Genomic DNA, 57,671 nt, shown 5'->3' with positions numbered 1-57,671 from the left:
ACAAGTCATCCTGCGCTGGGACTTGCAGAACGGTGTCATCACCATTCCGAAGTCTACCAAGGAAAAACGTATTGTCGAGAACTCTTCCATCTTCGACTTTGAACTGTTCAATGATGAGATGGATCGCATTAGCGCCCTGAACGAAGATGTTCGCGTTGGACCTGACCCGGACAACTTTGATTTCTAAAATGAACCAGGGTCCTGATATGTTCCTCGTATTCTAATTTAAATTTATTTATGGGACATCATCCCGTTTTTGTTCATGATCTGTTAACATTAAAGGGGCTAGTGAACCCGGCAAAAGTTTCTGGCCCAGAGCCGATTGTTTATTCAATCGGCTTTTTTATTTGTGCTTCTTCTCTATTAAACTGATTAATTAAATCATCCAATACCATAGATTGTTTGATTACAGCGGGATGTTGAACTCTCTTATGCTTTTCTACCTGAGCGTGAAGGCGAATCCTAGCACGTTCAATACGCAACTGCATGAGAATGCTTCTTTTCATAGAACCCCATCCTCCTTTGTGATATTTTAGGTTTTGCTGTCAGATAAAAGCATTATCTTTGAACGGCACAAAAAAGATGAATTTAATTAAGTTATAAATAGAAAAAGAAAAAGAAGCTCAGCATGTTATAGTTTTAAATGTGCGCGGAACGTTAAGGAGGCCGATCGTTCTTCAGGCCTTCAGCTTCTTTCCGCTTCCTGATTAGCCGCTTTTTCTTGGTGCTGTTGATCGCATCAAGACGATCTAGACAAATTGCAAGATGCAAACCACGGGGAGAGTTTCATTCATATGAGCGAAAAACCACCGGATCAAGATCGGTGGTTTTTCTTGTCTACTGCGCGCTTCAATTAAAAATGTTGTAATCAAAATTTTAACTATTGAAGCTGCCACAATGCAGGTACATTGGATGGTTCCCAGCCTGCCAACGAGGTGTGGGGCTGCAAACATTTATACGTCTTGCCGTTATATGTGACCAGTTGTCCCGCAGTATAAGCTGTGTTTGCCTGCCAAGCGGATACGCCAGGATTCGTCGTTTCAGCCGCAGTCTTCACACTTACCGCGTTGCTCGCTGCAGACACATTGCCTGCTGCATCCTTTGCTTTTACTGTAAATGTATACGAGGTATCCGCTGCAAGCCCGCTGATCGTTGCCGTCGTTCCGGTTACCGTTGTTGCCAGCACTGTTCCGTTGTACACGTCATAACCCGTTACACCCACATTGTCAGTGGACGCCGTCCAGCTCAGCGTTATGCTGGATGTCGTTTGTGCGGTAGACGCGAGGTTTGTCGGTGCAGTTGGCGCTTGCGTATCTCCACCCGGCTGAGCCGTTGTGCTTACGGTTACAGCATTGCTGGCTGCAGACAGATTACCTGCCGCATCCTTTGCTTTTACCGTGAAGGTATATGAAGTACCCGCCGTAAGTCCGCTGATCGTTGCTGTCGTTCCGGAGACGGATGTCGCAAGATTAGCGCCATTATAGACGTTATAACCGGTAACACCTACATTATCTGTTGAAGCATTCCATGCCAGCGTCACCGAGTTTGCCGTCACGCCTGTCGAACGGGCATTCCCTGGTACGCTTGGTGCTGTCGTATCTACTGGAGGCACTGTACCTCCGGTAGGCAGATCCGCTTTCAGTTTGTTTTGGAGTGTTTTGTTACGGTCACCGCTGAGCTCCCAGAACATCGCTCCGCCGAGTCCTTTGCTCTTGATATAAGCAGTTTTATATCCAACGGACTCCGCATCGTCATAACTGATAAAGCGCTTGTTGGACGCATTATAGAGATATGGCACTTTGGCCGTGTCATTCCAGTAACGTGTGTATCCGTTTTTGTTGATGTAATTGGCTTCCAGATCGTAGAAATCAAAGGAACCTGCTTCCCATGTTCCAACGGAAGAACCACCCGAGCACGTCTGATACTGCCCATTGCCTGCCTGTGCGCATCCATCCCAGCCACGGCCATAGAATGGAACACCAAGCACGAGTTTAGCGGCCGGTACGCCAGCATCCAAATGCCCCTGTGCTCCGGCAGCCACATTAAATGTATTGGCATCTGGCACGCCAGCAGCTGAAGCCGCAGGATCATAGTTCAATGGCGCATTATGCGCGCTGATTTTTTGCCAAGCCCCGTTAAAATCGTATGTCATAATGTTAATCCAGTCGACGATGGCAGCAATTTTTGCAAGCTCCGTATTGGCAGCATAAGTCGCAGATGCACCGCTTGCAATCGTAAGCAGATATTTCTTGCCGTCCACAGCCCCGGCTGCATCCAGTTTTTCACGGATCTTGCTCAGGAGCAGCGTGTAGTTCTGTTTATCTTCAGGACGTTTGCTGTTAGCATCGAGCCCGCCTGATACCGGGTACTCCCAGTCCAGATCTACCCCGTCAAAATTGTACTTCCGCAGGAAATCGACGGCAGAGTTCGCAAAGACCTCTCGAGTTGCCGCAGTCGCAGCAACATCAGAGAAACGGTTGGACCACGTCCAGCCTCCGACGGAGATAATGGTTTTCAGGTTAGGATTGACTTGTTTCAGTTTGTTGAGCTGATTGATATTGCCTGCAATGGGCTGATCCCACGTATCCCCTGCAAATGTCTTGCCCGTATCGATCCATGGATCGCCGAGCACGATCGTTCCGTTTGGAACATTAATCGTTTGGCTTTTTTCATTCTGACAGGTCCAGGTTACTGGATTGGGGCCCGAAGGGTCCGAATTCCCGTGAATGCCGTTCCAGCAAATATCAGCAAAAGCATAGTTGATATGCGTCACTTTGGTTGGGTCAATATCGGTTACATTATAGTTTCTGCCGTACGCAGCCCAGGACGGGTAGTAACCAACAATTTTATACGAATCTGCTGCTTCGGCCGTAGCAGGTTGGAGCGCAAAAGAAGGAACAATGACGGATAAGAGCAGGGACAGACCAAGGAAAAACTTTGCAGTCTTCTTAAAAGCAGTGTGTTTATTTAAATTTATCATTTAATACACAACCTCCTCTGTCGTTTGCGTGCTAAGCCCATTCAGGAACGGGCGATGTGCGTTCGAGAACTGGTTATTCGTATAAGCGTCCCAGTTGATTGACCAGGTCATAATGCCCTTAATACCCGCATACCCCGCAGGCTGGCGCAAGGTATAGGAACCGCCGTATGATACACCTTTGATCAGATAATTCAATGCCTTCTGCAGCTCAGCTGGCGCCGTGTAACCGCCTCCAGCTGCCTGCTGGGAAGCGGGTACGCCAATTGCAATCTGGTCTGGGCGCAAAGGGCTAAAGAATGGACCCGAGCTTCCGCCTACGTTAAAGCCTTGAAGCAGCATTTCAGCCATGGCGACATGGAAATCTGCTGTCCCTTGAGCGTATGAGCGGCCGTCCAGTCCCACCATCGAACCGGTGTTATAGTGCTGCACATGCAGCAGGGTCAGGTCATTGCGCAAGGCATGAATCACTGGAAGATACGCCCCCCAAGGACCACCATAGTTCAGATATCCACCCTGAACGTAGGCCGTTTCCGGTGCAGCGGTTAGGACAAAATTGGCACCAAAGTGTGATTTAAGCGCTTTCACTCCGTTAATCAAGTTAACGATCTTCGGCGTCGTTGGACTACGGAAGTCGGTATCTCCCGCATTTAAAGACAGGGAGCTTCCTTCAAGATCGATATCGAGGCCATTAAATCCATAAGTCGAGATAATAGATTTTAGAGAATCCTCGAACTGTTGTCTCTTGGTCGCATCGGTGAGCTCAATCGTGCCATTGGCTCCTCCCATGGAAATCAGTACCTTTTTTCCTTGGCTTTGAAGGTATGCAATATCAGACTTGAATTCTTCTACCGTAGCGTTATACGGAGTAAAAGCGAGCGTTCCGCTGCCGGGTGAAATCGGTTCGGCAAAGGAGACATTAATAACGTCATAGGCTGTTGACACGTTGCGAAGTTTAATATTGGTAGAGCCATTGTCGAAGTTGTGCCAGTAGCCGATCAGCCATTTGCTACCGGTTGGCCCAGGATTCGAAGGCCCGGTGGAAGTTGTAACGCTGAGAGAGGTACTTGCAGCGGACAGATTGCCTGCCGCATCTTTTGCTTTGACTGTAAAAACATACGTGGTACCGGCTGTCAGTCCCGTTACTACAGCCGTAGTCGTTGAAGTGTTCGCTGCGAGAGTACCGTTCCGGTACACTTCATATCCAGTTACGCCCACATTGTCCGTGGATGCGTTCCAGGTAAGATTGACAGATGTCTCTGTGACGAAGGATGAGATTAGACCTGCAGGAACGGAAGGTGGTGTTGTATCCGGAGTTGGATTCCCTCCCGTGCCTTCCCCAACGTATTTCCATAACGCGGGTACATTTGATGGCTCCCATCCGGTCAAAGCCGTATGGGGCTGAATACATTCATAATCTTTATTTAAATATGTTACTAGATCTCCTTTTTTGTATGCGGTGCCTGCCTGCCACTGGGCAGCGGCATCTGCTCTTGGTGCAAACCACGTAATAATCAGAAGAAATGCCAAAGCGAATGTAATGACCGGGCGGAATCGAACAGCTTGATTCAAGCAAAATCCCTCCTGTATTAAGGTTATTTTCACCTTGCAAACAAAGATTCACTGGTGCACTTACATGTGATCCGCGATCTATAGAGCTTATAAAACCGTCTGACGCTGAGTGCCACTTCACTCCCTTCATTATCAAAATGGACCTTCCCTCTCGTTTTCTTTTTTTGCAGACATCATCCAAATTTACAGGGAATTTACAGATCCTCACCCTGTATTTAATCAGTAAAATGCAATTGAGATAAGGGATAAATTATTTCTATTGGGGGCGAAAAATGTAATATACTGCACAAAAAAGGCCGTCTATCAAGTCATTAAGAGACTTGATAGACGGCCTTTTTTATTTTTATTTTATAAAGTAACGGATGTATTACCAAGTTTGTTTTAACTTCGAGGAAGCTAGTTCAAATGACAGCATGCCTTCGAAAGGTTGCCACCCATCCTCACCGGATAAAATAATAGGCACAGCGTATTCGGCCGCTTCCTGTTCATTAATTGTTCTCGCCCATGGAACTCTCCCCATCACACTTCCGGCCCCAGGCCCGGCACTATTATATTCAACGTACGCAACCGTCGCTTCCGCATCCCTCTTGTTCCAATTATGCCATCCCTCCTGCTTCACATGAGCCCCCATCCAACAGTTCAGGAAGCAGACTTTGGCATGATTACGCCACGGTCTGCCCAGATATACAGACTGGGCGGGGGCATTGCTAGTTAGGTCACAATCGATAAACACATAGCCATAACGTACATCCTCCGGTGTAGAAGCTGCCGTGATCCATCCATTCACTTCGCCCTCCGCCGCCGCTGAATCGGATAAACGATTCTTTGCAAAGATCTCACCCCCCTGGACCACCGCCGTAGCCGAGCCAAAAATAAAATCCACATCGCCCTCAATGTAACAGTCCTCATAATATTGGCGCAGATTCCGCCGCTCCGCCCCGTCACGCGGGCCCCCGAAGAAACTCCGGTCAATCGGCTGCTCGGGCAGCGGTCCGGTAAAGATCGTGTCCTGGTGACCCATAAATCGGCAATGCCGGAAGGTTGCCCGATCTCCATCTACATAGACAGCCAACGCCTGACCGACCTCACGACCAGGCCCACCTGAGTTTACGAAGGAAAGCCCTTCAGCGATGAAATCATCTGCCCCGATAAAGGCTGTGTACGAATGAAAGGTATGATACAACTCCCCGTTCGGGAACTTTTTGAGCGCATAATCATCATACGTTATGATGGTCTGATCAGCTCCCGCACCGAAGAGGTGGACCATCGGCTTCTCGATGTGCAGTTTTTCAACATAGGTGCCTGGCTTTATACGAATCGTATATTTTTCAGTGCAGTCGGCCGGAATCGCTTCAATGGCAGCCTGAATGGTGGGAAAATCGCCACTTCCGTCCGCAGCAACCAGGTAACCATTCCTGTACAGATCCAGAACCGATCCATCTGGCATAGGCTTGTTCATGGCAATCGCTCCATTTCCAGTGCAGCCAGCAAGAGTGGTGTCACGCCCATGAAGGAGTCACTTACAATCTGCTCGCTGACATCATAACTGTACAAACCATCCCGATCCGGACTGAGCCCTGCCCCGTGACAGATTGCGTTCAGCTTCACGCCTTCTTCCGTTTCTTCCACCAACCGGGATATTAATCCTTGCCATCCCTTCTCTGCGGCCTGTCTGAAATGCGGCTCACAAAAATCATTGTATGCCTTCAACATGATCCGCATGGTTTTGCGGGTCAGGGAGACGTGATTGCTCACCACAAAGGTGAGAAAAAAGGGCAATGAACGTATTTCTTCCGTTCTGCCCGCCTCTTAACCTGCCTCCGCCAGCGTTCTGACTCAGCGCAAGATTGTTTTATTTTCGAAACATGTACCTGTAGCTTCAACCTCTTCGGATTCTACATCTGGTTCCGGTACTCCATCGGTGTTACACCCTTCACTCGCTGGAACGCTCTGTAGAACTGACTTACATTGGAGAACCCCAGCCCAAAACTGATGGCGGTCACTGAATCTGTTGTATGACGCAGTCGTCGGGTTGCTTCCTCCACGCGCAAATTCAGCACGTACTGATACGGCGTTGAACCTGTCAGTACTTTGAAGGAACGCATAAAATGATACCTGCTCTGGTGCGCAACCGCCGCCATGGATTCAATGTCCATTGGACTTGTATAGTCACTGTGTATATACTCCAGCACGCGCCGTAGATGGGGGTCGATGAATGCACCGCTATTGCCGTTTGTTCGCTGAAGCAGATTCTGAAGCTGCCCATAAACCAGGCCAGACCCCACACTCTCCACCACACCTATTCCTGTGGATGCCATCGTCAGGTTACTCCCATTCTGTTGACCGGTCAGCATCCGTCCAAGATATGTCTCTACTGCAAGCTCCGTTTCCTGTATCTGCAATGGTTCAGGCGCATCGTCCAGCAAAATGGCGTTCCAGCCTCGAAACAGTCTGCTGATCTCAGCCGGATCGAAGGTTTGTGTAGTCTGGAATTCGGTCTGCGCTCCTTGTTGATCTGTATCCTCCAAGCCGCCTCCTGGCGGATTACGGAACTTAATAACGATAACCGCCGAATCCGAACCAATCTCGAAAAAGTGCTCCATCCGGGGATGGGCAATAATGCCCAATCCTGCTTGCAGAGGATAGGCTTGTTGTTCCTGCACCAGATGACACTCGCCTCTTACAGGCATCGTTACCTGATACCAGTCATCATGCACATGGGGTTCATTGGCGAATCCGCCAGAAGCCTTCCACAATTCCAATCCATTTAGCATCATGTTTAATTCCATCGTTTCCTCACCTGCTGACATTATAGCAAATCGTGCTCACTTTCCAAGCACTTTTCACAAAGACAATAGCTGTCTATATCTTTTATCATGGTAAAAAAATAATTCGAGGTGATCTCCCGTGGCTCAAGCCACTGTAAGCAAAATGCAACTCAATCACTCCGCCAATTGGGCGCTTGCCGGAGTCAGCTTCGCCCATCTGCTGAATGATGCGATGCAGACCGTTGTTCCGTCTGCTTTCCCGCTGTTCCAGCAAACCATGCAGCTCAGTTTCGCCCAGATGGGCTGGATCGCCTTCACATTGAATATTACCGCATCGGTCCTTCAGCCGCTGGTCGGTTATATGTCTGATCGCAAGCCAATGCCGATCTTGCTCCCTGGCGGCATGTTATTCTCTCTGATCGGTGTTCTCGGTTTCGCCTTGTCGTCAGAGCTATGGATGCTGCTTGTCTCCGCATCATTGATTGGCATAGGCTCATCCATTCTTCATCCCGAATCCTCTCGCGTCGCCCATCTGGCGGCCGGTCGCGGACGCGGAATGGCACAGTCCATCTTCCAGGTCGGTGGCAATACCGGTCAGGCTCTCGCCCCATTGCTGGTTGCCTTTATCCTGCTCCCGCATGGGCAGCTTAGTTTTCTGTGGCTGATGGCCTTTGCCCTGATCGGGATCTTTATCCAGTCTTCCGTTAGCCGCTGGTACAGAGACAAATTGGCAGACAATCGCAGCCGTCAACAACAGCCTATACAGACAAACGGCATTGTGCAGCCCGCTGTCCAGCCTGTAAGTCGGGGATTTATCGCTTTTACAATGGGTATCCTCATCCTGCTGCTGTTTTCCAAATTCGTGTATATTGCTGGTATGACCGGATACTATGCCTTTTATTACGCCGATGCGTATAACTTGCCTCTTTCGCAGGCTCAGATCTGCTTGTTTGTTCTGCAATTTGCAGGCATGGTTGGAACCTTGCTCGGCGGCCCACTGGCTGACCGTTATGGACGTAAACCGATGATCTGGTTCTCCATTGCGGGTACTGCACCATTTTCACTGTTGCTGCCTTATGCGGGACCTGCTCTATCTATGGTGCTGTGCGGCATCATCGGGTTGATTCTGATGTCCGGCTTCAGTGTCATCATTGTCTACGCACAAGAATTGCTCCCGCGTCATATTGGGACGGTATCGGGATTGTTCTTCGGTCTGTCATTTGGTATGGCAGGACTTGGATCGGTTGTGCTCGGTTCTCTGATTGATGTGACCAGCATTTCATTCGTCATCAAGCTATGTTCCTTTTTGCCGCTGCTCGGGGTGTGTGCTGTATTCCTGCGCCGGGATCGGCCACGAAACGCCTAAAATGCATTGAAACGTCAGTCGTTTTGTGACTACAATAAGGTCAGGATAAATGAGACAGAGGCTAAACAGAAGGAAGGAATAACCTATGATCATTGATGTACAGCATGTCACCTGGAAAAGGGGACCGATCACTCTGCTGAACGATGTCAGCTGGCGTGTAAACGAAGGCGAACATTGGGCATTGCTTGGCCTGAATGGTTCCGGTAAAACCACACTCCTGAACATGATTACCGGATATCTCTGGCCGACAGAAGGTACGATAACCGTGCTTGGACACCGTTACGGAGATGTGGATCTGCGCGAGCTGCGGAAGTCGATCGGCTGGGTCAGCTCCTCCCTTCAGGAGAAATTATATGGTACCGATCGCACACAGTATGTTGTCATCAGCGGCAAACACGCCACCATCGGACTTTACGATAAACTGTCAGACGAGGATCTGGATCAGGCACGGGAATTGATGCGTACGCTCGGCTGTCAGCATTTGTGGGATCGCGAATATCGCACCTGTTCCCAGGGGGAGAAGCAGAAGCTGCTCATCGCCAGAGCCCTGATGGCTAACCCCCGTGTTCTCATTCTAGACGAACCCTGCAATGGACTCGATCTGTTCTCCAGAGAACGGTTGCTGGAAAGTATCAGTGAGCTGACGCAGAAGCCGGATACCCCTTCGCTCATCTACGTAACTCATCATACGGAGGAAATATTGCCTGTGTTCAGTCACAGCCTGCTACTTCGTCGGGGCGAGATCGTGAATAGCGGATTAACCAGCGAGTTGATGAATAAAGACGTACTGAGTAAATTTTTTGAATCACCTGTGGATGTGGATCGGCATGGAGAACGTGTCTATGTAAGAGCATCGGATAAATAATAATCTGTATCTATTCACAGTCAGAACAGTCGAAACAGCCCAAAAACCTGTCCACATGTGGACAGGTTTTTGGGCTGTTTGGCTATATTATGAATTATCCACAGTTTTATGTGTATTATTTCCGGGCAGAGAGGAATAAAAACAACGGAATGCGCTGTCTGCGCAGGTACGTATCCTCGTTCACAAAATATGGACGCTGAGGCGCCGATTCCCGCAGATGCTGTACTTGAAATCCTGCCTCCTGTAATGCCATATAGTAGGATTCAATGGAGCGATGCATTTTTTTCACCGTGCCTCCAAGCCATTGCTGCTCCCGAAATCCCTCCACAAAATACTGATCGACGACCCAATTGGTTCGGACCCCCAAAGGTTGCAACGTCGATGTGATCACAGGATGTTCTACCGAAAATACGAATGTGCCATTCTCTTTTAACGTGTTGTATACCTTACAGAATAGGCTGTCCACATCCTCAATATAATGAATCGCCAGTCTGGAAATGACCAGATCATATGTATCCGCGGGATAGCTCCAGTCTTCCATAAACGCTTGCTCGATCTGTGCATTCTGACCCTTTATCGATTCATGTGCAACCTGAACCATATTCACTGAACCTTCAACTCCGGTATAACAGCCACCACGGTGGCCGGGGCCCAGCAGTTCTGCTCCGAACCTCGCATCCCCACAGCCGAGATCCAATATGCTCTTGCCCCCAACGTCTCCGATCAACTCCAGCATCACAGGCTTCTCTAAAGTATCGTTGGCATTTTCCTGCCACTGCCGGCGTTCCATATACTTCTCAAAATTAGCTTCATCTTCGTAAAAATCAGATCCACGTTCGCTCATTGCGTACCCCTCCGTTACTGTGATGAAGTTCAGCTCTCCTATTCAGCCTGAAAGATTATACAGAATATCGACATATGTTTCTATAGCAAAAAGGCTGTCGCTGGAATAATCCAGCAAACAGCCCTTATAAATTGAATATGTTCGTTATCCTTGCTGAGCTAATCAAGCGATTCAGATAAACAATGCTTTACGGTATGCAGATATATTGAATTCCCTACCGTTCAGATTGATCCATATAAGGCCGACGGCCGCCCTTTTTGACGAATTTCCAATCCACCTCGATATTATGACGCATTCGGCGCAAGAGGTTCACGGCTATCTCAATCTCCTCTTCCGTCAAGCCTTGAAGCGTAACCTGGTCTGAGTGAACTCCTTCTCTGCGGATGAATTCCCAGGCTTCAAGACCAGCCTCTGTCGGATATAACAGCTTATTCTTCTTATTATCCAATGCGGATTGTTTGACAATAAATCCGTCCGATTCCAGTTTGCTGATAGCTCTGGCTGCCGTGGTACGATCGACTTTGATTAGTTCAGCCAGCTGGTTGGGAATAATGCCGGGATTCTCGCAAATGCGATAAAGATACAAATACTGTCCACGAGACAAATTTAGATGTTGGAACTCCACATTGCTGATTGAATCCAGACAGCGGGCAATCATGCCGATTTCACGCAACACTTCTTTTTTTTCATTCAATGTATTCACTCTCCAGCTATAATTGTTGCATTCGCAACATAATTGATGATATAACTGAATTGAATCAGTTTAAATTTTAACCATGATAACACATGGAATAGGTACATGTTCATGTTATGTACTAGTTTACCATGTCAGGATAGAATTACTATTAACTAAAGGGGAATTTTTCATGATTACAACTATTGTTGATGCTAATCGTCAAGATTTGCTCGACGCCTGCTTCGCCATACGTACCTCCATCTTTGTTGAAGAGCAAGGGGTGCCCGCGGAGGAAGAATTCGACGCCTATGATGCACTGGATTCAGAAGCCCGTCATATCCTTCTCTACGTGGACGGTGTGCCTGCTGCCTCTTCCAGACTGCGTGTAGTCGAGAATGTTGCCAAATTGGAGCGAATCTGTGTGATGCTCGATTTCCGTAAACATGGCCTCGGCCGTATACTAATCGATAAACTGGAACAGATGGCTCTGGATCAGGGACTTGAGAAGGCCAAGCTGCACGCGCAGGTACAAGCCTCCGGGTTCTATGAACGTCTGGGATATACGGCAGCTTCGGATGTATTTCTTGAAGATGGCATCCCTCATCTGCTGATGATTAAGAAACTGAAATAAATACCAAAAAGAGCATCCCCACAGGTCAAGAACGAGACCTTAGGATGCTCTTTTGTATTCTAATGAACCCAACACGCGCTATTATTGGAGATTCCACCATTTTGGGAATGTAACGAATCGTACACACCCTATTTTCTGTTTTGCAACCTAATTTGTAAATTTTTATGCGGCTTTTACTGGAATAACGTGATTGAAGTTCGTTAGCCTTTCTAATGCATGCATTTTGCTGCAATAAGGTGCGGTGAATTCGTTAGGAATGCTCCATTGGGGAGCGTTTACTGAGCATATATCATGACGAAGAAGTCAGGCGTCAACCTGACTTCTTCTCTTGCCTCTTTAGCCCAAAGCCAGACGACCTGGCTGAGATTCAGCGGCATTATTTTTCATCTGTTTACTACGCAATTGTCCGCAGGCCGCATCGATATCGGTACCATGTTCCATGCGTACAGTGGCGTTAATGTTATTCTTTTTCAATGTATCATAGAAGCCCAGAATGGACTCTTCGGTACTCCGCTGATACTGGCTATGCTCATCCACCGGATTGTACGGAATCAGATTGACGCTGACCATGCTCTTCCGGCTGGACAACAGTTCGGCCAGTTCTGCCGCATGCTCACGCTGATCGTTGACGTCCCGCAACAGGATGTACTCAAACATAATGCGTTTGTTCGTTGTCGTCAGGTAATAATCTACCGCGTCCATCAATTGCTCAATCGGGAAGGCCCGGTTGATCTTCATGATATGTGTACGCAGTTCGTTATTTGGTGCATGCAGGGAGATCGCCAAATTGACCTGCAGATTGCTGTCCGCAAATTCCTTGATCTTGTCAGGCAGTCCGCTCGTGGATACAGTGATCCGTTTGGCCGCAAGCGCCAGTCCTTTACGATGCTTGATCACTTCAATAAAGTCAGTCATGTTCTGGAAATTGTCAAACGGCTCGCCAATTCCCATCACGACCACGTTCGTTACCCGCTCGCCTTCGCCAGCTGTATCAAGATACTGTTGTACATGCATAATCTGTTCTACAATCTCACCACCGGACAGATCGCGGCTCTTCTTGATCAGCCCGCTCGCGCAGAAGCTGCAACCAATGTTACATCCCACTTGAGTGGTTACACATACAGTGAGACCGTATTTTTGGCGCATTAAAACTGTTTCAATCAGATTGCCGTCCTGCATACGCAGCAAAAATTTGACCGTGCCGTCAGCGGATTCCTGCTTCACATGTTCACTCAGTGAGTTCATCGTGAAATGCTCGGAAATAACATCCAGACATTCCTGACGCACATCCGTCATCTCGGTAAAATCGTTCACACGCTCCTGATATAACCATTCCCAGATGCGGGAAGCACGGGATTTCTTCTGTCCATGCTCCGGCAGCCAGGCACGTAATTGCTCTAATGTTAATCCATATATGGATGATTTAATCATGTTATTGTCCTCTTTTCGCAAAAAGCATATGGCTCATCGGTCTATCGAAAAAACCTCTACTCTGTATTGTCCCAAAATTGACGAGGGAACACAAGGGCTTTTGCATTTCTTCCAAGAGGTTTTATCAATGGCAAATCTGCACAGCAACTTACTTCTTCACTTTAATTCCCATACGTTTAGAAGTGAATGATACCGGAGGTGTGCAGCAGAACCAGAAGCACCAAAATTGGCGCTACATAGCGCAGCATGAACAACCATACCCGGAACCAGCCTGCACGCAGGCCGGATGCTTCGGCAGCCTTTTTCCAGAAGTATCCGGCAAAAATAGTAACCAGCAATCCACCAATCGGAAGCAAAATATTGGAAGCTACAAAGTCCATCCAGTCGAACACACTCTTCGAGCCAATCGTCCATTCAGGGAACAATCCAAGCGACAATACCGAAGGAAGCCCAACGATGAAGACGGCGAGTGAGATGGTCCATACGGCGCGGCTCCGGCTCCAGGACAATCTCTCCATGAAATATTTCACCGGAACCTCCAGCAAAGATACCGCCGACGTCAAGGCTGCAATCGCCAGAAGCACGAAGAACAACCCGCCAAACACGAAGCCCAGCGGCATGGCCGAGAAGGCTGCCGGCAGAGCTATAAAGATTAGCGACGGACCCTGATCCGGTGCAATCCCGAAGGAGAACGTCGTTGGGAATATGATCAGACCGGCAATGAACGCATAGATCAGGTCACCTGCACCGACAGCAATGGTTGCTGCACCGAGCGATTGATTTTTATCAACATATGAACCGTATGTCACGAGAATACCCATACCAAGCGATAGGGAGAAGAAAGCATGTCCAAGCGCAACCAGCGCAGATTCGGTCGTAAGCTGCGAGAAGTCAGGATTCAGGAAGAAGGAAACCCCAGCACCAGCTCCCGGCAAAGTCACTGCACGAACCATCAGAATGATGAGAAGGACCAGCATCGCCGGAATCAGTACCTTGTTAAACTTCTCGATCCCGTTCGATACCCCTTTGGCTACGATCCAGCCTTTAACCAGAACCGAAATCAGCTGCCACACAATTGGCATATAACCGCCTACAAAGTCACCGAATTGCCCAGCATAATCAGGATTGTTATACAGCGTACCGCTGAATGACGTCACTGCATATTGCAGCGTCCAGCCTGCAATAATGACATAAAAGGAAAGAATGATAAACGGCGTCAACACTTGCAGCAAACCAGCCGCAAGCCACCCTTTTTGCCCACCTGCCTTGATAAAGGCTGTTGCTGCGCTTCCTCTGCCGCTACGACCAATCGCAAGCTCAGCCAGCAATACGGGTAGACCAATCAATAGGAGACAGACGATAAAGAGCAGGAAAAACGCAGCTCCCCCGTTCTCTCCCGTAATATAAGGAAACTTCCACATGTTGCCCAGACCGACCGAGCTGCCGATGGCAGCCAGAATAAATCCGGCTTGTGAGAAGCGTTCACCTTTGTTTGGACCGTCTTGATTCAAATTGGAATCATTGGACTTACTAAAATTCATTATATCTACTCCATCTGTTCTAAGATTTTCCGTTATTATATAACAGTCATCCACTCAGGTCATTCGAAAATCGAAATTAATCGAAATGTTATTTATTTACAGGAATGTCTACATTAAATATGCTGCCCTTTCCTTTTTCGCTTAACAAAGCGCAGTAGCCATTTGTAGTCCATTGAACCTCTTACTATGCAGTATGTGATAAAAAAGGAGAATGCCCACTGCCCTGTAATTCAGATATTCCTCAGATTGCTGCAAACGGAACCCTCGGCACCATGTTGACCAACGCATACGGAAGCGCCGTTAATATGTACCTGCAGCTTTCGCTGAACGCCATGAATATCTGGTATCACATACTTGATGATCCGGGAACAAGCGATGCAACGGTGTTATTTGGCATAGTGACGTACAAAATGTTCGGTCTTCTACTGCTAGCCATTGCGGTGAATGGAGTAGCGGCCTATCTACTGCTAATTAAGGAAATTCGTATTTCATCTCTGCTCATTGCAGGGGCGGCGGTCAATCTCGCCTTCTTTATGTTGCCAACGGAAATTCATGAGCGCTACAGCATACCTGCTTTGTTATTCTTTCTTCTGGTTCCGTTCTTTAAACGTAAATGGATGTTCGCAGCAAACGGATCAGGATCAGGATTGAGCAACAGCTGGATGTACGGCATGGGTATCACCATAGCGATGATCCATATCGTGATCCTGCTCTGGGTCGTATATGCCATGACACTTGAGGTTCTGAATGGACGGAAGGAACGGAGCTGAATATCGTCCTATAAGGGCAAAAAAAAGAGGTGCTGCAACAGCCATTTCCATGGTTGTCGAAACACCTCTATTCCGATTAAATTTTAATTTCAAGCAATTCATATTTGATAATGCCTATAGGCGCATTTACATGAATGACACTACCTACTTCTTTGCCCATCAGTTCCTTGCCAAGCGGGCTTTCGTACGATATTTTGTTATCGGCAACATCCGCCTCGGCCGGACCAACCAGCATGTATTCAATCTTCTCGGCAAATTCAATATCATTAAGCAGAATGGTTGAGCCAATGCTTACTTTATTCGAGTCGATATTGTCCGAATTAATGACTCTTGCTTTGGTCAGCATTTTCTCCAGAATCAAAATGCGGGTTTCCATAAAAGCCTGATCATCTTTGGCTGAATGATACTCACTATTTTCCTTCAGGTCACCGTAACTGATCGCGAGTTTCAGACGCGCCGCCAGTTCCTTACGCTTCACCGTCTTTAATTCCCTCAGTTCGTCCTCCAGCTTTTCCAAGCCTTCCTGTGTCAAAATCACTTCATCATTAGCCATTTTTCCATCTCCTAATCCTGCTTTCTATCTATATTCTAACCTATATCCACTCCAAACGGTTAACATACCAAGAAAAAGAAATAACGCTCCCAATCATGGAAAGATGTGTATTTATCCAACCATTACTGCATTCATTCTTAACTGTACCGGTACAATTGAAGCAAACCTATATATTCATTTCAGCTGTTCACTTTTACAATGAATCCAGGGCAATAGCATGTATAACACGCCCGACTACATGACTCGAGGTGATCTGGATGAATGTTACATTAACTCAACCTGAACTACACGCCTACCTGAAACGGATAGGCATTAATGATATCAAGGAACCCACACTGGAATTCCTGTCCGAAATCCAGCAGGCACACGTGCAGCATCTATCCTGGCAAACGGTTGATATTTTTGCGGGTCGGCCTGCCAGCATTGATCTTCAAGAATCGATTCAGCTTATATTGCAAGGCAGAAGCGGGTACTGTTTTCATCTGAATGGTGCGTTTAGCATTCTACTTCACTCTCTGGGATATACGGTGCATTGGCATCGTGCCGGAGTTCAGCCATACGGAGAGCAGCCACGTGTGAACTCGTTCCATCTCGGTCTGTCCGTCCTTTTGCCCGATGCAGACCCGAATGTGGAACGTTGGATTGTGGATGTCGGTCTGGGCGGCATGCCCTTCGAACCGTTGCCTCTTCGTTACGGAACCTATGGATCAGCACCGTTCACATATACATTAATGCCTTCATCCGTTGCTTCTGGCGGATGGAGACTTGAATATGAGCCCAACGGGCCAAGTGAGGGTGTCGACTATGCACCCGAAGTGCTTACGAGTCTGGAAGAGTTCATTCCCAAGCATGAATTCTACAGCCAGTCAGCCGATTCACCTTGGCATAAGGCATTTTTGCTCCGTCAGAGGGATGCTCTCCAAAGCACAGAGCTACGTGGTTGTATGCTTCGGACGCATGATCGCGAAGGTATCCGCAAAACGGAGATTCAAACCTACACCGACTGGAGAGACGTATTAGCCGAGCAGTTCCACGAACCGTTGGTGAACTACACGGAACTGGAACGTAAAGAAATGTGGGGTCGGGTACAGGCTGCACATGAGGAATGGAAAAGAACACAGCAGGCATGAAGTGGCACGGGGAGACCCGAAGAACCGATGAATATAAAGGAAAGTCTGCAACTGATGCCGAATACATCGTCAGGTGATAAATGATGATAACTATTCATGTTCTACAAGTTCCGGCAGAATTGCCAGAGGCATACTGGAAACATTTTCTGTCACACGTATCTGAGGAAAGACGAGGACAAGCTTCACGCTTTGTGCATCTGGCGGACGCATATCGCTCTGTTCTGGGTGAAGTGTTGACCCGTGTGAAGCTGAGTAAGTCGACTGGCCTAAACCCGGAAGAGCTTTCGTTTACCCGTAACAAATACGGCAAACCTTCGCTCACTCCCTATCCCAATGTTCAATTTAATGTCTCGCACTCCGGCGATTGGATTGCTTTAATCTCTGGCGGGGACGTTGATCTGGGTGTGGATGTGGAAAAAATAGCGCCAATTGATATGAAGATTGCGGAGCGCTTCTTCTCACTGACGGAGAGCAAATTTCTGGCTGCGGAGCCCGCTGAGATGCAACTGGAGACCTTCTACCGTCTATGGACGCTGAAGGAAAGCTACATCAAGACCGTCGGCATGGGTCTATCCATGCCGCTTGATTCATTCTCCATGATCCGCAATGCTGACGGGGACTGGCACTCGTCAGAAGCGGCCTCTTATCCATTCCTCAGCCTGCGACTGGATCACGGGCATATGTTGGCAGCTTGTTCAGCAGGCGAAGATTTGCCTGCCCAGCCCGATTTCATCACAATTGAAGAGTTGTATCAGGCATTATTATGAAGGAGGGGGCTAAAATCCCTCTCCCCAATAAAAATCATGCTTAAAAATCCCTGGCGAGCTCACCAGGGATTTTTTTGAAGCTTAAGATTATCATGATTCCTGCGTCAATGATGGAGATTTCTTTTGCCTCCGAAAGAGACCCTGACCACTGTTCTTCCGTATCGTTGCAGCCGCGTCATCATCGCTGATTTTCAGGGCAAAGCACAAGCCAATCAACAAAAACGCAGCAGCCCCCAGTAAAGCCAGACGGTAAGCCAGCATATTCGGCTCCATCGTTCCAGCAGCAGTGACCGTCGTTGTACCCACGCCAGCCAGAACAGCAGACAATAACGCCATTCCAATCGCTGAACCCAGCCGATTTTGCACCGTGAACCAGGTGGAGGCTCGTCCCATGGAAGGAGGCGGTATCTTGGCAAACGAAGCAATCTGCACCGCGCCTACCGTCTGTCCCAGAAAGATCCCCACGCCGAACAATAAGGAACGGATGAACCATGGATTCGTATCTACTGTGATCTGACTAAGCGTAATGAAAATCACTGCCGTGCAGATCAGACCCATGGATATCAGCTTTCGCGGGCCCAGCCGCGGATAAGTCCAGGGTACAAGCTGGGAAGCAATCATTAGCCCCAAGGCTTCCGGGAATGTGGTTAGCCCTGTCTCCAGCGCAGTGGCGTTTAGCACATTTTGATACATTAACGGAAACACATACAACATGCCCAGCAGACCTGCTGCTCCGCATACAGATACCAGTCCCGAATAGCGAAATAAGCGGTCTTTAAGCAAACGTAGGTCAAGCAAAGGCTGCTTCGTGCGCAACTCAGCCACAACGAGCAACGTCAATAGGATGATTCCTGTAAGGCCGGCTCCAATAATAAGAGGTGAAGTCCACCCTCGCAGTGGACCCTGACTAAGCGCGTACATCGTCAGAGCGAGTCCTGGGGCAGATAATAACCAACCCGGTACATCCAGTCGACCGGCTCCTTGTTCTCTGTGCTCCTTCAGATACAGCATGCCGAAGATCACCGCTGGAATACCGACGGGCAGATTTACATAGAAAATCCATCGCCAGGAGAGCTGGTCCACAATCAATCCGCTCACAATCGGCCCAAGGGCCGGGGCCAGAGCAATGGGCAGTATGAGCATTCGGGATACTTTAGCCCGTTCCTGAGGAGGAAAGGTTCGAAACAGCATCGCCATTGCTACAGGAGTAAGCAGACCACCCCCTGCTCCCTGCAAAATCCGGAAAAACGTCAGCGTACTTAACTGATCCGCCGTTGCACAGAGTGCAGAAGATACCGTAAACAGTGCAAGTGCGGACAGGAAAACCCGTTTCGTGCCCCATCGATCACCAAGCCACCCCGCTACAGGCAGGAATACGGCCAAACTCACCAGATACCCCACATTCAAAGTACTTGAAGCAGCCGGGGGAATCCCCAGCTCTTCACTGATGGTTCGTAGTGCTACGTTCAAGACCGTTCCATCCATGGCCACCATAAACATCGCCAGAACGTAGACGATGCTGACAATCACCTTGGGATTCAGACCGATTTTCATCTGCTAGTCTCGTGAATGGCTCCAGGCATGCCGGCTTCATCACAGAGGCTTAGTGGTTTCAGATCTGTCCATTGCTCGGCGATGTAATCAAGGCATACCCGACGCTTGGCTTTGCCCAGCATTAAGGTCCAACCCAAGGGTACTGTAAGGGAAGCAGGCCAGAGGGAGTATTGACCCTCCTCATTGATTAACACCAGATAATTGCTTTCTTCATGTTCAAAAGGGTTGCTCATCGCCTTATCCTCCTATTTATGTTGAATATTACGCTTGTTCAGCTCCTCCAGTTTGGCAGCCAGTGTTCGGCAGATTTCCTCCAGCGGCCCAGGCTGGCAAAGGTCCTTGTGACGGCAAGCGATATCATGACGTTCCAATTGGCCTCCAATGTACGCATTCCACATTTCCGGTTCAATCGGGTCGAACCAATCAGGAATAATGGTGGAACGGAAGAAGATCAGATCCCCCTCGAATCGGGATGGCGTGTAGGCCCCCAAGATCCGTACGGAATTTTCATAGGTCCTCCGCAGCTTCATGATCGTCTCTTCGTCCAAACTCGCCAGCGAACTACCTTCACTGCGCAGTATGCGCATAGCTGTTGCCATATCCAAAGGTCCATCCCCAATACTGTCCGGATCATAGCCACCCAGTGCAAGCAATGCGGTTAACGCTTCTTCCTCATCCGGTTCTCCGCGAATCGGCAGATAATGGCTCGGATACGCATCCAGCATGGCGAGGAACTCTACTTCTTCGCCTTCGGATTGCAGCTGCACCGCCATAGCCTGTGCAACGTTACCCCCGAGAGACCAGCCCAGCAGACGGTAAGGTCCTTCAGGCTGTACCAAGCGGATATGGCCGATGTAATCTGCCGTCATATCTTCCAGTGTGGCTGGAAGCTCCTCAACCTCGGCAATGCCTCTGGCCTGTAATCCATAGAGCGGATAATCCATACCTAAATGTTTCATCAGACCGGCATAACACCAGCTAAGTCCTCCTGCTGGATGGACACAGAATATAGGCAGATGCTCCCCATGTGTTCTGAGGGGCAACAGCACTTGAAGCGAGCTTTTCCCGGAATCCGAATCCATCTCCAATCGCTCCGCCAGTCCCGCTACAGTGGCTGTCTCGAATAAAATACCGATTCCCGGCTCCCGGCCCATGGCCTCACGAATGCGACTCATCAGGCGTACAGCGAGCAGCGAATGCCCACCCAGTTCGAAGAAACTATCGTCGATGCTCACACTCCGCATCCCCAATACTTCGGCAAACAAATCACAGAGGATCTCCTCCTGCGGGTTGCGAGGCGCTCTGCCACCTGTCGTTAATTGCATCTCCGGTGCAGGTAGTATCTTGCGATCCAGCTTGCCATTCGGCGTGAGTGGCAGGCTCTCCATCACCACAACTGCAGATGGAACCATATAATCCGGAAGGCTGGCGGACGCATGACGACGCAAACTAGCTGATTCGGGCACCGTTCCTGTATCCGAAGCCGGAACGATATAAGCTACAAGACGCTTATCTCCCGGCTGGTCCTCACGGACAATTACAGCAGCCTGGGCTACGCTTGAATGCCTTGCCAGCACCGCCTCAATCTCGCCAAGCTCAATACGGAACCCCCGTATTTTCACCTGCTGATCCGCACGGCCCAAATAATCGAGGGAGCCATCGTGCAGACGCTTCGCCAGATCTCCCGTTCGGTACATGCGGGTGCCTGCCGGGCCGTATGGATCAGCAACGAATCGCTCTGCTGTAAGATCAGGTCGATTCCAATAACCACGGGCCAGACCTGCTCCGGCTACATACATCTCCCCGGTTACTCCTGTCGGTACAGGCTCCAGGTGATCATCCAGCACGTATACCCGAAGATCCGGTATGGCGCACCCAATCCAACTGCTCGCTCCTTCCGTAGAACTGCCTGCATGCAGTTCCTGGTAGCTGACATGAACCGTCGTCTCGGTGATGCCATACATATTGATGAGTTTTGGCGCATCATCAGCATGCCGTTCATACCAGTCATCCAAGCGGCCAAGCTCTAGAGCCTCGCCTCCAAAAATCACATAACGGAGTGCGAGCTGCTGTCCCCAGGACGGATTTTCCCGGTCAGCCTGCATGAGTTGGTAGAACGCGGATGGCGTCTGGTTCAATACGGTCACCTTTTGCTCAGCGAGCAATTGCAGGAACGCGCCCGGTGAACGGCTGATCTCATGGGGCACAACGACTAACCGCCCTCCATGCAGCAACGGTCCCCAGATTTCCCAGACGGAGAAGTCAAATGCATAGGAATGGAACAAGGTCCACACGTCACTCGCGTCAAAATGGAACCAGTGCTGCGTAGCATCCAATAACCGGATGACATTGGCATGAGGGATAACAACCCCTTTGGGCTTACCTGTCGAACCCGAGGTATAGATCATGTAAGCCGGACTCAGAGGCGTTACGCGCCCATTGCGTTCACTATCTGCGGGGTTTCGTTCATCCTGCATCCCTAATTGCTGCAGGGTATGCGAATCGTCCATATTAACACACTGTATTTCCGCTACCTGCGGAAGCAAGGCGTATACCTCTGTACTCGTTACCATCACTTTCGGTGCTGCGTCTGTCAGCATATGTGTCAATCGGTCTGCCGGATAATTCGGGTCCAGTGGCAGATAGGCAGCGCCTGCTTTTAGCACAGCGAGAATACCCACAACCATCTCAACGGAGCGAGGCAAGGCCAGCGCTACCATTTGTTCAGGTCCCACGCCTTGAGCGATCAGTAATCTGGCAAGCTGGTTGGCTCTTGCATTCAGCTCTCTGTAATTCAAAGTGATATCCTCGCAGATCAAGGCAGTCGCTTCCGGTTGAGCTGCTGCTTGTATTTCAAAGCGCTCAGCTATGGTCAGATGCGCATCTTCATTCAGCGTAAAGGACCATTCTTTTTCAAGCTGCGCCTGCTCTGTCGGAGTCACGACATGAAATCTGCTGATTCGTTCATCCATCTGCTGCACGACATCCTCGAGCACCTGCATCAATCGGACCACGAGTTCGCCTGCGGTAGATTCCCGGAAGAGATCCGCACTATATTCCAGCACACCTTCAATTCCGCCTGGAGATCCGTTATGCTCACGCTGCTCTGTCAGCTCGAGCGTCAGATCAAATTTGGATGAACCCACACCATGCATGCGGGTTTCCGCCGTAATACCCGGCAGATCAAGACGAATATCCGGTGTATTTTGCAGCACAAGCATCACTTGGAAGAGTGGATGTTTGGAACGGGATCGAGGCGGATTCAACACTTCAACCAATCGTTCAAAGGGCAGATCCTGATGTTCATATGCAGCCAGATCGACCTCCCGCACACGGGCCAGCAGCTCGCGGAATGTTGGATCACCTGAAGTGTCGGTACGCAGCACAAGGGTGTTAATGAACATGCCTACGACTTCATCCAGCGCATCATCGCTCCGTCCGGCAATCGGTGTTCCTATCGCGATATCCGTTCCTGCCCCCATTCGGGTAAGCAGCAAGGACAGTGCCGAGTGCAGCACCATGAACAGGCTGACCTTATTCTCACGTGCAGTTACCATCAGTTGCTCATGCAGACGTTGACTGATCGTAAAAGGAACTGACCCGCCGCGGTAACTGGACACGATTGGACGGGCGTAGTCGGCAGGGAACGTAACCTGCTCCGGTAAATGGGCCAGCTGGTTGGTCCAGAACTCCATCTGTCTTGCAATCAGACTGTCCTGCTGCTTCTCATCCCCCAGTAATCTCTCCTGCCATACCGCATAGTCGGCATATTGAATCCGAAGTGGCTCCCAAGCAGGGGCAGAACCCTGTAGTCGTGCCGTATAAGCCTCTGACAGATCCCGGATGAGCGGCGACAAAGACCATCCATCTCCGGCAATATGATGGAGCAGCAACAACAGCACATGTTCATTCGTGCCGGTTCTGAACAATTCTGCACGGATGCCCGGTTCAGTGGAGAGCTGGAAGCTGTAGCGTGACGCTTCAGTCAGAAGCTCGGGAAGCTCCTGCTCAGTAGCAGCGGTTACATTCAATTTCACTTTGACGTCAGCGGAATTCAGAATATGCTGGCTCGCAGAGCCCATTTCAGGCGGATACAACGTTCGTAATGTCTCATGACGGTCTACAATATCCTGCAGGGCGTTCTCAATAGCATCCGCATCCAGCCTCCCGGCCAACCGGGCAACCAGCGGAATATTATACGTCGGATTAGCGCCTTCCAGACAATACATGAACCACAATCTCCGTTGAGCAAAGGAAAGCGGAAGCTCGCCCTGACGTGGAACAGGCTGAATAACAGGTCTCACCGATTTCGCCTGATCCAATCGTTTGGCTAGTCCTGCTGCGGTTGGAGCTTCAAATACACTGCCAATGGTCAGATCTGCACCGAATACATCACGGATACGTGCTGTAATTCGCCCGGCAAGCAGGGAATGCCCACCCAGTTCAAAGAAATCATCGTCAATGCCCACACGACCTACACCAAGAATCTCAGCGAACAGACTGCACAGAATTTCCTCCTGTGGTGTGCGCGCCTCCCGGCCATTGGCATTTGACAGCAAAGTGGGTACAGGAAGCCGTTTGCGATCGATCTTTTTATTCGGTGTCAGCGGCATCTCGGGCAGCAGCATGAATGCTGAAGGCACCATGTAATCCGGCAATGCATCAGCCACGTATGCTCTTAGTTCTGCCAGATCCATACGATTCTCCAGTTCAGACTCAGCCACTACATACGCTGCCAGTCGCTGGTTTCCCGGTTGATCTTCTCGAGCCATGACCGTGACCTGAGCTACACCAGGATATCTGGAGATTACTGATTCAATCTCGCCCAGTTCAATCCGGAAGCCTCTAATTTTGATCTGGTGATCTGCGCGACCCAAATAATCGATAGAACCATCCGGCAACCATTTCGCCAAATCCCCTGTACGGTACATCCGACTGCCTGGTTGACCGAAGGGATTGGCTACAAAGCGTTCTGCGGTCAGATCAGGTCTGCCCAAATACCCGCGTGCAAGCCCCTCGCCTGCGATATACAGTTCCCCTGCTACACCCGGAGGTACTGGCTTCAACCCTTGATCCAGCACATATAGCTGCGTGTTGCGCACGGGACCACCAATCGACGGTTTCCCCATCGCCCCTGTCTCCAACGATGCAGCCGTGGAATAGATGGTCGTCTCGGTCGGACCGTACTGGTTATTGACGTGACACCCCAGCTCCTGCAAAGAAAGCTTCAGTTCCTCCGTCAGTGCCTCTCCTCCGGTAATCACGGTTAGCCCATCGAATTGGCCCGGACGGCTCGTCACCAAGGACTGCCATAACGTAGGCGTAGCCTGCATTATGGTTGTCCCCTGCTCCCTCATCTTCGCAGCCAGGGCTTCTGGATCAAGAATGGTCTCTTTGCGTGCAATATCCAGCCTCGCACCCGTCGTGAGCGGCAGGAATACTTCCAGTACGGATATATCAAAAGCAATCGTGGTCACCGACAGCCAGTGATCCTGTGGACCAACTTGTAATCTCGTCTTCATATCCTCAAGCAGATTCGCCAGCCCCAAATGAGTTACGGCTACACCCTTGGGCTTACCCGTGGAACCTGAAGTGTAGATAATATATGAAGGATTGAGCAGAGAAGCTTTACTTGTCAGGTCATCAACTTCGGGATTACTTCCAGGCTGGCGACTCACTTCCAATGCAGTAATTCGTTCATCCATTACCATAATCGGCACACTGGTCATGGTCGGCAGATTGGAAGCCTGGTCCATCACCGTCACCACACAAGCAGGCTTGGCATCCTCCAACATGTAGATCAGCCGCTCTTCGGGATAGTCAGGGTCAAGCGGCAGATAGGCGGCCCCCGTTTTGTGGACAGCCACAATCGCAATGATCACTTCCAGTGAACGAGGCAGAGCGATGGCTATCCTCTGTTCCGGCCCTGCTTGATATCGCTGTATCAATTCATGAGCCAACTGATTCGCCCGTTCATTCAGCTCCGCATACGTCAGGGATTCCCCTTCGAATGTTAGCGCCGTTGCAGAAGGCGTGCGGCGGACCTGCTGTTCAAAAAGTACTGCCGAATTGCTTTCGGCCGTCACCTCTCCCCTTCCATTCCATGTAACCAATACTTGCTCACGTTCGGCAGGGAGCAGCAGCTCGAGTCGTCCAACCGTCTCCGTCTCCGTCTCCGTCTCCATCCCTTCCTGCATCACCAGGTTTAGAAGTTGCATATAACGCAACTGATGGTTCAGCAGTTCGGAATCATTATAGATGGACGGATTGGCATCAAAATCAATACTCAGCCCATGACCATGCCCCTGGTCCACAATATGAATGGACAGATCATCCACCGGACCAGTGGACAGGTTGTGAATCATGCCGCGCTGCCCCGCAAAGTTCAATTCATGGTGGAATGGCATCACATTAATCATGGGTCCGAACAGACGACGATTCTCTCCTAGAAGCTTGAGATCACGCCGCAGATCCTGGTGTCGATAACGCTGATGCTTGCGTACCGCCCGAATCTCCTGCACAACCTGTTTCAGCAACTCTGACACGGTCAGAGCCGACTCCACGTTGAGACGCAGCGGAAGCACATTCATAACCATACCCGGCACACGCAGGGATGTTGATCCCAACCGGCACATCACGGGCAGGGCCAGCACAACATCGGTCACCCCTGTCATCCGGTGTACGTAGATGGCCGTTGCCGCTACGAACAAATCCGGCCAAGTCACACCCAACCTTGCCGCTGCCGACTGCATTTGCTCGCGCTGCGGCTGTGTAAGCAGACCGCTCTGTCGCAGGAAATAGGTAGATGTTCTCGGAGCCCGTTCCCCCAGACTGACAACATCCGGTTCGTCTGCATACCGATCCATCCAGAACTGACGATCCTGCTCTTTGTCCACTGAGGCAAGATAAGCCTCGTCTTCCTGAAGAACGGCAGTCAACGAGCCGAACGACGCCGCTTGCTGTACTTGATCTGCAGCTTCTCCTCTTACACTTGCGGAGTATAGGCTCGCCACCCTGCGAGTAATCAGCGAAACGCCGTATCCATCAATCGCAATATGGTGAATGCGCTGGTACCAGTAATAACAATCTTCGCTCACCTGAAACAACGCCTCCATGAAGAGTGGACCTGTCGCCAGATTGACGGGATTGGCCAGATCCCTTTTCATCCAAGCCAGTGCTGCTGTGTGGGGCTCCGTTTCCTTCCTCACGTCAATGACATGAAATGTCCAATGATCCGCGTTGCTATTCAAAGACTGCCACGGACCTTGTTCATTTTCGCCATATACCATGTTCAGCGACTCTGCTTCGGAAACCGTCTGTCGCACACTTTCTTCAAACCGTTTGGGATCTATGTTACCCTGAATGACCACATACTCGGCGGTGTTGTACATCGGATTGTCCGGATTCAACTGCTGAGCGAACCAGATGCCGGACTGTGCAGAGGACAGGGGCCAAGCCGTGTTCCGGCTGTGCGACGTATGCACGGCCCCGCTCAAAAGTAGTCTCCGTTCGGGAGTACTTTCGTATAGGCCTTATCCAGCAACGCTGCCCATGCAGCTAATGTAGGCAACTCTGCCAAATCCACAAACGTTATTCCCGCTCCTTCCACACGAAAGCGCTCAGCCAGACTCATAATACGAATGGAATCCAGTCCCCAGTTCTGAATTAGGTCATCATGCTCCCCAATATTTGTAGGCTGCTCCTGCAGCATCTCTCCGACCTGATTTCTCAATGCTTCCAGCGTCAATCGGTTAACGCTATTCCATCCATTCTGGGTCTTCTCGGCAGCGGATGCCGTTTGCTGCTCAGCCTCTGAACCAGCCCCATGAGCGGGTGTGGCATAGGATTGTTCAACTTGCTTACCCGCCTCGGACTTCACTTCTTCTCCAATTCCGCCTTCGGCCGTGACATTTAGCGCCTCAAGCAGACGCCCGGTTGTCAATGTCACCGCGCACCGTTCTGATGCATACGTCAGAGCCATGCGATGTTTTTCCGCAGAAAAATCGGCTACTGCATCCGCAACCAGAAACGCCTGAATGTCTCTCATAAAGGCTTCGCAAGAAGTCATCAGACATCCGATATGAGCATAAATTCCGCAGACGATCAGTTGATCGCGACCATGCTGCTGCATCAGTTCAAACAATTCTGTTTTTTGGAAGGCGCTGTATCGCCATTTGGTCATGAACGTATCTTGCGGAGCAGGTGCGAGCGCTTCAATAATTTCTTTTTGAACAGGTCCTCCATCAATCCCCGCACCCCAAAAGTCCAGCTGTAGCCCACGTTGCTCCGGTGTCTGTCCGCCCGGTTGTGCGGAGTAGACCACCGGAATGCCGAGCTCATGACACTTCGAACGAAGTTGTGAAATATGATCGATCAGCTCCACCACAGGGGACTGCCCTGCCGTAAAAGCGTTCATAAAATATTGCTGCATATCGTGAATCAGGAGTACCGAGCGCTTCGCATCCGGCGTCCACGTTACCTTGTTGACGGGAAGCTCCGACTCTACAGGCATTGCATAGGGTTGAATCTTTGGAAGTGCCATGAATATCCCTCTTTTCAGCTTTATTTATTACAATCATGTTCATCATTGTGTTGTAATGCTATCTATTAGAAATCGTGATCAGGATATGGGCTGTTTAGTAGTAATCATCTCGCGCAACGCTTTTTTGCTTACTTTACCAACTTGAGTTTTGGGAAAAGACTGCACAAACTCAATCCGATCCGGTATTTTATAGATCGCCAGACCCCGATTACGCAGAAAAGATTTGACTTCGGCAGCTGACGGAGCTTCGCCGCTCGGCACAATAAACGCACAGGAACGCTCGCCCAAATATTCATCCGGCATGGATACCAATGCCGCATCATGCACGGCAGGATGGGCCAGCAGATGATTTTCCACTTCCTCGGCAGCCACTTTGTCACCACCGCGGTTAATCTGATCCTTCGCCCGCCCTTCCACAACGAGATATCCATCAGCCGTAAGACTCGCAATATCTCCGGTACGGTAGAAACCGTCCGTTGTAAACGATCTGGCATTATGTTCATCGGCCTTGTAATAACCACGAATCGTGTAAGGACCTCGCGTCAGTAAATGTCCCGATTGCCCCTGTTCCACATCCATGTCCTCGTCATCCACTATTCGTACTTCGTCATACGGAGACATCGGCTTGCCCTGAGTGTTAACAATGATATCCAACGGATCATCCAGACGGGTGTAATTCACCAGACCCTCCGCCATGCCAAACACTTGCTGTAAGGTACAGCCCAGGACGGGTTGGACACGTGCAGCCACCTCGGCACTGAATTTGGCTCCTCCAACCTGAAGCACTTCGAGTGAGGAAAGCTTAACCCCCCGGGTAGCAGCCGCATTCAACCAGATGAGCGCAAGCGGTGGTACAAGAGCCGTGATGGTCACCTGATGGCGCAGAATGAGCGAAAAGGCTTCATCCGGGCTAGACCCGCGTGACAGTACGATGGTTCCACCCGCATACAACGTACCCAGAAAGCCTGGTGAACTCATCGGATAGTTATGTGCTATAGGCAGCACCGCCAGATAGACACTTTTCGGGCTGAGCCCGCAGACTTCCACACTTCTCCGCAAACTGTAGATGTAGTCATCATGGGTGCGAGGAATCATTTTGGACAGCCCGGTACTTCCACCAGACAACTGTAGAAAAGCAACGTCCGAAGAAACCGGCTCATCCGGCAGTTTAATCGGATCTGCATAGGCATCTTCCAGAGCGGTGAACCGCCCAGCTTCTCCCGCCACGAATACTTGCCGAAGTCCGGGAACTTCTGCCTGAACCTCTTCTGCCAGCGTGCGGTAATCAAATCCTCCATCCTGATCAGGAATCACATAGGCTACGGCCTCAGAGAACCGGGAAAAATACGTAATTTCGCTCTTTCGATGCAAGGGTAGTGCGTATACAGGCAGTGCACCGATACGGAATAAAGCGAAACATACCTCGATAAATGCCGTGATATTGGGCAGCTGGATAATAACCCGATCATACTGCCGTATTCCCTTGGCATATAAACCGGCGGCCAAGCGATCCACCCGGTCGTTCAGCTCCGCATAGGTTAATTGTTGTTCACCGCTGATAACGGCTACCTGATTGCCATATTTATCAGCGCGCTGGCGGAGCATTTCTCCAAACGTAATTCCTTCCCAGCAGCCTTCCTGACGATAACGGTCGGCAACTTCCTCAGGCCAGGCCTGAAATCCTGACAGCATCACTCATTCCTCCTTCATACTGGACACAGATGAATTCAAACCCAGGGCGAGCAGCATTGTTCTGAACTTCGCTGAGGTCTCTTCCAGCTCCGCTTCTGCTGTAGAACCTGCTACAATACCCGCCCCAGCGAACAGTTTAAGTGTTTTGCCTTCCACTTCCGCACATCGGATTGTTACAGCCCACTCGCCGTCACCGTCACTGTCACACCAGCCCACCATACCTGTGAATAATCCCCGTTCAAACGGCTCCTGCTCCCTAATGGCTTCCCGAGCGGCCGGTACAGGTGTTCCACAGATTGCGGGTGTAGGATGAAGAGCAAACGCAAGTTCCAGGGATGAAGTGTTAGCATCAGCAAGCTCTCCGTGAATTTCCGTAGATAAGTGCCACATGGTCCGTGTCTGGATCAAGGAAGGCTCTTCCGGGACTGATAGCTGCTTGCACAGCGGACGCAGTGCTTCCGCCACAGCTTCAATGACTACGGCATGTTCATGGCGATCTTTAGCTGAAGCCAGCAGTGCTTCTCCACGGCGGCGGTCCTCCGCAGGATCTTCACTCCGGGCAGCAGACCCGGCAAGTGGATTGGCTCTTACTTTGGACCCTTTCCGGGTAACCAGCAATTCGGGACTCGCTCCGATATAAGTCCGATGTGTTTCTTTTTCCGCCTCAACATTAGTGCGTTTATCCGTTGTTATGTTAACTTTTGATTGAGAGAGCTTCGTCATTGGAACAGCAAATGTATATCCGTGTGTGTTATCCCTAAATAAATTACGGAGTAACTGATGCGTATCCACAAACGTCTGTGAAGTCACATGCAGTGTACGGGATAACACAACTTTGTGGAGAGCGCCTTGATTCAGGTCAACCAAAACGTTGTTTACGCTCTGTTGATATACTGCTCCGGCAGGCACTTCACGCACCTCACAACCCACCGCGGCCGGATGCTTCTCCACCAATGCCCTTAAATCGGGGGATAGCGGTTCAGCCCATTGTACCGTTTCTGGCACGAATAGCTCCGCAGAAGAATGAATGGGATCGAACGGAATGGCACCGACCACAATCGGTTTCGTTTGGCCCGAGCGTCTCGCCTTTTCCATCAGCTGTTCCAACCGGTTAATGAAAAGCTGCGTTTCTTCATTCCGCTTTTGTTCAGTAACATTAACCGCGCCCATGGAATCCGGTGTATTCGCCTCCGATACCTCCATGGCAGACCATCGAATCTGTTCCCCTTGAGCTAACAGGGTATGTTGCGGTGAAGACCAGAAAAAGGACGTCCCCTCCCGATATTGTTCCAGAAGGTGTAAGGCGGAAGTTGCAGCAACCGTACCCGCTTTTGACATGATTATCATCTCCTTATCTTGATTCAGGCACCTAACGTGGCGCCTCCGTCCACACACAAGTTATGCATCGTAATATGTCTAGCCTGATCCGATACCAAAAAAAGCACACTATCCGCTATATCCGATGGCAACGCCAGTCTGTTCAGCGGTATGCCCAGACGATATGCTTGCGGGGAACCCGCGATAACTGCCTGTGCTCCCTGTTCATCCGCCCACAATGCACGCTGCATATCGGTATCCGTGGAACCTGGAGATACAATATTACAGCGGATATGGTCTGAGGCGTATTCAAGCGCCAGACATTTGGTGAACATGGTTGAAGCTGCTTTGGAGGCTACGTAGGCGGACATGTGCATCCGGGGCACACCTGAAGCATTAGAACCTACAGTAACAATCGCTCCCGATTGACGTTCGGCCATGTTTCGTACCACAGCACGTGACATGTAAAATACACCATGCGTATTCACGTCAAAAGTTCTTGTCCATTCTTCATCACGGAGTTCACTTACTGCCCCCGTGTACAGTACACCCGCTGCATTCACCAGAATGCCAATGGGACCTAATGTCTCCTCAATACGCTGCACTGCATCTTCGACGGATTGATGATTGGATATATCAACAGGACAGGCTGTTGCCTGATGACCCTGACTTCGCAGATCTGTGACCAACTGGTTCAACTGTTCTTCACGTATATCAACAGCGGCAACGATAGCCCCCTGCTCGGCAAGCAATCTCGCCACGGCTTCACCGATCCCTTGCGCAGCACCGGTGACCACGGCCACTTTTCCATGAATTCCTGTATAACTCAATTCTGTTCCTCCCTTGCATTACTGCTCCCTCTCCTCTTGGAGAGATATGTTAGCCTGCTGACCCCGATTGGACCATCCGTAAATCCGTAACATTTTTGTGCACTTGTCTTTCGGCCAATCTCCCATACCCATACCTCTGATTGAGAAATGCTGTCGGCTCTTGCCTCCTACGACTCCGGGCTGCAGGCAAAACGCATCGTACGACTAATCAGAAACGGTAATACCGAGACATGGTTCTCTTCTTCGAACTCGGTATATTTAATGTCCAGACCCGGCTGCTTCAGCGCGGATAACCGTTCTGTAAGACTTGAAGCCTTATCATTGTTGCGCGCAGGATGCGTCTTCTCCTGTTCACCCATGCCAATCCACACCTTGACGTTCACAGGATGTTGCTCCAGCCGTGCGATAAATTCCTCTTCCTCCGCCTGCATGACGTTCTGATTCCAGTGAAGTGAAGGGCTACCCGCAATGTAATAACGAAAAGCTTCCGGTTTCTTGAACAGCGTATGCAGCACGAACAATCCACCAAGAGAATGTCCAAATATGGCCTGTCTGTTCCGATCGATCCTGAACTGCTGTTCCATATCCGGCTTCAGCACTTCTTCAATAAATTGCAAGAACTCATCCGCTCCACCCTGTTTCGGTAAAGGGGTTCCATCCGAATTCTGGGTGTATTCCGTTGTGGCCTGCGGTGTAAAGTCATAATATCGGTGCGGCGAAAAAGGGCCCGCCGTTGGATACCCGATGCCAACAACAATGGCCGGAAGCGCTCCGGTCTTCTCCGGTCTGCGGCCCTGTACACGAACGGCTTCCACCATTGTGCCAAACACCGAGTTGGCATCCAGCAGATAGATCACCGGATATCCTGATGGCGGTGGCGCTTCTGCCGGTTGGAATACCATGATCTGATAGGCATGATTGCCGTTGCGTGATTTCATGGTCCATTGTTCGGCGCGTGGAATCTGTACGGTACTGCGTGCGATATGTTCAAGGGTGCCAGATACGGGTTGATTGGGCTGAAACGTCATTACGGATGGTTCCTCCTCGTTGTTCTGCGTATATAAGTTGAATACTGAACTACACATGAAATGTTTGAGATTGATTCTCATTACCAATTATAAGAGAGTCGATCCGGCTGTCCCATGGACGATATCCAGAAATGATTTTGATTATCTCCATATTTCCACATTTCTGTAACTGAGTTGGTTACCCGCAAAATAAAAAAAACTCCCTCACGGAGCACCTAAAACACTGGAATATGTCCGGTTTCTGGTACTCCGTGGGGAGCTCTGCTTCTCATAATTGATACATCAATGAATCTCTAGATTATTGCGTTAACGCCTTCAGCGTGTCGTCAATGACATGACCGTAAGCAATCAATCCGCCGCCCAGCCACGGAGCTGGCTCCACGGCGTACACATGTCCGGCTTTCACTGCAGGCATGCTATTCCATACTTTGGTATCCGTCATTTCCTTCATGCTCCCTGGACCCTGTTCCACGGTGAAAATAAAGTCGGCATCGATCTCAGGCAATACCTCGGTCGATACCGTTGCGCTGTTCTCCGTTTGCACCAGTGCGGGCTTGCCAAGTCCCAATTGCTGATAAACTACATAACCGCTGAAGTAATTACCGCCCATCATACTAATACCCCGAGGAGCAAAACGAATAATGGCTGCTTTCTTGCCCTCGGTTACTGTTGCGAGCTTGGCTTTCGCGTCATCTACCTTCGCATGATACGTCTCGATGGCTTTTTCAGCCTCAGCCGTTTTGCCCAGCAGATCACCGATCACCTGCAAAGATTTCTCTACATCACCCGAAGCATTCGTAAATACGTAGGTTGGTGCAATTTTCGAATAACTCTCATATACACCGTTCTCGGCATATTGGGCCGTGTGTAGAATAATGAAATCCGGATTGTACGCCATCAGCGCTTCTGGAGAAGGCAGCCCACTGGAGAAATCGAGTGTAGGTATCCCACTCAGTTGATCTTGAAGATAAACATGTCCTTGCGTACCACTCGCCCATTGGGCTACCGGTTTGACACCCAGTGTCAACAGGGAGTCTTCCAGGTACGGTGCAAAGACACGCTCTGTATGCTCAGGAACGATGACATCGTGTCCCAGATCGTCTTTTACCGTTCGCTCACCTTTGGTTTCTTCCGTAGTACCTTCGGTTACAGCAGTCTCAGATGATGCCGTGGTCGATGCCTCCGTCGTTGGCTGCTCTTTCTGTGCTTCTCCCGCATTTTCTGATTTTGAGCCACAGGCAGACAGCAGACCCGTAATCAATACCAGTACGAGCATGGCCGAGAAACCGGCATTACGAAATGGACGAACGGAACGGTGTCCGTTACCTTTTTTCTGTTTAAACATGACTTATCCCCCTTGATAAACATTCTCATTTAGATAGATGGATTATATGTCATGTAGCCCGGGAATCACCATGGACGTTATCCAGATATACATTTGGACAATATCCCGTGAAAATCAGCAGCGCTTCATCCAGCATGCGCATCACGCCTACGGCGGAGTAGTCAAACCAGGGATCACCTGTAATCAGATGGATCTGATATTGCCTTACTGCCTTAAGCTGACGCCATACTGGTGAATGCTGCAGACTGAGCCAGTACGCCCGCGATGCGGCCTCAGGGCACACCATAACAAGAATCCGATCTGGATTTAGTGCAGCCAATTGTTCCAACGTTAACGGTGTATTAGTCTGAACATCCGGGTAGGTTTCCAGTTGCAAACCATTATTGTACAATACCTCTTCAATACCCGGATTTCGATACAGATAAAGGTGATGACCATACACTCGGACAACGATGACCTTCTCCCGGCCTACTTTCTGCTGCACGGAATTCCGCGCCTTCTCAACTCGTTGATTGTATACGCTAATCCACTGTTCTGCCTGTTCTTCCCGCTCTAGAAAAGCAGCAATCATACGTAACTGCGCACGCCAATCCAAGTGATACTTCGGTACAAAACAACAAGGTGCAATCTCAGCCAGCTTGGCCTGATCCTGTTCACCGATCTGGTCGGTACCCACAATAGCGTCCGGACGGATATGAACCAATCGCTCCACGTTCGCTTCAAATCTCAAGCTGGTATACGGGTCTGTCAGTCTCAAGTGTGACTGAATCTCTGTTCGGTGCGCGTTATAATAATAAGCGGTCCATTTGGGATCAATCGGCGCAGCGACAGGCATGACATTAAGCGCCAATAGCTGTCCAATGATGCTGGAGGAGCAGGTGGCGATGCGTTTCCTCGCATTTTTGGCATAATCCGAAGGAGATACGCCCACTTCTTTTTTAAATTTGCGGCTAAAATAATACTCATCACTATAGCCTACTCGCAGCGCGATTTCGCGAAGTTTGTACCCTGTTTCTTTCAGATATCGTTTGGCACGATTGATGCGAAGATCGGTCAAATATTCCATTGCACTCTGTCCATAGGTTTTCTTGAACAGATCCACGAAATATTTCGCACTGATATTGGCTTTGTGGGCGAGATCCGCAATAGACAATGGTTCATCATAGTGCTCGTCCATATATACTTTTACCTTGGCAAGATCCGTCTTGGGACTGCGGCCGGTAACGGGCAAGTGCGCAGAGGTCTGCGAATCATTTTCCAGTAACATAAGGCCACTCCTTTCGATCTGCTTGATCGGTTTGATATGAAATGTACAGTGCAATAAAGCTGGCACCATATCAACTTAACGAAAATGATAATCATTATCAATTAAAATATCACATTCTTTTCCATTCAGTCAATCCATATATGGAAGAATGTACACAGTTCGATGTTAAGACTATCCATGAAACACCGAAAAAGCTAACTGCGTGTTTTGGGCACGAGTTAGCTTTTGATGACGAATTGCATGATTAGGTTTGAAAAGGTTTGAAGCGAACTAGTCCCGGCTCCGCAGCTTGCTGAGCAGACGAATAATTTCAATATACAGCCATACCAGCGTCACCATTAATCCAAATGCACCGTACCACTCCATATATTTAGGAGCACCGTTGTCGGCACCACTTTCAATAAAATCAAAATCAAGCACCAGATTCAGCGCAGCCACAATAACGATGACGACAGAAATGCCGATTCCGATCAGACTATTGTCATGCAGATAGGGAACGGTAATTCCAAACAAACCAAGCACGAAACTGAGAAGATACATGATCATGATTCCTCCGGTTGCGGCCACAACCCCCAGCTTGAAATTCTCCGTAGCTTTGATCAGTCTTGTCTTGTATGCCACCAGCAGGGCAATAAAGACCGCCATGGTCAGCAGAGCTGCCTGCAGCGTAATGCCATTGTACAAATACTCATACGAGGCCGAGAGTGCACCCAGGAACATCCCTTCTGCCACTGCATAGATCGGCACAAGGTAAGGCGCGGCCACAGGTTTAAATGAAATAATCAGTGCCAGAATGAATCCGGCAATAGCCCCTCCGATTGCAAGAGGAAGCACTTCTTGCCCATTGAAAAACATCATCCAGGTTGCAAATGCACTGCCCAGCAGGATTACCAGCGTAATAAACGCCTTGTTTACCGTGCCGTTAATCGTCATACTACTCTGATACCGATCATCTCCATATCCTCTGGAGTCTTCAAACGTACTATCTTTGAGTGTGGGGTTACCGCTACGACCGATCAATACAATCACCTCTTCTATGTATTTGGTTTATCCTGTAATACCATCTCTAAGTTCTACATTTGCCAATTCTACGAACTACATATTGAAAAAATTCTTAATACTTCCAAGCAGACTTGGGATGCAATCCGCAGATCACATCCTTGTCTGTTGACGCAAGGCGTAGGCTATATGTCCCAAACTTTGCAAAGTATGCTTTACACTTCATTCAGTACATTCCATCATTTAATTCCGATTCTTATCGCCCTTGGGCTTTCACTGATATACTTATTTGTACAACACTTTATCTACATTGTATTTCGCACGCATCGTGTTGATGATATAGGTCTCGTAAATTTCGCGATCCACCGGATCTTCAATAACGCATACTTCGATGGTGGTCACTTCCTCGCGGTGTGCCTTCATTGGTGATACGGTATCTTCAAAATGTTTTTTGATGCGCGGTCTTAATTTTCGTGCTTTACCGACAAATAACAACTCACCAGCGGCATTGTAAAACATGAAAATACCGCCTTTTTCCCGAGTAATCAGGTGGAAATCGGTGAATCCAAAAATGTGGCTAAGCTGTGGATCAGCCTGCTTCGTGATGGTGACATCTGGTGTTGGCACAGTAATATTAATCAATAGGCTCACTTCCTCATTATCTATAGGTTTACATCCTATCATATATTATAAAGGGAAACCATTTCATTAATAAGAAGCAAGATTCAAGCTTTTTTCAACTATTACGACAAATATTTCAAAAAAAAGGTTAACTTCCCTGATTCAAAGTGGTACTATAGGGGTATGAGGAAGAATTTGGGCACTAAGACATATGTCTTTATATCTACTTCCGTCTATTGTACCCTATGATTGATCATCTTTTTCATACTGAATTCTGTTACGCGCGCACGACAAGAGTACAGTTAGCAAGAACTTAGCCTTATAGACTTTTGATTCATCATCTATTCGACCCTTGCAGCAAGCAAACGTAGAAAGATCCTAGATTTACGAAGATTTTATAGATTTCGATTCACCAAGAAAGCCTGCAATTATAGCCGTACGAAAGTTAAATAGACACACGTAGAAGGACAGATAGCTATCGATCCTAGAGAGACTAGTCAAGCAACGCTACCTAGAAAGTTATTGCAGCAGCACTATACAAGATGGATCACGTTTCACCCCAGCCCGGCATGATGCCAGGGCTTTTTTACGTTTGCGCAAACAACCAACCACTCTCGCAGGGAAACAGAGGTATCGTGGTTCTTTCTGCTGGGGTTATAATATGGCAAGATAGCAAATAAGGGAGTGATGGGATGTATTCCGATCTGCAATTGACGGAGGACCGCCCTGTATATATACAAGTCAAAGATTATATGAAGCGATTAATGCTCAAAGGCGGCCTGCAAGCCAAACAAAAGCTCCCTTCTACCCGCGAACTCAGTACACTCATGAAAGTGAGTCGCAGCACGATTCTGCTGGCCTATGCTGAACTTGAGGAGGAGGGCCTAATCTATGCAGTCAAAGGCAAAGGCAATTACGTTAGTTCCACCATTGATGCACCTGAGTCTACATCCGGGTGGCAGCTGGACTGGAATGAACGAGTCAGCGACTACGCAATCCAGGCAGAGCAGTATGATCTGATGAAGCATGGCTCCGGCTCGGAGCGCGGTGAGATTTCATTTACCAGCATCGCTCCGGATGAGAAGCTGTTCGACATGCACAACGTAAAAAGAGCTTTCCTCGACCGGATGTCGCTTGAAGGGGAAGTGTTGCTGAATTACGGATATGCGCAAGGCTACAGGCCTCTTATGAAGTATTTGTTGCGTTATATGGAAAATAAGGGTGTCGACCTGAGCGGCAAGGATATTTTGATCACCAATGGATTTACGGAAGGCTTCGATCTGGTATTGGGCGCATTGCGCAAAAAAAGCGGTAGAGCCTTATGTGAAAACCCGACACATCATACCGCTGTCAAAAATCTGAGGCTCCATCAATTTCACCTCACCGGTGTGGATATGGAACCAGATGGTCTGGACCTGAAGCAGCTGGAACGGGAACTTTCAGCAAACCCATATGATCTAGCCTATCTCGTGCCTTCTTATCACAATCCAACCGGGATCGTCACATCACCTGCCAAACGGGCAGAGATCATTCGATTGATGAACCAGCACCAGGTGCCGATTATTGAAGACGGCTTTAACGAGGAATTGCGTTATTCCGGCTCACACGTCTCCCCCTTGATTGCCAGTGTAGGCAAAGGGAACGGACTCGTGTATCTGGGCAGCTTCTCGAAGGTACTTTTTCCAGGTCTGCGCGTAGGCTGGGTCATTGCGGATGCGGCATTGATTAATTATCTGGAAAGCATGAAACGGGCGCGCAGCATTCATACCTCGACGCTGGATCAGTCCCTGCTCTATCAGTATCTGAGCAACGGTAATTTCGAGAAATATTTGAAGCGAGCCCGCACGGAATACAAGCGGAAATATGAGCTGGTCGTCCGCTGCTTGCGGCAGTATCTGCCGATGTGCCGGGTCTCCGGCGAAGGCGGACTTCACCTGTTCGTACAATTCCCACCGGAATACCGGACGAGGGAGCTACTGGCTGCCTGCAAGGCAAAAGGCGTTACCTTCATGCCGGGCGATACCTTTTATCTTGAACCTGGGCAGGGGCAACATACGATGCGTCTGGGCTTCTCCCGAGTCAGCGATGAGAATATTCGCAAAGGTATTCGCATCATTGGCGAGACTGTTGCTCAAACGAAATAGCACGACTTCATAAAATATAGATCTTTATGCAGCTTAGAGAATCGATGAGGAGGCTTATACATGAAAGTTGGCGTGATTATGGGTGGCACATCTTCGGAGCGGGAGGTTTCCCTGCTCACCGGACAGGAGATGATCAACCATCTGGATGGACAGAAGTATGAGGTTATTCCGGTGGAGATCAACAGCAAACGTGATCTCATCGAGAAAGCCGCAGGATTGGATGTGGCACTGCTCGCTCTGCACGGCAAATATGGCGAGGATGGTACAATTCAGGGCACATTGGAGTCGCTAGGTGTTCCGTATACAGGCTGCGGTGTACTCGCGAGCAGTGTATGCATGGACAAAGATATGTCCAAACGACTCATCCAGCATGCGGGTGTACCTACCGGCGAGTGGCTTCAGGTGAGCAGTTTGGATGAATTATCGTCAGCCACGGTGCAGCAATTAACCTATCCCGTTGTGGTAAAGCCCAATTCAGGCGGTTCCAGCATCGGTACGCAAGTGGTGCAGGAACCCTCGGCTCTACATGCGGCTGTAGAAGCGGCACTCGTCTGGGACGAAGTCGTCATGATTGAACAATATATTGAGGGCGAGGAGATTACCTGCGCCGTTTTGGATGGTCGGATGCTTCCCGTAGTCTCCATTCATTCAAATGCCGAGTTTTTCGACTATACTTCCAAATATAATGACGGTGGCGCTGAGGAGCAGGTCGTCCATTTGCCTGCGGATTTGCATAAACGTGTAGAAGCTGCCGCACTCACCTGTTACCGGGTGCTAAAATGCAGTGTCTATGCCCGTGTGGACATGATGATTCGGGACGGCATGCCCTATGTACTTGAGGTGAATACGCTGCCGGGGCTTACCCGAAACAGCCTGCTGCCCAAAAGTGCAGCCGCAGCGGGTATTTCCTTTGCCAATTTGCTGGATTCCATCATTGATCTCTCATTAAAAGAACGCCAAAAGGAGGCGACACGATCATGAGTCTAAATGTAACAATTCGTAACAGTTCCACTGAAGATCTGCAGGATATGGTCATTCTTATGGATCAACTCGGTTACCCCACCACGTATGCCGAGATGAAGGAGCGTTATTCGCACATCGCTGCGGATTCAAACTTTGCAACGTTGGTTGCCGAAGTCCGTGGCCGTGTCGTTGGATTAATTGGATTACAGACATCTTATCTATATGAAAAAAACGGAAGACACTGCCGCATCATGGCTCTTATCGTGCATGACCAGTTCAGAAGCTCCGGCATAGGCCGTCAGCTCATTGAGGCAGCGGAACAGTGGGCAGCCACTCACGGTGTGGACTCCATCTCCCTGAACAGCGGCAATCGCCCGGATCGTGAAGCCGCGCATGAATTCTACCAACAGATGGGCTTTACCGCGGGAAGTACCGGGTTTAGCAAAAAGCCTCAGGCTTTGCAGCATAACTGACTCTGCCGATATCATGACGGATTTCGAGTTGAATTTACCATTCTTACAAGGTAACAACAATAAAGCCCATTTCCAGCACAAAGGCGGGAAACGGGCTTTTCATATTACTCTACAAGCACATTCAACTTCAGCTTTTGGCTTTCATGGACTCATAAGCAGCAAGCAACTCTTCTATAGCCACTCCATTGATTTTCATCCCTGCTACCTCGCACTGTTCCAACTGTACGCCAGAAAGATCGCATTTATTGAAACGACTGCCTTGGAGGTCACAATGTTCCCAATGCATGGGTTCTCTGTCTGGGCCGAGATGTGTATCCTGAAAATGAACACCGTCCAAAGCACAGAATTCAACCTTACTATTCGTCAAACGTAAATCGGCCAGTACTATGTGAGTCATATTCAGATTGGTGAATTTGCCCCCACTCAGGTTGCAATCGGTTATCCGAATATTCTGAAGATTGCTGGTACTGAAGCGAACTGAATCCAGATTAGCCTGGTAAAATTCATTAACCGACTCCCCCTTAACGTTGGATAATTCCTCGGATGGGAGCTGGATTATAGGCTCTGTTGTTATGGTTTTCTCATATACAAATTCATCTTCAGACGCATAGAGACAGACATAACCCATTTTCTCATAAAAATGTTGATTATTCCGCTGTCTTCCCGAGGTCTCCAGCTTCCATATCCCTATCTCCGAGAATTCGGCCTCAATAAGCCGGATGACCTGTGATCCTATGCCCCGACCATGACAGACGGGGTCAATAAAGATTTTATCCAGCCTCGCATGCTTACTCCCCAACACATTCACACTGACTCCACCAATGGCGCAACCATCCCATTCTATAACGTAATAGTCCCATTCGCGGATCATGTAACTATGCATGCGAACAGAAGAATAGCCTGGTGGACAAATGTTGCTGTCCAGATCTTCCACTCCGTTAGCCCAGACTTGAATCGCATGATCGAAGGCACGGGTGCATATCCCTGCCAGCAAAAGCGCGTCTTTTTGCTGAGCACGCCGTAATTGGATGTTTAATTGAGTTTTCATATGTAACACCTCTGGGAATTTATTTGGGATGACACGACAAAGAGGAGCACCTCCAATTAGAGGCACTCCTCGATTCGTTTCATCATTTCAGAAACGCCGAAGCTCCTCGTAATGGGTCAAAAAGGACACACGTATCCCGTTAATGGTCTAACGGAATTTTTCGGTGTTCTTTCATGAACATTACGAGAAATCTGGCATACTCTGAAATCCCCTCTCAACTTACGGTTTACATACAAATCTTACTTATGGCCGGTCGATGAAAATCCAGCCTGTTTCTTTTTCCTTATCTACAGATGCCCCAAGAGATTCTGCCATAAAGCGCAGCGGGACGTAGGTTTTACCGTTTTTGCCTACATAGGCGGATTCGGCCATCGTTACTTCCTTGCCTGCAACGGTTGCCTTCTTGGAACCTACAGTCAGGACAATCTCATTACCGGTGATATCGTCAATGACGACGATTTTATCCGATCCTTTGGTCCATTTTACTTCAGCATCCAATTCCTCGGACAGGTAGCGAAGAGGAACAAAGGTTGTATTTTTAACGGTGATTGCGCCATAGGATTCGTCGTCCGGATACAGCATGACATTTTTATGCGTAATGCCTGCTTCATCTTTCAACAATTGATACACAAGTGAATTGGAATCAAAATTGCGCAACATCTGACCTGGCGTGATGTCTCCCTGCATCAGATCAATGACGCCACCCGTTTTGTCCACGGCATCCACAGTCACTGGTCCACCAATATTCCACAGTTCGCTGTCACCGTATACGGATACCGATTTGATCGGCAGATCCTCCGAAGCAGGCAACGCTACTTTGAAATCATAGTTCTGTTTACGAATATTCAGTGCGCTGTCCAGATAAAAGTCCAATTGGAGCTTGGTCTCTGTTCCGAACACCGTCTTCAGTTCAGGCGTTTCGGTCAACAAGCTGTTGAGTTCCTTGTCGTAATTGGCGAGAATCTCATCAAGACCACCCTTAATCATTTCGTACAATGAAGCAACCTCAGCATCCCGTGATTCACTAATAGTAGAAGGCAGGGCACTGCCGTCGCCATTATCAACCGTGTTGATCGTAACCAAGATAGGATAGAACACATCATACAGATCTCCAATCAGATCCTTGAGTCCTTGCTCATCCTGAGCAACACTGGTCAGAAATGGTTTCACCATGGCAAGAAGCTCTTCCCCACTGATCTCCACATGCAGCTTGGAGAGGCTCAGCGATTCACCGTTAACCGATTCCTGTACAGGGGTTACCGAAATATTTTTCGGATTGGACAAATGCTTCAGCGCAAAGGTCAGCAATTTCGGGGAAAGCTCCTCGATCTGCTTCTCCAGCGCTTTCGTATCTAGCATAGGAAGTGTGTCATCCTCCAAAGATATGTATAGAGGCTTTTGCGCTCCGTCCACATCAATAACCATTTCCGATTTATCCATCGACAGATGGAAAGGCAATTTCTTTCCTTGCATACTCAGTGTACCTTTGATAGACGCCGTGCTGGAGTCCTTGACTTTGGCATCTTCAATATCCAATGAAACAGAATTAATGAGTTCAATCATTTGAAGCGCATCCTCTTCGACGAGGTTTGCTGTAGGTTCAATTTTTATATGCATGGACTGTCTGGATTCACCGGACTTGACGGTTGTACTGTTGACAACGGCTTTGCCAATATCTACGCCACCTACGGCCTGACATCCCGTAAGCGCAACCATCATCAAAACGAGTGGTACGGCAATCCACTTCAATAGCTTGTGATTTTTGATACGATCTCCTCCTTAGGAAAAATGTGGTTCACTCCTATTATGAGGGTTATAGGTAATTGTTGTAAACCGGATCGATAAATAAATACCAAAAAAGGCCGAACAATGTCCGACCTCGTGTATGACGTATATTTAAACAGTTGGTGTAATTGGCTTCTATAACAATATGCCAAGTCGAGTCATAAAACGTTGAGTTTATTCTTTTTCCGAATCCTCTGCCTTAGTGTCTTCATCCGATTCTTTACCATCGGTACGTGCAGGGGTTTCAAATTGATCCGGTTCGTCGTCCTGAATGGCTTTGTTCTCTTCATTCTGTTCCTGTGTCATATCGCATTCCCTCTCTTCTACCGGATTTAGGCACAATCTGTGCCTTGTTTCTATCAATAACCGTAATGATAGGAAATTAAACAGACGAAGGTGGGAGCTTAGAAAATATAAAAGACAATCCCGTTCCCGCTGGCAGCAGTTGCCTGATATAAAGCCTGAATATCATCCAGTGTCTGAACGATTTCCTGGAATGTCTCTTCTGCGTCCCAATCATCCATGACAGGATACACGCCCTCAGCAACCATTTTCTCCAGACTAAACCGTTTCTTCAACTCCTCAGGTGTCAATTGTTCTAACGCCATGTACGCCTCAAGTACCTGTTCATTGTTCAGGAGAAACAGATCCATGTCTGAATAATTGCCTATATATTGTTCACCTGCCATAGGGACCACATATCCCAAGGGAAACTCCCCGTATACCATTTCACCAGTCAATGTAAACTGTACCATCTGCCACATTTTATCGATATCCAGCTCCACCGAACAATCATGCACACTGACTTCACCTGACTTAATGGATTCAATCAATTCATTGGTGACAACAAGATATCTGCCGGACATGCCCATACCTGTATCCCTCCTATGTATATACTTCTCTTCTTTCCCATTAACCGTGCTTGTTGTACAAGAATCGGGGTAAAGAGGTGAAAAGGAACAATATCTTTCAAGGAGGAACGGATTCCATGAAAAAGTTTGATTACAGCCTCAATTACGATGAGCTTGATCTGCGCAAGCAACCTGAACTGTATACCGTTGGCCGGGGAGAGCAAGGGGTGTTAATGGTTGAACCCTACAAAAGTGAAATTTTACCGCACTGGCGGTTCAAAACACCTGAAATTGCGACAGAATCCTCGCAGAAGATTTATGAACTATTTTTGGAGTATAAGAAAAATGGTGACTTTGTCGGTATGGATATGGCGCGCAAATTTCTGCAAATGGGCTATACGCGGGCAAGGCGTTATACGAATCACAAAGGTGGACGCAAATATTCGAAGGAGGACGGCTCCGTCTTGCCTTATCAGAATGATGAGATGAAGGCTGAGGCGGCAGCCATTTTCAAAGCCCAATGGGAGATCGCCAAAACGGACCCGGATTATGTGAAAATGAAGCAGGAGCATCGGGAGAAGTACGAGTCGGAGAACGCGTAGGGACATGAGTGAAAATACTTGATTCATGCAGATGTTCATTTTGATATAATGCAATACATCAAGCTTCACACACGAGATTAACGATGTATATCCATCTAAAGGAGCCCTCATGAACCCACCTAGCCGCCAATTCGTCCTGACGCTTGTTTGCATCATATTATGTCTGTTTATTCTGCTTCCTTTGCCTACATCTGCAGCCAAGTCTGAACTTGCCAGACAACATGAAACGACGGCTTTTGGTCCGTTACAGAGCTATGTCGACGGGGACTTTTCATTTCTGGAGTGGTGAGGTCATTCGCTACACTCTGATTAAGAGCGGAAACCAGGTGACTGGCGAAGTACAGGATTAGATACTGATGGAGTGAGAGTTAGAATGGATTCTTACGAGATGAATTGATCCAAAGAAACCCTGATGATTATGGGTACGATGAGTGGTGTGCTCATTTACTTCCTGTTGTCCTTCTGGAACCTCAGGATGATTGGTGATATGTCCTTTCCTGGCATGTTGGGATTTTCAACAGGTGAACATTCGGGAAGACAGATGTTGCTCGCAGGAGTATTGCAGCTGATTTGGACGGTCCTCAGCCTGTACTGGCTGCTGCCCAACGTGTTTGACTTCGGAGGGTTGGGACTGAGATCGCAGGTGATTGCTTTAGGGGCTGCGGGATGCAGTGTGGCTTATGGAGTATTGAAGATTGTTCAGATATAGACGCTGCCAGTGAGGATTCTCTCTGGCAGCGTCTTTCCGTCTGGTACGGTTAAGCCTGTGCCTTTTGCGGTTTACCACTCTTCGAACGAGGTCGAAGCATGCCCCCTACGATGCGCAGCATTTGTCTGCGCGGCATAAGGCGGGCGAACTGGGCCGTCCAGTAATTGGAGGCACCTGGCACAGCATAAGGCTTGCCTGACTCCAACGCCTTCATCGCCACTTCCACAACATGCTCAGGTGTATCCCGTTTGCCTACCGAGGCCTCTTCGGCTCCTACTACATCAAAAAACGAAGTTTCGGTTGATCCTGGGCATAGCGCCAGAAACTGCACGCCCCGTTTCCGGTTCTCTTCATACAACGCCTCTGTAAATGAAAGGACGAATGATTTTGTGGCCCCATACACAGCCATGTACGGATCAGGCTGAAATGCAGCTGTTGAAGAGACGTTAATGATGGTTCCGTTCCGTTTTTGCAGCATACCTGGCAGGAAAAGATGGGTCATGTTCATAACTGCGAGCACATTCAGCATAATCTCTTCCTGCTGCCGTGCACCATCGACCTGCTCAAACATTCCATGCGTAGCAAATCCTGCATTGTTAATTAATACATTGACCTGTATGCCCCGATTCATACATTCCTCATAAACGTGTTGTGGTGCATCTGCTTGGGATAGATCCGCTACAATCACTTCCGTCTTCACTTGATAGGTTCGCTCAATCTGTTCTGCCAGTTGACGCAATTTGGACTCCGATCGAGCCACCAAGACGATATGTTTGCCTTTTGAAGCCATTTCCAATGCAAAAGTCTTTCCAATTCCTGAAGAAGCACCTGTAATGAGTACCCATTGATTCTGAACCTGTTTCATATCTCATCCATCCTTTTTTGAACACTCGTTTTTTATCGGAAACACTGTTTCCTAATGAAATCATCGTAACCCCTTGCCTTCTTCCTGTCAACTTCTTTTGATCATTTGACGATTTCCAGCGTAAAACAGTAGAATGACGATAAGAAACATGGTTTCCGTTTAACAACAATATGGATGTATGAGGATGAGATAGATGAAAGATCACAATCCGGGTTCCAAAGAATCCGCTCACACGGTCACTACCTTTCAGGAAGCCAGACTCCAGCACTCCGAAAACCTGCGCCAAAATATTGTGCATGCCGCCGCGTCTTTGCTGCAAGAGCACGGTCCCGAAGCCGTCACGGTTCGGCGTGTGGCAGAACGAATGGAGTGCTCCACCAAAATCATATATAATCTCTTCGGCAAAAAAGAAGGGTTAGCCAAATACCTATATATGGAGGGGTGCGCCCTCCTGTCCCAATCGTTTGAATCCGTGCCTCAGCAAGCATCATTCGAGACATATTTTCGTGACCTCGCTTATGCCTACTGGGATTTCGGGATCTCACAATCCAGCTTCTATCAGCTAATGTTTGGCGGTTCATTTGCAGAATTCAAACCAGATGCAGAGAGTCTGCAAGGAACGGCGACTGCTCTCAAACAAATCACGGCCCTGGTTGCGGCCGCAATTGAGCAGGGAAAGCTTCAGGAGAACGATCTCCTGCTTGCAGTCCGCATGATCTGGGCCCCTCTGCATGGTGTCATCCATCTGTATCTGGGAGGCCATATTGAGAGTGAAGAAGCCGCCAAAAGGCTATATGATCATACGTTGTCCATGGTTATTCTCTCCCTTGTTGGAGTATCTGCGAATTGATAAGCATTGAACCTAGTCTTATAAAACAAACGAAAAAGGAGCATGCCTAGGCGTAATATACCTGGCATGCTCCTTTTCTTGGTTTAATCTATCTTCTGTATCGGATTTCAGCCGATTTAACATGTTTACTGATTCTCGGCTTCCCAACGTGCAATTTCCTTGCGCACGATTGGAGCGACTTCTTTGCCGAGTAGCTCGATCGCTCTCATCACTTCTTCATGCGGCATCGTGCCGAGGGGAGTGTGTAACATGAAGCGTGTGATACCGACTTCTTTGCGCAGATAGATAATCTTTTGAGCAACGGTATCCACATCACCCACATACAGTGCGCCCTCCAGACTGCGTGCCGCGTCAAAGGTTGCACGGCTATAGTGTCCCCAGCCACGTTCCCGACCCAACATATTCATTGTAGCCTGAGCTGGCGGGAAGAATTTCTCTACCGCTTCATCGGTTGTATCCGCAATGAACCCGTGAGAATGGGAAGCCACAGTCAGTTTGGAAGCATCGTGCCCTGCATGTGCGGCTGCTTTTTTGTATAACTCCACCAATGGTGCGAATTGAACGGGGCGACCACCAATAATGGCGAGTACCAGCGGTAATCCAAGCAGACCTGCGCGGACAACCGATTCCTGGTTACCGCCACTGCCGATCCATACCGGAAGTTTTTCCTGTACCGGACGCGGGTAAATGCCCAGATTATTAAAGGAAGGGCGGTGTTTGCCTTCCCAAGTTACCTTTTCAGAATCGCGTAGTTTGAGTAACAAATCCAATTTCTCGTCGAATAGTTCATCGTAGTCGTTCAGATCGTATCCGAACAAAGGGAAGGATTCAATAAACAAACCCCGTCCTGCCATAATCTCCGCACGTCCATTTGAAATGCCGTCCAATGTTGCAAAATCCTGAAATACCCTTACCGGGTCAGCCGAAGATAGCACCGTTACAGCGCTGGTTAGGCGAATGCGTTTGGTCTGTGAAGCTGCGGCGGCCAGAATGACCGCTGGTGATGAAGCGGCATAGTCGGCACGATGATGTTCTCCCACGCCATATACATCCAGCCCCACCTGATCTGCCAAAACAATCTCTTCAACGACGTCGCGAATACGCTGCGCATGACTTATAAGTTCTCCTGTTTTTACATCTGGGTTCGTCTCCACAAATGTACTGATTCCGATTTCCATTGTCTGTTCCTCCCTGTTATGAAGCGATCCGTCGTTCGTCTAACCTATTGTAAGTAGATCACCTTTTGTTATTTATCTTAATATTGAACTATTTTGATGAAAAATACAAGTGCCCCCTGTTTTCCAGAGGGCACTTTCGTGACATATTCTTCTCAACATCCAATGATTTCATGATTATTTCTTTCTCCCAATGTACAGCAGATGAGACGAGATTCCCAATATCGACGGGTCTTTGGCCGCCTCAATCATGTACTGGATTAACTCATCATTTTCCCCGCGTTCTTTCCAATATTGCTGTTGCTCGTCTGTGAGCATAGCTCTCAGACTGGACGATCCAATCAGGTCTACCGTCTCAAATCCGTGCTGCTCCATAAATGGGTTAATATCCTGAATGTTGAAATAGTACGCTCCCGTAAACCGCCCTTGATCCGAATGATCGAATGTCCCCTTTTCCACAAAAGACCGGATGGCTTCCATGTGGTCATGTGGTTTCCATTGCTGCGGGAATTGCAAAGAAGTAATGCCCATTCGCGTTCGGCTCTGCATCGCTACAAACACGATTCCTCCACGCTTGGTAACTCGATGCAGCTCCCGTACCGTAGCGACTCGTTCTTCTTCTAACTGCAAATGATATAACGGTCCCAGCATCAGAGAGGCATCATACGTCTCATCTGCAATACCGTTCAGATGGGTCGCATCCAATACGTGAAATCCGTCAAACTGCTGTGTTAGATTCAATTCCTTTGCCTTCTGCTGAGCTATATCCACAGATCCAGGGGTCAGGTCTGACAGCGTGACACGGTATCCGAGTTTGGCAAGCTCCATCGCATATTTGCCGGGTCCTGCTCCATTGTCCAGCACAAGTCCGGTCGCTGGGAGTGACTCTCGGATGTAATGCATGTTGATGATGAACTCCAGCGGTTCCCGGTCCAACCTTCCCCACTCGTCAAATCTGGAATAATAGTCAATCACACGCGATCTTTCCATGATTCTGCACCTGCCTTTTCTCAACATTAAAGGTCATATATAAAAACAAAATAACCTGCCACCTCAACTAAGAGGCGACAGGTCTGACCTTCGCGGTACCACTCTTCTTGATCCATGAACAGGATTGGAAACAACATTCTCCAACCTATCCTGCCATAGCATCTCAGGACCTGATGACGGAGGTTAACCGTCAGAATCTACACGAACTCAGGGATATAGCATCATTTTTAACATCCAGCCCTTCGTGCGCTGAATAATGATGCTACTTACGTAACTACGATTCGATCCTGCTGCTCACAGGTGAGTTGGGGAAAGGTTGGACTGCCTTGCACCAAATCGACAGTTCTCTGGACCAAACCGTGTACCTTAATACTCCTGGTCATTGCGTTTGACTATTAAATTTTATTCAGTATAGTACTTCTAAATATTTCCTGTCAATTCATTTCAAATAAATCCCGAAGGTAATCTCTCCGCCCATGCAAGATGCGATAAATGATAATATCCTCTCCAACAATGCGGTAGAAAACCAGATAGGGAGAAACGACGATAAAACGGTATCCTCTCTGGATCAGGTGATAATCGTCCTCTGACAAAACAGAGCCTATATTAGGAAAATCGGCAATGTTTCTTATTTTTCCATCCAGTTTATTAAGCATTTTCTCTGCCCGTTCCACGTTATCCTTAGATATATAAGAGAAAATTTCGTCCAGATCATCAACAGCAGCAGGAGTATATCGGATGCTACTCTTTTTTGGAAGCATCCAATTTTCTCCGTAATCGTGTCATCACTTGCTCGTGACTGGGCAACTCTTCACCTTCAGCCACCTGTTTCTCTGCGACGAGTAATTTGGATTGCAACGCGTTTCTGGCTTCCATTCTCCGGAACGCTTCATGGCTCATCACGACTAAATCAGCTTCTCCATTGCGGGTAAGTATCACGGGCTCATCCAGCTCATGACAATATTTAGAGAACCCGTTATAGTCCTTGCGTATTGTAGTTGATGGTTTGATCTGCATAACTTCCCTCCAATATCTTTATAATCACTTAATTATAACATTATAGTACTACTTTATTCATCTTGCTTCTTTCTCCACACAACAAAAAAGAACCTTCACTTCCACAGCATTGCAGAAATGAACGTTCTTTATGGGTTAAGAAAAGCCAACTAACATGGCAATCCAATGCTGCCTAAGGAAACTGGCTAGATTTTTTTCACAAACTCGGACTTCAGCTTCATCGCGCCCAGGCTGTCGATTTTGCAGTCGATGTCATGGTCACCGTCAATCAGACGGATGTTTTTGACTTTGGTGCCCTGCTTAACTACCAGCGAGCTGCCTTTCACCTTCAGATCCTTAATGACCGTAACGGTATCTCCATCATTCAGGACATTACCATTCGAATCGCGTACTACTTTCGTTTCTTCCGTATTCTCTTGTTCAGACACTGGCGCCCATTCATGCGCGCACTCTGGACACACCAACAAATTACCGTCCTCGTAAGTATATTCGGAATTACATTTGGGGCAGTTAGGCAAATTAGACATATGTATTAAACTCTCCATTCATTTTGTGGCTTTCTCGCAAGTATACGGGAATACAGTCCATTGTTCCACATGAGGAAGAGGTCAATGATTTTAAACTAAATTTAAGATTACCCGCCCCCTGGTTTAAGGAAGGCTCCTTATACTGAAGTTCAAGAAGAAAAATTCTGGAATATCACAACGAAAATAATACGATTCAAAGTCATGTCTCACACGAATTGTACACATACACATATACATTTCCGATAAAAGGAGTTTCTGCTCATGTCACCCTATGTTTTTCCTGTCCAAACGGCATTCCTGATTTTTGTTATCATCGCCATGTTTCTGCTGGTTCCTTGGTTGATCTACGGATATCGGAAAGATGGATTTTTTAGCTGGTCGCGATTTGGCGTCAGCTTTTCATTCATTTTCTACCTACTGGCTGCATATTGTCTGGTTATTCTTCCTTTCCCGACCACTCGTAATACATGTGCGCAGCAGGCAGCGGATACCGTATATTACAACCTTGTTCCATTCACTTTTGTAAAAGATATTATGAAAGAGACACCGATCGTCTGGTCTCAACCTGCCAGCTATATTGGAATGATTCAGGGCAGAGCTTTTCTGCAGGTTCTGTTCAACGTAATGCTTCTCATGCCACTTGGCGTGTACATCCGGTATTTTTGGCAAAAGAGATCGTACTGGAAACAGGCACTGTTATGCGGATTCGGTCTGTCCCTGTTCTTTGAGGTTACCCAGATCACCGGCTTCTACGGTTATTATGATTGCCCGTATCGGCTGTTTGACGTGGATGACCTCCTACTGAACACTTCAGGAACGTTACTCGGATTTTTCGCAGCACCCATAATGCTTGCCTTATTCCCGTCTCGTGCAAGCATTCAGGCCAAGAGCGAGCAGATCCTGGAACAAAACAAGGTCTACCCTGTGCCTCAATTGCTCGCGCTTATCATTGACGGTGTAGTCGTCGTGTTCTTGTCCAATCTGATGTCGATCTTCAATTGGAGTAATACGAACGCCATCACCAGTACGCTAAATACGATGATCGTCATGCTGTTTGTATTTTTCTTTATCCCATCACTGCGAGTAGGCAAAACTCCGGGGTCAGCTCTGATGCGATTCAGATATGTTAACCGGAAGACGGGCGATCCTTCCAGCACATCCCTGTTCAAAAGGTTACTGGCACTTTACGTTCCTTGGCTATTTGTCACCTTTGCTCAACTCATAACGGATTATGCCTTTCTGAACGAAAACGCGATGCTCGAACCTTATAAGGTATGGATCTCTGTCGGAATCTTTGGTCTGCATGGACTTATTCTCTTGGTATTGTTCGTTCATGTCATGCTGGTACTGTTCTCACGCGGAAAACGAGCCTTCTATTGTGATGATGTATCCAATACAAGAGCATCTCGAAAATAGATTCTGGACTCACTCAACTCGCAGCACAGCAGGTAAAGGTGAAAAATAGTACCATAGCGGTTCGCCATTAAAGTTAGCAGATTCAATCCATCCATAAAAAAAGGTGTAGCTTCGTCATCCAATGACGAGCTACACCTTTTATTGGTGAATAACGAGGTTTAGATGGGATTATACTATATCCCTAGCAGCTCACGTTTAGAAGCTTCCGGATCATGGACCAACTGCACTTCATGATTGAAAATCAGCGTAGCGCGATTGTCTTCGTAGGCAGGCCAATTTACTCCCGCCGTCTCAGGCTTGCCCTGCTTGGCGAATGAAACCCAGGCATCCTGCACCTTACCCGCCAGTTCTACTGCTGAAGCATCCGGTTCCGCATTCATAAATTTCAGCACAGGCAATGTATTAAAAGCAAAGAAAATATCAATGCTATGAATTGATTTTTGCAACAGTGGATGCTCCGGCATGACCCAATCGAACCGATACATCCATACAGGTGCATGCTTTTGCTGCGAAGCCGCATATTGCACTGCTGAGCGCCAGAAGAACAGATCGGTCATCACTTGGGCTTGACCATCTGCAGTTTTGGGATAACTGTCCGCAATTGCAGCACGATTCTCCAGATCAGGTGTCATAAAATCAACAGCCTTCACCATGTTGATCTCTTCAGAGTAAGGCACATGAGGCTGAATGAACAACGATCCTTCATGTAAAGTGGTTCCGATAAGTACAGGGATATCCTGTGCCGAACCCTCTTCTATCGCTTGAAGTGGTACCTTCGGAAGGGTAACTCCATCCAGTACGGGCTGGAACAACAGGGCCATGCCTGCACCGCTTTGTTGTTTGACCGCCTCGCCAGCAGCAATGATTTGCTCCACTGGAATGGTTTTGAGTTTATGAAGGTCGTCTGGTGCTACACCCAGAACCTTCAACATGCCATCACGAATGGCTGAAGCCTGCTCTGCTGGCACGACTTGTGAAGCTCCACTTTGCATAATGGCGCGATGGAACAACCCTTTGGCCGATGGCATTGCCATCAAAGCCGCAATACTCATGCTACCGGCAGATTCCCCGAAAACAGTGATATTAGCGGGATCTCCGCCAAAGCTCCCGATGTTGTCCTGTACCCATTGCAGTGCAGCGATTTGATCCAATAAACCCACATTGGATGCAAAACCCTCGCCAAGCGGAGCCATATGCAGGAACCCAAGTGGTCCCAGGCGGTAATTGATCGTCACAACGATAACGTCTCCCCGGAGGACGAGTTGTGTTCCATCATACATGGGCTGGCTGCCAGCGCCTGAAACGAATGATCCACCATGAATCCATACCATCACGGGAAGTGAATCCTTGCTTTCTTTTTCAGGTGCCCAGATATTCAGGTAAAGACTATCTTCCGATTCCACCGGAGGCTGTCCGGATATGCCTTCAGTTTGAGGATTTCTTGGCTGTATATTTTCAGGGCCGAATTGCTTCGTCTCTCTGACTCCATCCCAAGTCTCAGGTGGAACGGGAGCCTGGAAGCGCAATTCACCCACTGGGGGCTTGGCATAAGGGATACCTTTCCATACGCTCGCTCCATGCAGAAGCTCTCCTTGAATCGTACCGTATCGTGTGTTCACTTGAAGTTCTCTCATGCGTCATATACATCCTCTCTACTGATCGATAGTTCCAGCTTACGACTGGTGTTGCTCAGATCCGAATGTAACTTTTGGCTGACATGAAACCCTGGCTATGTGTTTATTCAGAACGTAGAATACCTTGCATCGCTTCAACGCCCTTTCATACGAACTGGCAGGTACGTTTCCACTTATTTGAGTATAGATCTCTGCGAGACACATTTACAAGTTTGTCCAAATTTAACCGCCACTGCTACGTTTCACGTGGAACTTTTACAGCAATAATAAAGACTTCGCTTCAATTAACGAGCGAAGTCTACTATTCCTGTCCTGCACATCCTCATCAATTTGCCTGATATATGATCAATTACTGCCGTTTACTTTTACCGGATATTGAACCGTATATTCGGCACCTTCAATCCAGCTGCCCGTCACATGATCACGACCCTTAACAACAACGCGGTCACGGTACACATCTACATGTAAACTCTCACTTCCATCCAAATGCTCATCCTCATCTGTCCAGAGATAAGCTACGGAGGAGGCATTAAACATCGTTGGCATCTGCCCGCCACCTTCGTACATGGTGCACTGAGCCTCCAATTGCCAATGGGTGTGCCCGGAGAAGAGAATTGCCTGCTGATAACGACTCAGAACAGCCTTTAGTGCTTCGTCCTGATTCACGCCATACCAGCCCTGTTCCTTCATGGAACCCGCCACTGTATCCATTAGTGGTTGATGGAGAAAGATGAAAATTGGTTGGTCTGCAGCGGCCTGCTCGGATAGCTTCGCTTCCAGCCATTGCAGTTGTTCAATAGACATATCACAATCCTTCGGATGAGGCTGCTCCGTACCCAAGAAGATATAATGATAACCGTTGATCCAGTGGTCGTGGTACGATCCGCTCATACCTGTGATTGCTGTAAAATCGTTTAACCGCTTCTGCCATAACTCCTCAATTGAAACAGATTCCTGCGTTTTCTCGATATCTTGAGCATCTCTTTGGTCCACTTCCTCTGAATGCCCTAGCACCTCACCCACCTCATGCTGAGTCATTGTGGTTAGGTTCAACGGCGGGTCTCCCCATAGAATGGCTCCAATATCATGATTGCCTACGGTGTAACGTATTTGAGGCAGTGAATTGCCTTGAGCCTCCAATATACGCTGCAACTCCTGGTATTCTTGTGGAAGGCCACGATCGGTAACATCGCCCACATGCATGATTCCGCTGCTGCCTCGGCTATATGTTGCAATGTCTTCCAGCGCTTTCTGCAAATGAAGGTTATGGATATGGCCCGCCTGATCCCGTACATGTGTGTCTGTAATCACCTGGAAACTGACTAGTGGTTGTTCACGTTTATTTTCATTTTCCATCAGGAATCACTCCATTTCAGTCCAATAATGCCAATCAGAATAAATCCCATCCAGACGATAGACATCGCCTTCAAACGTTCTCCCAAAAAGTAATGCCCCACGATTCCAATTAACGTGATGCCTACGCCTGACCAGATTGCATAAGCAACACCCAGTGGCATATACTTCACAGCAAAATTCAACAGCGTAAAGCTCGCTCCGTAACAAAGAAACATAAAAAGAGACGGCCATAATCGGGTAAAACCATCCGACACCCTCATCAGAATCGTACCGCTCAGTTCCAATCCAATCGCCAGCGCAAGCAATATCCATCCGGTATACGAATGATTCGTCATCGGGTTACCTCGACTTCCAGCAATTCATGAAACGAACGAACCGTAAGATCCGAGAGCTTGATATGAGCAGGGTCACCGACAGCAATCTTCCAGGCAGCCCCCGCAGCACGAGCCATCTCCATATCTCCATCCGTATCGCCGATCACGACAACTCTTGCAGTAGGTACACCCAGACGCTCACACGCCAGCAACAACATGTCAGGAAATGGTTTTCCCCTTCCAACCTGATCTGTTCCTACAACTACGGAGAAAAAGGATTCAATGCCCATCCACTTTAGATGACTCAGGGCATTTTCAGTCTCATCCGCCGTGACGACACCCATTTTCAGCCCCTTGTTGCGACACTGTTCAAGAAAGGCAAGGACGCCGGGGAGGGGCTGAGCAGGGCGTTCCTTATTCATCGCATATTCTGCCTGTAGCAAACATTCCCTCACAATAATTTTCGCTTCCGCCCAGCTTAATCCTGCACGATAGCCATGCCAAGTTAATACGGCGTAGACTTCCTCCATCGTTCCCATGGCGAGGGGTCCCCGCACATCATAGCCGTTCATTCGTCCCTGCTCATCATGGAATGTCCCCCAGATATGAGGGATCTCTGCGGCATTGAACTGAAGGCCACGGGCAGCAAGCTCCTCCCGAAAGTTCTCCATCACACGATCTGTCCAGAAGCCCCACATGGCTGTAAAATCAAGCAAAGTCCCATCCTTGTCAAACAAAATAGCCTCAATTGGGGTAGATAGGCTCCCCAGCGTTAATTCGGGCATCGGTTACGCTCCTTGTCTGCTGAATTACTATGTCAGAAAAGCGGTACATCACTGCACCGCTCCTCCAAGTTAAACTTGTTTCACTTTTTATTTCACGCGATCCAATTCTTTTTGGGCCTTTCCTTTGGCATCTTTCAGCGCTTGTGCCGCTGGAATGTTATTAATCTGTACCTGATCTGCTGCATCCTTCAGCGCATCATTGATTTTGCCTCCAGTCGGATCCTGGAATGGAGCCGACGCATGAGAAGCCTGCTGAAGCGGAACCATGATCTGAGGATTCTCTTCACTGAATGTTTTGAATGCAGGATCTTCCTGAGCAGATTGGCGAACCGCAATGTAACCGGTGTTCATGGACCAAGCTGCTGTATTGGCTGTTTCCGAGAAATATGTGAGCCACTTATAGGCTGCCTGTTGCTGTTCCGGGCTCGCTTCAGCAGGGATGCCTGCCATAATTGCGCTCGCTACAGGTTTGCCTTCACCGACGCCTTCCCAACCAGGCTGTTGCATCGCTGCGACAATACTAAAGTCCAGATCGCCCTGGTCACCGCTCGAACCGGTGTACCCAGCTGCTTTATTTTTCATGACATCATCAATTGTTTTGTACCAGTACTCCCAGCCTTGGCCGCCAAAATGAATACCCATGGTCTTGTCTTCATTAATCCACTTGCGGAACAGTTCCCATGTCTCTACCCATTCCGGTGAATCAATCGTAACAGTCTTACCGTCATCACTCAGGATCTTTCCGCCTTTACCAAGCACGGCGTCGATCATGTTATCGCTACCCCACATCGGCTCCCAACCATAGAAGGTTGTCTTGCCATTCTCCTGCTTGCTCATCTTCGCTGCCGCTTCAGCAAGTGCCTCCCACGTCGTCAGAGTGGCAGGATCAATATTATTCTCTTTCAGCGCATCCATACGGTAATACATGATCTGAGTTGTTCCGTACATTGGCAAGAAATACTGCTTGCCGTCTACTTTTCCCTGCTCAAGGAAGGTCTGCACGTAATCTTCCTTGATAAAGCTCTGATCACCAGCGATCAGCTCATCGAGGGGTGCATAGTACCCTTTGCGCGCCCAGTCG

General features: G+C 48.6%; 54 protein-coding genes (1 of these 54 only partly in view). 16 read left to right on the top strand and 38 right to left on the bottom strand.

Features of this window, described 5'->3' with window-relative positions; genetic code table 11:
• On the top strand, positions 1-187 hold the 3' portion of the coding sequence (locus AMS66_RS20635; protein WP_053782579.1) for an aldo/keto reductase. Its footprint begins 659 nt before the window's first position; 187 of the gene's 846 nt are visible here — the last part of the coding sequence; its start codon lies beyond the left edge, outside the window; the stop codon is at positions 185-187.
• A 139-nt stretch (positions 188-326) separates the two neighbouring features.
• Here AMS66_RS20635 and AMS66_RS20630 read toward each other — a convergent pair whose 3' ends face one another.
• From AMS66_RS20630 to AMS66_RS20605, 6 genes are all read right to left on the bottom strand, one after another.
• Entirely contained in the window at positions 327-506 is a 180-nt protein-coding gene (locus AMS66_RS20630) for an aspartyl-phosphate phosphatase Spo0E family protein (protein ID WP_053782578.1), read from the bottom strand.
• 374 nt (positions 507-880) lie between these two features.
• Positions 881-2,980: a glycosyl hydrolase family 18 protein gene (locus tag AMS66_RS20625; RefSeq protein ID WP_053782577.1), complete on the bottom strand. Its 2,100-nt coding sequence runs from the start codon at positions 2,978-2,980 to the stop codon at positions 881-883.
• Complete coding sequence (locus AMS66_RS20620; RefSeq protein ID WP_053782576.1) at positions 2,981-4,549, bottom strand: chitinase; 1,569 nt, start codon at positions 4,547-4,549, stop codon at positions 2,981-2,983. It abuts the gene before it with no gap.
• 367 nt (positions 4,550-4,916) lie between these two features.
• Positions 4,917-6,008 (bottom strand): pectinesterase family protein, encoded by a 1,092-nt coding sequence (locus AMS66_RS20615; protein WP_082350814.1) that lies wholly within the window; start codon positions 6,006-6,008, stop codon positions 4,917-4,919.
• Positions 6,005-6,304: a glycoside hydrolase family 88 protein gene (locus AMS66_RS20610; RefSeq protein WP_236703549.1), complete on the bottom strand. Its 300-nt coding sequence runs from the start codon at positions 6,302-6,304 to the stop codon at positions 6,005-6,007. The genes AMS66_RS20615 and AMS66_RS20610 overlap by 4 nt, the downstream gene beginning before the upstream one ends.
• Positions 6,305-6,444: 140 nt before the next feature.
• Entirely contained in the window at positions 6,445-7,338 is an 894-nt protein-coding gene (locus tag AMS66_RS20605) for a helix-turn-helix domain-containing protein (RefSeq protein WP_053782574.1), read from the bottom strand.
• A 118-nt stretch (positions 7,339-7,456) separates the two neighbouring features.
• Here AMS66_RS20605 and AMS66_RS20600 point away from each other — a divergent pair, with 118 nt between their 5' ends.
• Positions 7,457-8,683 carry an MFS transporter gene (locus AMS66_RS20600; RefSeq protein ID WP_053782573.1) on the top strand — a complete coding sequence of 409 codons (1,227 nt, stop codon included), beginning with the start codon at positions 7,457-7,459 and terminating at the stop codon, positions 8,681-8,683.
• An 85-nt stretch (positions 8,684-8,768) separates the two neighbouring features.
• Positions 8,769-9,548 carry an ABC transporter ATP-binding protein gene (locus AMS66_RS20595; RefSeq protein ID WP_053782572.1) on the top strand — a complete coding sequence of 260 codons (780 nt, stop codon included), beginning with the start codon at positions 8,769-8,771 and terminating at the stop codon, positions 9,546-9,548.
• 115 nt (positions 9,549-9,663) lie between these two features.
• On the opposite strand, the gene AMS66_RS20590 is transcribed toward AMS66_RS20595, so the two are convergent.
• Complete coding sequence (locus AMS66_RS20590; RefSeq protein WP_053782571.1) at positions 9,664-10,392, bottom strand: class I SAM-dependent DNA methyltransferase; 729 nt, start codon at positions 10,390-10,392, stop codon at positions 9,664-9,666.
• A gap of 214 nt (positions 10,393-10,606) precedes the next feature.
• Positions 10,607-11,050 carry a MarR family winged helix-turn-helix transcriptional regulator gene (locus tag AMS66_RS20585; protein WP_053782886.1) on the bottom strand — a complete coding sequence of 148 codons (444 nt, stop codon included), beginning with the start codon at positions 11,048-11,050 and terminating at the stop codon, positions 10,607-10,609.
• A 208-nt stretch (positions 11,051-11,258) separates the two neighbouring features.
• On the opposite strand from AMS66_RS20585, the gene AMS66_RS20580 reads away from it, so the two are divergent.
• Complete coding sequence (locus AMS66_RS20580) at positions 11,259-11,699, top strand: GNAT family N-acetyltransferase (RefSeq protein WP_053782570.1); 441 nt, start codon at positions 11,259-11,261, stop codon at positions 11,697-11,699.
• Positions 11,700-12,035: 336 nt separating this feature from the next.
• On the opposite strand, the gene rlmN is transcribed toward AMS66_RS20580, so the two are convergent.
• Together rlmN and AMS66_RS20570 are read right to left on the bottom strand one after the other, a co-directional pair.
• Complete coding sequence (gene rlmN / locus AMS66_RS20575) at positions 12,036-13,130, bottom strand: 23S rRNA (adenine(2503)-C(2))-methyltransferase RlmN (RefSeq protein WP_053782569.1); 1,095 nt, start codon at positions 13,128-13,130, stop codon at positions 12,036-12,038.
• Between the two features lie 176 nt (positions 13,131-13,306).
• On the bottom strand, positions 13,307-14,671 hold the full coding sequence (locus AMS66_RS20570; protein ID WP_053782568.1) for a sodium-dependent transporter: 1,365 nt from the start codon (positions 14,669-14,671) through the stop codon (positions 13,307-13,309).
• Between the two features lie 272 nt (positions 14,672-14,943).
• On the opposite strand from AMS66_RS20570, the gene AMS66_RS20565 reads away from it, so the two are divergent.
• Positions 14,944-15,441, top strand: coding sequence for a hypothetical protein (locus AMS66_RS20565; protein WP_144424555.1), 498 nt, complete (start codon positions 14,944-14,946; stop codon positions 15,439-15,441).
• Between the two features lie 76 nt (positions 15,442-15,517).
• Here AMS66_RS20565 and greA read toward each other — a convergent pair whose 3' ends face one another.
• The gene (gene greA, locus AMS66_RS20560; protein WP_053782566.1) at positions 15,518-15,994 is read right to left on the bottom strand and encodes a transcription elongation factor GreA; all 477 of its coding nucleotides are present in this window, start codon (positions 15,992-15,994) and stop codon (positions 15,518-15,520) included.
• A 257-nt stretch (positions 15,995-16,251) separates the two neighbouring features.
• On the opposite strand from greA, the gene AMS66_RS20555 reads away from it, so the two are divergent.
• Positions 16,252-17,124, top strand: a complete 873-nt coding sequence (locus AMS66_RS20555) for an arylamine N-acetyltransferase family protein (RefSeq protein ID WP_053782565.1) — start codon at positions 16,252-16,254, stop codon at positions 17,122-17,124.
• An 80-nt stretch (positions 17,125-17,204) separates the two neighbouring features.
• Positions 17,205-17,891 (top strand): 4'-phosphopantetheinyl transferase family protein, encoded by a 687-nt coding sequence (locus AMS66_RS20550; protein WP_082350812.1) that lies wholly within the window; start codon positions 17,205-17,207, stop codon positions 17,889-17,891.
• A gap of 90 nt (positions 17,892-17,981) precedes the next feature.
• Here AMS66_RS20550 and AMS66_RS20545 read toward each other — a convergent pair whose 3' ends face one another.
• The 12 genes from AMS66_RS20545 to AMS66_RS20490 form a co-directional block, all read right to left on the bottom strand.
• The gene (locus tag AMS66_RS20545) at positions 17,982-19,445 is read right to left on the bottom strand and encodes an MDR family MFS transporter (protein ID WP_053782563.1); all 1,464 of its coding nucleotides are present in this window, start codon (positions 19,443-19,445) and stop codon (positions 17,982-17,984) included.
• Positions 19,442-19,678 carry an MbtH family protein gene (locus AMS66_RS20540; protein ID WP_053782562.1) on the bottom strand — a complete coding sequence of 79 codons (237 nt, stop codon included), beginning with the start codon at positions 19,676-19,678 and terminating at the stop codon, positions 19,442-19,444. The genes AMS66_RS20545 and AMS66_RS20540 overlap by 4 nt, the downstream gene beginning before the upstream one ends.
• A 12-nt stretch (positions 19,679-19,690) precedes the next feature.
• A complete protein-coding gene (locus tag AMS66_RS20535; RefSeq protein WP_236703548.1) occupies positions 19,691-26,941 on the bottom strand; it encodes an amino acid adenylation domain-containing protein in 7,251 nt (2,416 codons plus the stop codon).
• Positions 26,938-27,987 (bottom strand): isochorismatase family protein, encoded by a 1,050-nt coding sequence (locus AMS66_RS20530; protein ID WP_053782561.1) that lies wholly within the window; start codon positions 27,985-27,987, stop codon positions 26,938-26,940. The genes AMS66_RS20535 and AMS66_RS20530 overlap by 4 nt, the downstream gene beginning before the upstream one ends.
• 78 nt (positions 27,988-28,065) lie before the next feature.
• Positions 28,066-29,679, bottom strand: a complete 1,614-nt coding sequence (locus AMS66_RS20525) for a (2,3-dihydroxybenzoyl)adenylate synthase (RefSeq protein WP_053782560.1) — start codon at positions 29,677-29,679, stop codon at positions 28,066-28,068.
• Positions 29,680-29,682: 3 nt separating this feature from the next.
• Entirely contained in the window at positions 29,683-31,017 is a 1,335-nt protein-coding gene (gene dhbC / locus AMS66_RS20520) for an isochorismate synthase DhbC (protein WP_053782559.1), read from the bottom strand.
• A 23-nt stretch (positions 31,018-31,040) separates the two neighbouring features.
• Positions 31,041-31,826, bottom strand: coding sequence for a 2,3-dihydro-2,3-dihydroxybenzoate dehydrogenase (locus tag AMS66_RS20515; RefSeq protein ID WP_053782558.1), 786 nt, complete (start codon positions 31,824-31,826; stop codon positions 31,041-31,043).
• A 167-nt stretch (positions 31,827-31,993) separates the two neighbouring features.
• Positions 31,994-32,854: an alpha/beta hydrolase gene (locus tag AMS66_RS20510; RefSeq protein WP_053782557.1), complete on the bottom strand. Its 861-nt coding sequence runs from the start codon at positions 32,852-32,854 to the stop codon at positions 31,994-31,996.
• 298 nt (positions 32,855-33,152) lie between these two features.
• A complete protein-coding gene (locus AMS66_RS20505; protein WP_053782556.1) occupies positions 33,153-34,199 on the bottom strand; it encodes an ABC transporter substrate-binding protein in 1,047 nt (348 codons plus the stop codon).
• 49 nt (positions 34,200-34,248) lie between these two features.
• The gene (locus AMS66_RS20500) at positions 34,249-35,466 is read right to left on the bottom strand and encodes an AraC family transcriptional regulator (protein ID WP_053782555.1); all 1,218 of its coding nucleotides are present in this window, start codon (positions 35,464-35,466) and stop codon (positions 34,249-34,251) included.
• A 270-nt stretch (positions 35,467-35,736) separates the two neighbouring features.
• On the bottom strand, positions 35,737-36,486 hold the full coding sequence (locus tag AMS66_RS20495) for a Bax inhibitor-1/YccA family protein (protein WP_053782554.1): 750 nt from the start codon (positions 36,484-36,486) through the stop codon (positions 35,737-35,739).
• Positions 36,487-36,750: 264 nt separating this feature from the next.
• Positions 36,751-37,107: a nucleotide excision repair endonuclease gene (locus AMS66_RS20490; protein WP_053782553.1), complete on the bottom strand. Its 357-nt coding sequence runs from the start codon at positions 37,105-37,107 to the stop codon at positions 36,751-36,753.
• 671 nt (positions 37,108-37,778) lie between these two features.
• Between AMS66_RS20490 and pdxR the strand changes: the two genes are divergently transcribed.
• From pdxR to AMS66_RS20475, 3 genes are read left to right on the top strand one after another with little or no spacing between them, the layout of a single operon-like run.
• Entirely contained in the window at positions 37,779-39,230 is a 1,452-nt protein-coding gene (pdxR, locus tag AMS66_RS20485) for a MocR-like pyridoxine biosynthesis transcription factor PdxR (protein ID WP_053782552.1), read from the top strand.
• 60 nt (positions 39,231-39,290) lie between these two features.
• Complete coding sequence (locus tag AMS66_RS20480; RefSeq protein WP_053782551.1) at positions 39,291-40,211, top strand: D-alanine--D-alanine ligase; 921 nt, start codon at positions 39,291-39,293, stop codon at positions 40,209-40,211.
• Positions 40,208-40,666 carry a GNAT family N-acetyltransferase gene (locus tag AMS66_RS20475; RefSeq protein WP_236703547.1) on the top strand — a complete coding sequence of 153 codons (459 nt, stop codon included), beginning with the start codon at positions 40,208-40,210 and terminating at the stop codon, positions 40,664-40,666. The genes AMS66_RS20480 and AMS66_RS20475 overlap by 4 nt, the downstream gene beginning before the upstream one ends.
• Before the next feature lie 127 nt (positions 40,667-40,793).
• Here AMS66_RS20475 and AMS66_RS20470 read toward each other — a convergent pair whose 3' ends face one another.
• The 4 genes from AMS66_RS20470 to AMS66_RS20460 all read right to left on the bottom strand — a co-directional run bounded on the left by AMS66_RS20470 (position 40,794) and on the right by AMS66_RS20460 (position 44,371).
• A complete protein-coding gene (locus tag AMS66_RS20470) occupies positions 40,794-41,714 on the bottom strand; it encodes a GNAT family N-acetyltransferase (RefSeq protein ID WP_053782550.1) in 921 nt (306 codons plus the stop codon).
• A 243-nt stretch (positions 41,715-41,957) separates the two neighbouring features.
• Positions 41,958-43,463, bottom strand: a complete 1,506-nt coding sequence (locus AMS66_RS20465) for a copper amine oxidase N-terminal domain-containing protein (RefSeq protein WP_236703546.1) — start codon at positions 43,461-43,463, stop codon at positions 41,958-41,960.
• 210 nt (positions 43,464-43,673) lie between these two features.
• Positions 43,674-43,805 (bottom strand): hypothetical protein, encoded by a 132-nt coding sequence (locus AMS66_RS34425; RefSeq protein ID WP_269084567.1) that lies wholly within the window; start codon positions 43,803-43,805, stop codon positions 43,674-43,676.
• A 98-nt stretch (positions 43,806-43,903) separates the two neighbouring features.
• A complete protein-coding gene (locus AMS66_RS20460) occupies positions 43,904-44,371 on the bottom strand; it encodes a YfbM family protein (protein WP_053782548.1) in 468 nt (155 codons plus the stop codon).
• A 116-nt stretch (positions 44,372-44,487) separates the two neighbouring features.
• Between AMS66_RS20460 and AMS66_RS20455 the strand changes: the two genes are divergently transcribed.
• From AMS66_RS20455 to AMS66_RS20450, 4 genes are all read left to right on the top strand, one after another.
• Positions 44,488-44,952, top strand: coding sequence for a DUF4385 domain-containing protein (locus AMS66_RS20455; RefSeq protein ID WP_053782547.1), 465 nt, complete (start codon positions 44,488-44,490; stop codon positions 44,950-44,952).
• 109 nt (positions 44,953-45,061) lie between these two features.
• Positions 45,062-45,241, top strand: coding sequence for a hypothetical protein (locus AMS66_RS34020; RefSeq protein ID WP_144424554.1), 180 nt, complete (start codon positions 45,062-45,064; stop codon positions 45,239-45,241).
• Positions 45,207-45,302, top strand: a complete 96-nt coding sequence (locus AMS66_RS34765; protein WP_407944563.1) for a hypothetical protein — start codon at positions 45,207-45,209, stop codon at positions 45,300-45,302. The genes AMS66_RS34020 and AMS66_RS34765 overlap by 35 nt, the downstream gene beginning before the upstream one ends.
• Before the next feature lie 62 nt (positions 45,303-45,364).
• On the top strand, positions 45,365-45,661 hold the full coding sequence (locus AMS66_RS20450) for a hypothetical protein (RefSeq protein WP_053782546.1): 297 nt from the start codon (positions 45,365-45,367) through the stop codon (positions 45,659-45,661).
• A 49-nt stretch (positions 45,662-45,710) separates the two neighbouring features.
• Here AMS66_RS20450 and AMS66_RS20445 read toward each other — a convergent pair whose 3' ends face one another.
• Positions 45,711-46,526: an SDR family NAD(P)-dependent oxidoreductase gene (locus AMS66_RS20445; protein ID WP_053782545.1), complete on the bottom strand. Its 816-nt coding sequence runs from the start codon at positions 46,524-46,526 to the stop codon at positions 45,711-45,713.
• 193 nt (positions 46,527-46,719) lie between these two features.
• Here AMS66_RS20445 and AMS66_RS20440 point away from each other — a divergent pair, with 193 nt between their 5' ends.
• Positions 46,720-47,376 carry a TetR/AcrR family transcriptional regulator gene (locus tag AMS66_RS20440; RefSeq protein WP_053782544.1) on the top strand — a complete coding sequence of 219 codons (657 nt, stop codon included), beginning with the start codon at positions 46,720-46,722 and terminating at the stop codon, positions 47,374-47,376.
• 125 nt (positions 47,377-47,501) lie between these two features.
• Here AMS66_RS20440 and AMS66_RS20435 read toward each other — a convergent pair whose 3' ends face one another.
• The 5 genes from AMS66_RS20435 to AMS66_RS20415 form a co-directional block, all read right to left on the bottom strand.
• Complete coding sequence (locus AMS66_RS20435; protein ID WP_053782543.1) at positions 47,502-48,554, bottom strand: LLM class flavin-dependent oxidoreductase; 1,053 nt, start codon at positions 48,552-48,554, stop codon at positions 47,502-47,504.
• Between the two features lie 174 nt (positions 48,555-48,728).
• Positions 48,729-49,541 (bottom strand): class I SAM-dependent methyltransferase, encoded by an 813-nt coding sequence (locus tag AMS66_RS20430; protein ID WP_053782542.1) that lies wholly within the window; start codon positions 49,539-49,541, stop codon positions 48,729-48,731.
• A gap of 434 nt (positions 49,542-49,975) precedes the next feature.
• Complete coding sequence (locus AMS66_RS20425; RefSeq protein ID WP_053782541.1) at positions 49,976-50,302, bottom strand: type II toxin-antitoxin system RelE/ParE family toxin; 327 nt, start codon at positions 50,300-50,302, stop codon at positions 49,976-49,978.
• Positions 50,283-50,558 (bottom strand): type II toxin-antitoxin system Phd/YefM family antitoxin, encoded by a 276-nt coding sequence (locus tag AMS66_RS20420; protein ID WP_053782540.1) that lies wholly within the window; start codon positions 50,556-50,558, stop codon positions 50,283-50,285. Before AMS66_RS20420 ends, AMS66_RS20425 begins: the two co-directional genes overlap by 20 nt.
• A 185-nt stretch (positions 50,559-50,743) precedes the next feature.
• Positions 50,744-51,085, bottom strand: coding sequence for a zinc ribbon domain-containing protein YjdM (locus tag AMS66_RS20415; RefSeq protein WP_053782539.1), 342 nt, complete (start codon positions 51,083-51,085; stop codon positions 50,744-50,746).
• A gap of 261 nt (positions 51,086-51,346) precedes the next feature.
• Here AMS66_RS20415 and AMS66_RS20410 point away from each other — a divergent pair, with 261 nt between their 5' ends.
• On the top strand, positions 51,347-52,501 hold the full coding sequence (locus AMS66_RS20410) for a VanZ family protein (protein WP_053782538.1): 1,155 nt from the start codon (positions 51,347-51,349) through the stop codon (positions 52,499-52,501).
• Between the two features lie 173 nt (positions 52,502-52,674).
• Here the strand turns inward: AMS66_RS20410 and AMS66_RS20405 are convergent, their stop codons facing one another.
• The 5 genes from AMS66_RS20405 to AMS66_RS20385 all read right to left on the bottom strand — a co-directional run.
• On the bottom strand, positions 52,675-54,135 hold the full coding sequence (locus AMS66_RS20405) for a carboxylesterase/lipase family protein (protein WP_053782537.1): 1,461 nt from the start codon (positions 54,133-54,135) through the stop codon (positions 52,675-52,677).
• A gap of 345 nt (positions 54,136-54,480) precedes the next feature.
• A complete protein-coding gene (locus AMS66_RS20400) occupies positions 54,481-55,491 on the bottom strand; it encodes a metallophosphoesterase family protein (RefSeq protein WP_053782536.1) in 1,011 nt (336 codons plus the stop codon).
• Entirely contained in the window at positions 55,491-55,826 is a 336-nt protein-coding gene (locus AMS66_RS20395) for a DMT family transporter (RefSeq protein WP_053782535.1), read from the bottom strand. Before AMS66_RS20395 ends, AMS66_RS20400 begins: the two co-directional genes overlap by 1 nt.
• Complete coding sequence (locus tag AMS66_RS20390) at positions 55,823-56,590, bottom strand: HAD family hydrolase (protein WP_053782534.1); 768 nt, start codon at positions 56,588-56,590, stop codon at positions 55,823-55,825. The genes AMS66_RS20395 and AMS66_RS20390 overlap by 4 nt, the downstream gene beginning before the upstream one ends.
• Positions 56,591-56,677: 87 nt before the next feature.
• A partial coding sequence (locus AMS66_RS20385) for an extracellular solute-binding protein (RefSeq protein ID WP_236703545.1) occupies positions 56,678-57,671 on the bottom strand: 994 nt, incomplete at its 5' end.

Origin of the sequence: Paenibacillus xylanivorans, assembly GCF_001280595.1 — a bacterium.
Lineage (GTDB): Bacteria > Bacillota > Bacilli > Paenibacillales > Paenibacillaceae > Paenibacillus > Paenibacillus xylanivorans.
Note: the sequence above shows the minus strand (reverse complement) of the source record. Positions and strands in the feature narration are given on the sequence as shown.

Coding starts and splice junctions, on each gene's coding strand:
- AMS66_RS20630 (WP_053782578.1), bottom strand. CDS start 506: ATGAAAAGAAGCATTCTCATGCAGTTGCGTATTGAACGTGCTAGGATT.
- AMS66_RS20625 (WP_053782577.1), bottom strand. CDS start 2,980: ATGATAAATTTAAATAAACACACTGCTTTTAAGAAGACTGCAAAGTTT.
- AMS66_RS20615 (WP_082350814.1), bottom strand. CDS start 6,008: ATGAACAAGCCTATGCCAGATGGATCGGTTCTGGATCTGTACAGGAAT.
- AMS66_RS20605 (WP_053782574.1), bottom strand. CDS start 7,338: ATGGAATTAAACATGATGCTAAATGGATTGGAATTGTGGAAGGCTTCT.
- AMS66_RS20595 (WP_053782572.1), top strand. CDS start 8,769: ATGATCATTGATGTACAGCATGTCACCTGGAAAAGGGGACCGATCACT.
- AMS66_RS20590 (WP_053782571.1), bottom strand. CDS start 10,392: ATGAGCGAACGTGGATCTGATTTTTACGAAGATGAAGCTAATTTTGAG.
- AMS66_RS20585 (WP_053782886.1), bottom strand. CDS start 11,050: ATGATTGCCCGCTGTCTGGATTCAATCAGCAATGTGGAGTTCCAACAT.
- AMS66_RS20580 (WP_053782570.1), top strand. CDS start 11,259: ATGATTACAACTATTGTTGATGCTAATCGTCAAGATTTGCTCGACGCC.
- rlmN (WP_053782569.1), bottom strand. CDS start 13,130: ATGATTAAATCATCCATATATGGATTAACATTAGAGCAATTACGTGCC.
- AMS66_RS20570 (WP_053782568.1), bottom strand. CDS start 14,671: ATGAATTTTAGTAAGTCCAATGATTCCAATTTGAATCAAGACGGTCCA.
- AMS66_RS20565 (WP_144424555.1), top strand. CDS start 14,944: ATGTTGACCAACGCATACGGAAGCGCCGTTAATATGTACCTGCAGCTT.
- greA (WP_053782566.1), bottom strand. CDS start 15,994: ATGGCTAATGATGAAGTGATTTTGACACAGGAAGGCTTGGAAAAGCTG.
- AMS66_RS20555 (WP_053782565.1), top strand. CDS start 16,252: ATGAATGTTACATTAACTCAACCTGAACTACACGCCTACCTGAAACGG.
- AMS66_RS20550 (WP_082350812.1), top strand. CDS start 17,205: ATGATGATAACTATTCATGTTCTACAAGTTCCGGCAGAATTGCCAGAG.
- AMS66_RS20545 (WP_053782563.1), bottom strand. CDS start 19,445: ATGAAAATCGGTCTGAATCCCAAGGTGATTGTCAGCATCGTCTACGTT.
- AMS66_RS20540 (WP_053782562.1), bottom strand. CDS start 19,678: ATGAGCAACCCTTTTGAACATGAAGAAAGCAATTATCTGGTGTTAATC.
- AMS66_RS20530 (WP_053782561.1), bottom strand. CDS start 27,987: ATGGCACTTCCAAAGATTCAACCCTATGCAATGCCTGTAGAGTCGGAG.
- AMS66_RS20525 (WP_053782560.1), bottom strand. CDS start 29,679: ATGCTGTCAGGATTTCAGGCCTGGCCTGAGGAAGTTGCCGACCGTTAT.
- dhbC (WP_053782559.1), bottom strand. CDS start 31,017: ATGTCAAAAGCGGGTACGGTTGCTGCAACTTCCGCCTTACACCTTCTG.
- AMS66_RS20510 (WP_053782557.1), bottom strand. CDS start 32,854: ATGACGTTTCAGCCCAATCAACCCGTATCTGGCACCCTTGAACATATC.
- AMS66_RS20505 (WP_053782556.1), bottom strand. CDS start 34,199: ATGTTTAAACAGAAAAAAGGTAACGGACACCGTTCCGTTCGTCCATTT.
- AMS66_RS20500 (WP_053782555.1), bottom strand. CDS start 35,466: ATGTTACTGGAAAATGATTCGCAGACCTCTGCGCACTTGCCCGTTACC.
- pdxR (WP_053782552.1), top strand. CDS start 37,779: ATGTATTCCGATCTGCAATTGACGGAGGACCGCCCTGTATATATACAA.
- AMS66_RS20480 (WP_053782551.1), top strand. CDS start 39,291: ATGAAAGTTGGCGTGATTATGGGTGGCACATCTTCGGAGCGGGAGGTT.
- AMS66_RS20475 (WP_236703547.1), top strand. CDS start 40,208: ATGAGTCTAAATGTAACAATTCGTAACAGTTCCACTGAAGATCTGCAG.
- AMS66_RS20470 (WP_053782550.1), bottom strand. CDS start 41,714: ATGAAAACTCAATTAAACATCCAATTACGGCGTGCTCAGCAAAAAGAC.
- AMS66_RS34425 (WP_269084567.1), bottom strand. CDS start 43,805: ATGACACAGGAACAGAATGAAGAGAACAAAGCCATTCAGGACGACGAA.
- AMS66_RS20460 (WP_053782548.1), bottom strand. CDS start 44,371: ATGGGCATGTCCGGCAGATATCTTGTTGTCACCAATGAATTGATTGAA.
- AMS66_RS20455 (WP_053782547.1), top strand. CDS start 44,488: ATGAAAAAGTTTGATTACAGCCTCAATTACGATGAGCTTGATCTGCGC.
- AMS66_RS34020 (WP_144424554.1), top strand. CDS start 45,062: ATGAACCCACCTAGCCGCCAATTCGTCCTGACGCTTGTTTGCATCATA.
- AMS66_RS34765 (WP_407944563.1), top strand. CDS start 45,207: ATGTCGACGGGGACTTTTCATTTCTGGAGTGGTGAGGTCATTCGCTAC.
- AMS66_RS20450 (WP_053782546.1), top strand. CDS start 45,365: ATGATTATGGGTACGATGAGTGGTGTGCTCATTTACTTCCTGTTGTCC.
- AMS66_RS20445 (WP_053782545.1), bottom strand. CDS start 46,526: ATGAAACAGGTTCAGAATCAATGGGTACTCATTACAGGTGCTTCTTCA.
- AMS66_RS20440 (WP_053782544.1), top strand. CDS start 46,720: ATGAAAGATCACAATCCGGGTTCCAAAGAATCCGCTCACACGGTCACT.
- AMS66_RS20435 (WP_053782543.1), bottom strand. CDS start 48,554: ATGGAAATCGGAATCAGTACATTTGTGGAGACGAACCCAGATGTAAAA.
- AMS66_RS20430 (WP_053782542.1), bottom strand. CDS start 49,541: ATGGAAAGATCGCGTGTGATTGACTATTATTCCAGATTTGACGAGTGG.
- AMS66_RS20425 (WP_053782541.1), bottom strand. CDS start 50,302: ATGCTTCCAAAAAAGAGTAGCATCCGATATACTCCTGCTGCTGTTGAT.
- AMS66_RS20420 (WP_053782540.1), bottom strand. CDS start 50,558: ATGCAGATCAAACCATCAACTACAATACGCAAGGACTATAACGGGTTC.
- AMS66_RS20415 (WP_053782539.1), bottom strand. CDS start 51,085: ATGTCTAATTTGCCTAACTGCCCCAAATGTAATTCCGAATATACTTAC.
- AMS66_RS20410 (WP_053782538.1), top strand. CDS start 51,347: ATGTCACCCTATGTTTTTCCTGTCCAAACGGCATTCCTGATTTTTGTT.
- AMS66_RS20405 (WP_053782537.1), bottom strand. CDS start 54,135: ATGAGAGAACTTCAAGTGAACACACGATACGGTACGATTCAAGGAGAG.
- AMS66_RS20400 (WP_053782536.1), bottom strand. CDS start 55,491: ATGGAAAATGAAAATAAACGTGAACAACCACTAGTCAGTTTCCAGGTG.
- AMS66_RS20395 (WP_053782535.1), bottom strand. CDS start 55,826: ATGACGAATCATTCGTATACCGGATGGATATTGCTTGCGCTGGCGATT.
- AMS66_RS20390 (WP_053782534.1), bottom strand. CDS start 56,590: ATGCCCGAATTAACGCTGGGGAGCCTATCTACCCCAATTGAGGCTATT.